This window comes from Enterobacter sichuanensis (assembly GCF_002939185.1).
Taxonomy (GTDB): Bacteria; Pseudomonadota; Gammaproteobacteria; order Enterobacterales; family Enterobacteriaceae; genus Enterobacter; species Enterobacter sichuanensis.
Window position 1 is genome coordinate 57,198 of the sequence record NZ_POVL01000001.1, and the last position, 56,629, is coordinate 113,826.

General features: G+C 54.8%; 55 protein-coding genes, 1 pseudogene and 1 other annotated feature (2 of these 57 only partly in view). Of the genes and pseudogenes, 26 read left to right on the forward strand and 30 right to left on the reverse strand.

Going from position 1 to position 56,629, the window contains the following annotated elements; genetic code table 11:
- The 3 genes in view from tesA to C5687_RS00285 are tightly spaced (at most 58 nt apart) and all read left to right on the forward strand, a layout consistent with a single transcriptional unit that may run on beyond the window.
- Window positions 1–74, forward strand: partial view of a multifunctional acyl-CoA thioesterase I/protease I/lysophospholipase L1 gene (tesA, locus tag C5687_RS00275; protein ID WP_142977831.1) — the 3' portion only. 553 nt of this gene lie to the left of the window's left edge; only the last 74 of its 627 coding nucleotides appear in the window; its start codon lies off the left edge, out of view; it ends in the stop codon at window positions 72–74.
- Between the two features lie 28 nt (window positions 75–102).
- A complete protein-coding gene (locus tag C5687_RS00280; protein WP_025756132.1) occupies window positions 103–873 on the forward strand; it encodes an SDR family oxidoreductase in 771 nt (256 codons plus the stop codon).
- A 58-nt stretch (window positions 874–931) separates the two neighbouring features.
- The gene (locus tag C5687_RS00285) at window positions 932–1,786 is read left to right on the forward strand and encodes a co-chaperone YbbN (protein ID WP_104556207.1); all 855 of its coding nucleotides are present in this window, start codon (window positions 932–934) and stop codon (window positions 1,784–1,786) included.
- Window positions 1,787–1,835: 49 nt separating this feature from the next.
- On the opposite strand, the gene fetB is transcribed toward C5687_RS00285, so the two are convergent.
- A complete protein-coding gene (fetB, locus tag C5687_RS00290) occupies window positions 1,836–2,618 on the reverse strand; it encodes an iron efflux ABC transporter permease subunit FetB (protein WP_104556208.1) in 783 nt (260 codons plus the stop codon).
- Window positions 2,611–3,282, reverse strand: a complete 672-nt coding sequence (fetA, locus tag C5687_RS00295; protein ID WP_104556209.1) for an iron efflux ABC transporter ATP-binding subunit FetA — start codon at window positions 3,280–3,282, stop codon at window positions 2,611–2,613. Before fetA ends, fetB begins: the two co-directional genes overlap by 8 nt.
- A gap of 154 nt (window positions 3,283–3,436) precedes the next feature.
- On the opposite strand from fetA, the gene C5687_RS00300 reads away from it, so the two are divergent.
- Both C5687_RS00300 and C5687_RS00305 read left to right on the forward strand, forming a co-directional pair.
- Window positions 3,437–4,351, forward strand: a complete 915-nt coding sequence (locus C5687_RS00300) for an SPFH domain-containing protein (protein ID WP_008499312.1) — start codon at window positions 3,437–3,439, stop codon at window positions 4,349–4,351.
- Window positions 4,348–4,800 (forward strand): NfeD family protein, encoded by a 453-nt coding sequence (locus C5687_RS00305; protein ID WP_025756135.1) that lies wholly within the window; start codon window positions 4,348–4,350, stop codon window positions 4,798–4,800. The genes C5687_RS00300 and C5687_RS00305 overlap by 4 nt, the downstream gene beginning before the upstream one ends.
- Here the strand turns inward: C5687_RS00305 and cueR are convergent.
- On the reverse strand, window positions 4,797–5,207 hold the full coding sequence (gene cueR / locus C5687_RS00310; protein ID WP_025756136.1) for a Cu(I)-responsive transcriptional regulator: 411 nt from the start codon (window positions 5,205–5,207) through the stop codon (window positions 4,797–4,799). The two genes, C5687_RS00305 and cueR, sit on opposite strands and share 4 nt — an antisense overlap.
- A 108-nt stretch (window positions 5,208–5,315) precedes the next feature.
- Between cueR and copA the strand changes: the two genes are divergently transcribed.
- From copA to ybaK, 3 genes are all read left to right on the forward strand, one after another.
- Window positions 5,316–7,814: a copper-exporting P-type ATPase CopA gene (gene copA / locus C5687_RS00315; RefSeq protein WP_104556210.1), complete on the forward strand. Its 2,499-nt coding sequence runs from the start codon at window positions 5,316–5,318 to the stop codon at window positions 7,812–7,814.
- 50 nt (window positions 7,815–7,864) lie between these two features.
- Window positions 7,865–8,659 (forward strand): TraB/GumN family protein, encoded by a 795-nt coding sequence (locus tag C5687_RS00320; RefSeq protein ID WP_059386535.1) that lies wholly within the window; start codon window positions 7,865–7,867, stop codon window positions 8,657–8,659.
- Between the two features lie 199 nt (window positions 8,660–8,858).
- The gene (gene ybaK, locus C5687_RS00325; protein ID WP_023343509.1) at window positions 8,859–9,338 is read left to right on the forward strand and encodes a Cys-tRNA(Pro)/Cys-tRNA(Cys) deacylase YbaK; all 480 of its coding nucleotides are present in this window, start codon (window positions 8,859–8,861) and stop codon (window positions 9,336–9,338) included.
- Between the two features lie 121 nt (window positions 9,339–9,459).
- Here ybaK and ushA read toward each other — a convergent pair whose 3' ends face one another.
- The gene (gene ushA, locus C5687_RS00330) at window positions 9,460–11,112 is read right to left on the reverse strand and encodes a bifunctional UDP-sugar hydrolase/5'-nucleotidase UshA (protein ID WP_045286620.1); all 1,653 of its coding nucleotides are present in this window, start codon (window positions 11,110–11,112) and stop codon (window positions 9,460–9,462) included.
- Between the two features lie 169 nt (window positions 11,113–11,281).
- Here ushA and C5687_RS00335 point away from each other — a divergent pair, with 169 nt between their 5' ends.
- Entirely contained in the window at window positions 11,282–12,490 is a 1,209-nt protein-coding gene (locus tag C5687_RS00335; protein WP_104556211.1) for an MFS transporter, read from the forward strand.
- Between the two features lie 229 nt (window positions 12,491–12,719).
- The gene (ybaL, locus tag C5687_RS00340; RefSeq protein ID WP_094918574.1) at window positions 12,720–14,396 is read left to right on the forward strand and encodes a YbaL family putative K(+) efflux transporter; all 1,677 of its coding nucleotides are present in this window, start codon (window positions 12,720–12,722) and stop codon (window positions 14,394–14,396) included.
- 92 nt (window positions 14,397–14,488) lie between these two features.
- Here ybaL and C5687_RS00345 read toward each other — a convergent pair whose 3' ends face one another.
- The 9 genes from C5687_RS00345 to C5687_RS00390 form a co-directional block, all read right to left on the reverse strand.
- Entirely contained in the window at window positions 14,489–15,793 is a 1,305-nt protein-coding gene (locus C5687_RS00345) for an inosine/guanosine kinase (RefSeq protein WP_025756143.1), read from the reverse strand.
- 62 nt (window positions 15,794–15,855) lie between these two features.
- Window positions 15,856–16,818 carry a ferrochelatase gene (gene hemH, locus C5687_RS00350; RefSeq protein ID WP_025756144.1) on the reverse strand — a complete coding sequence of 321 codons (963 nt, stop codon included), beginning with the start codon at window positions 16,816–16,818 and terminating at the stop codon, window positions 15,856–15,858.
- A gap of 124 nt (window positions 16,819–16,942) precedes the next feature.
- Window positions 16,943–17,587, reverse strand: coding sequence for an adenylate kinase (gene adk / locus C5687_RS00355; RefSeq protein ID WP_006809841.1), 645 nt, complete (start codon window positions 17,585–17,587; stop codon window positions 16,943–16,945).
- A gap of 195 nt (window positions 17,588–17,782) precedes the next feature.
- Window positions 17,783–19,657 (reverse strand): molecular chaperone HtpG, encoded by a 1,875-nt coding sequence (gene htpG, locus C5687_RS00360; RefSeq protein WP_045286616.1) that lies wholly within the window; start codon window positions 19,655–19,657, stop codon window positions 17,783–17,785.
- A 110-nt stretch (window positions 19,658–19,767) separates the two neighbouring features.
- A complete protein-coding gene (recR, locus tag C5687_RS00365; RefSeq protein WP_006809843.1) occupies window positions 19,768–20,373 on the reverse strand; it encodes a recombination mediator RecR in 606 nt (201 codons plus the stop codon).
- A complete protein-coding gene (locus C5687_RS00370) occupies window positions 20,373–20,705 on the reverse strand; it encodes a YbaB/EbfC family nucleoid-associated protein (RefSeq protein WP_003858972.1) in 333 nt (110 codons plus the stop codon). The genes recR and C5687_RS00370 overlap by 1 nt, the downstream gene beginning before the upstream one ends.
- Before the next feature lie 54 nt (window positions 20,706–20,759).
- Window positions 20,760–22,685: a DNA polymerase III subunit gamma/tau gene (dnaX, locus tag C5687_RS00375; protein WP_094918576.1), complete on the reverse strand. Its 1,926-nt coding sequence runs from the start codon at window positions 22,683–22,685 to the stop codon at window positions 20,760–20,762.
- Window positions 21,366–21,430 (reverse strand) — a sequence feature (DnaX frameshifting element). It overlaps the preceding gene by 65 nt.
- Before the next feature lie 88 nt (window positions 22,686–22,773).
- Complete coding sequence (apt, locus tag C5687_RS00380; RefSeq protein ID WP_000127359.1) at window positions 22,774–23,325, reverse strand: adenine phosphoribosyltransferase; 552 nt, start codon at window positions 23,323–23,325, stop codon at window positions 22,774–22,776.
- A 150-nt stretch (window positions 23,326–23,475) separates the two neighbouring features.
- Window positions 23,476–23,853 (reverse strand): DUF454 family protein, encoded by a 378-nt coding sequence (locus C5687_RS00390; RefSeq protein WP_025756147.1) that lies wholly within the window; start codon window positions 23,851–23,853, stop codon window positions 23,476–23,478.
- 50 nt (window positions 23,854–23,903) lie between these two features.
- Between C5687_RS00390 and priC the strand changes: the two genes are divergently transcribed.
- Both priC and rsmS read left to right on the forward strand, forming a co-directional pair.
- Window positions 23,904–24,431, forward strand: coding sequence for a primosomal replication protein N'' (gene priC / locus C5687_RS00395; protein ID WP_104556212.1), 528 nt, complete (start codon window positions 23,904–23,906; stop codon window positions 24,429–24,431).
- A gap of 14 nt (window positions 24,432–24,445) precedes the next feature.
- On the forward strand, window positions 24,446–24,619 hold the full coding sequence (rsmS, locus tag C5687_RS00400; RefSeq protein WP_053060137.1) for a pleiotropic regulatory protein RsmS: 174 nt from the start codon (window positions 24,446–24,448) through the stop codon (window positions 24,617–24,619).
- 32 nt (window positions 24,620–24,651) lie between these two features.
- On the opposite strand, the gene mscK is transcribed toward rsmS, so the two are convergent.
- Both mscK and acrR read right to left on the reverse strand, forming a co-directional pair.
- Entirely contained in the window at window positions 24,652–28,008 is a 3,357-nt protein-coding gene (gene mscK, locus C5687_RS00405; protein WP_047957904.1) for a mechanosensitive channel MscK, read from the reverse strand.
- A gap of 113 nt (window positions 28,009–28,121) precedes the next feature.
- Window positions 28,122–28,775, reverse strand: coding sequence for a multidrug efflux transporter transcriptional repressor AcrR (gene acrR, locus C5687_RS00410; RefSeq protein ID WP_104556213.1), 654 nt, complete (start codon window positions 28,773–28,775; stop codon window positions 28,122–28,124).
- Window positions 28,776–28,916: 141 nt separating this feature from the next.
- On the opposite strand from acrR, the gene acrA reads away from it, so the two are divergent.
- The 6 genes from acrA to C5687_RS00440 all read left to right on the forward strand — a co-directional run bounded on the left by acrA (window position 28,917) and on the right by C5687_RS00440 (window position 35,762).
- Window positions 28,917–30,110 (forward strand): multidrug efflux RND transporter periplasmic adaptor subunit AcrA, encoded by a 1,194-nt coding sequence (acrA, locus tag C5687_RS00415; protein WP_047957902.1) that lies wholly within the window; start codon window positions 28,917–28,919, stop codon window positions 30,108–30,110.
- A gap of 22 nt (window positions 30,111–30,132) precedes the next feature.
- Window positions 30,133–33,279, forward strand: a complete 3,147-nt coding sequence (gene acrB, locus C5687_RS00420) for a multidrug efflux RND transporter permease subunit AcrB (protein WP_047957901.1) — start codon at window positions 30,133–30,135, stop codon at window positions 33,277–33,279.
- Between the two features lie 512 nt (window positions 33,280–33,791).
- Window positions 33,792–34,166 carry an Hha toxicity modulator TomB gene (tomB, locus tag C5687_RS00425; RefSeq protein WP_008499288.1) on the forward strand — a complete coding sequence of 125 codons (375 nt, stop codon included), beginning with the start codon at window positions 33,792–33,794 and terminating at the stop codon, window positions 34,164–34,166.
- 33 nt (window positions 34,167–34,199) lie between these two features.
- Window positions 34,200–34,418: an HHA domain-containing protein gene (locus C5687_RS00430; RefSeq protein WP_008499287.1), complete on the forward strand. Its 219-nt coding sequence runs from the start codon at window positions 34,200–34,202 to the stop codon at window positions 34,416–34,418.
- 208 nt (window positions 34,419–34,626) lie between these two features.
- On the forward strand, window positions 34,627–35,178 hold the full coding sequence (maa, locus tag C5687_RS00435; RefSeq protein WP_047957900.1) for a maltose O-acetyltransferase: 552 nt from the start codon (window positions 34,627–34,629) through the stop codon (window positions 35,176–35,178).
- 116 nt (window positions 35,179–35,294) lie between these two features.
- Window positions 35,295–35,762, forward strand: a complete 468-nt coding sequence (locus tag C5687_RS00440) for a YlaC family protein (RefSeq protein WP_059385616.1) — start codon at window positions 35,295–35,297, stop codon at window positions 35,760–35,762.
- Here C5687_RS00440 and pdxR read toward each other — a convergent pair.
- A complete protein-coding gene (gene pdxR, locus C5687_RS00445) occupies window positions 35,734–37,194 on the reverse strand; it encodes a MocR-like pyridoxine biosynthesis transcription factor PdxR (RefSeq protein WP_104556214.1) in 1,461 nt (486 codons plus the stop codon). The two genes, C5687_RS00440 and pdxR, sit on opposite strands and share 29 nt — an antisense overlap.
- Before the next feature lie 101 nt (window positions 37,195–37,295).
- Between pdxR and C5687_RS00450 the strand changes: the two genes are divergently transcribed.
- Window positions 37,296–38,006 carry a GNAT family N-acetyltransferase gene (locus C5687_RS00450; protein ID WP_047957897.1) on the forward strand — a complete coding sequence of 237 codons (711 nt, stop codon included), beginning with the start codon at window positions 37,296–37,298 and terminating at the stop codon, window positions 38,004–38,006.
- Here the strand turns inward: C5687_RS00450 and ykgO are convergent.
- Together ykgO and C5687_RS00460 are read right to left on the reverse strand one after the other, a co-directional pair.
- Window positions 38,003–38,143, reverse strand: a complete 141-nt coding sequence (gene ykgO / locus C5687_RS00455; protein ID WP_003859006.1) for a type B 50S ribosomal protein L36 — start codon at window positions 38,141–38,143, stop codon at window positions 38,003–38,005. The genes C5687_RS00450 and ykgO overlap by 4 nt on opposite strands.
- 2 nt (window positions 38,144–38,145) lie before the next feature.
- Window positions 38,146–38,406: a type B 50S ribosomal protein L31 gene (locus tag C5687_RS00460; protein ID WP_047957896.1), complete on the reverse strand. Its 261-nt coding sequence runs from the start codon at window positions 38,404–38,406 to the stop codon at window positions 38,146–38,148.
- Between the two features lie 222 nt (window positions 38,407–38,628).
- Here C5687_RS00460 and C5687_RS00465 point away from each other — a divergent pair, with 222 nt between their 5' ends.
- Window positions 38,629–40,194: an EAL domain-containing protein gene (locus C5687_RS00465; protein ID WP_104556215.1), complete on the forward strand. Its 1,566-nt coding sequence runs from the start codon at window positions 38,629–38,631 to the stop codon at window positions 40,192–40,194.
- Here C5687_RS00465 and C5687_RS00470 read toward each other — a convergent pair.
- Window positions 40,187–40,459 (reverse strand): metal/formaldehyde-sensitive transcriptional repressor, encoded by a 273-nt coding sequence (locus C5687_RS00470; RefSeq protein WP_024906840.1) that lies wholly within the window; start codon window positions 40,457–40,459, stop codon window positions 40,187–40,189. The genes C5687_RS00465 and C5687_RS00470 overlap by 8 nt on opposite strands.
- A 136-nt stretch (window positions 40,460–40,595) precedes the next feature.
- On the opposite strand from C5687_RS00470, the gene C5687_RS00475 reads away from it, so the two are divergent.
- Window positions 40,596–41,447: a nickel/cobalt efflux protein RcnA gene (locus C5687_RS00475; RefSeq protein WP_104556216.1), complete on the forward strand. Its 852-nt coding sequence runs from the start codon at window positions 40,596–40,598 to the stop codon at window positions 41,445–41,447.
- Window positions 41,448–41,482: 35 nt separating this feature from the next.
- On the opposite strand, the gene C5687_RS00480 is transcribed toward C5687_RS00475, so the two are convergent.
- The 3 genes from C5687_RS00480 to yczE form a co-directional block, all read right to left on the reverse strand.
- Window positions 41,483–44,569, reverse strand: coding sequence for a beta-galactosidase (locus tag C5687_RS00480; RefSeq protein ID WP_104556217.1), 3,087 nt, complete (start codon window positions 44,567–44,569; stop codon window positions 41,483–41,485).
- 103 nt (window positions 44,570–44,672) lie between these two features.
- The gene (locus C5687_RS00485) at window positions 44,673–45,743 is read right to left on the reverse strand and encodes a LacI family DNA-binding transcriptional regulator (protein ID WP_104556218.1); all 1,071 of its coding nucleotides are present in this window, start codon (window positions 45,741–45,743) and stop codon (window positions 44,673–44,675) included.
- 76 nt (window positions 45,744–45,819) lie between these two features.
- Window positions 45,820–46,431: a membrane protein YczE gene (yczE, locus tag C5687_RS00490; RefSeq protein WP_095451572.1), complete on the reverse strand. Its 612-nt coding sequence runs from the start codon at window positions 46,429–46,431 to the stop codon at window positions 45,820–45,822.
- Window positions 46,432–46,517: 86 nt separating this feature from the next.
- On the opposite strand from yczE, the gene yczR reads away from it, so the two are divergent.
- Window positions 46,518–47,939 carry a MocR-like transcription factor YczR gene (gene yczR, locus C5687_RS00495; RefSeq protein ID WP_095451573.1) on the forward strand — a complete coding sequence of 474 codons (1,422 nt, stop codon included), beginning with the start codon at window positions 46,518–46,520 and terminating at the stop codon, window positions 47,937–47,939.
- 81 nt (window positions 47,940–48,020) lie between these two features.
- Here the strand turns inward: yczR and C5687_RS00500 are convergent, their stop codons facing one another.
- The 6 genes and pseudogenes from C5687_RS00500 to C5687_RS00520 form a co-directional block, all read right to left on the reverse strand.
- The gene (locus C5687_RS00500; RefSeq protein WP_023334722.1) at window positions 48,021–48,236 is read right to left on the reverse strand and encodes a hypothetical protein; all 216 of its coding nucleotides are present in this window, start codon (window positions 48,234–48,236) and stop codon (window positions 48,021–48,023) included.
- Window positions 48,233–48,484: a hypothetical protein gene (locus tag C5687_RS00505; RefSeq protein WP_025756163.1), complete on the reverse strand. Its 252-nt coding sequence runs from the start codon at window positions 48,482–48,484 to the stop codon at window positions 48,233–48,235. The genes C5687_RS00500 and C5687_RS00505 overlap by 4 nt, the downstream gene beginning before the upstream one ends.
- 406 nt (window positions 48,485–48,890) lie before the next feature.
- Window positions 48,891–49,499 carry an SH3 domain-containing protein gene (locus C5687_RS24945; protein ID WP_094918587.1) on the reverse strand — a complete coding sequence of 203 codons (609 nt, stop codon included), beginning with the start codon at window positions 49,497–49,499 and terminating at the stop codon, window positions 48,891–48,893.
- Window positions 49,496–50,269 (reverse strand): annotated as a pseudogene (locus C5687_RS24950) (N-acetylmuramidase domain-containing protein). Before C5687_RS24950 ends, C5687_RS24945 begins: the two are co-directional and overlap by 4 nt.
- Before the next feature lie 12 nt (window positions 50,270–50,281).
- Window positions 50,282–50,533 carry a hypothetical protein gene (locus C5687_RS24955; RefSeq protein WP_225284170.1) on the reverse strand — a complete coding sequence of 84 codons (252 nt, stop codon included), beginning with the start codon at window positions 50,531–50,533 and terminating at the stop codon, window positions 50,282–50,284.
- Between the two features lie 334 nt (window positions 50,534–50,867).
- On the reverse strand, window positions 50,868–51,590 hold the full coding sequence (locus tag C5687_RS00520) for a hypothetical protein (RefSeq protein WP_104556219.1): 723 nt from the start codon (window positions 51,588–51,590) through the stop codon (window positions 50,868–50,870).
- Window positions 51,591–52,540: 950 nt separating this feature from the next.
- On the opposite strand from C5687_RS00520, the gene C5687_RS25310 reads away from it, so the two are divergent.
- From C5687_RS25310 to C5687_RS00540, 4 genes are all read left to right on the forward strand, one after another.
- On the forward strand, window positions 52,541–52,903 hold the full coding sequence (locus tag C5687_RS25310; protein WP_080296601.1) for a helix-turn-helix domain-containing protein: 363 nt from the start codon (window positions 52,541–52,543) through the stop codon (window positions 52,901–52,903).
- 96 nt (window positions 52,904–52,999) lie between these two features.
- On the forward strand, window positions 53,000–53,491 hold the full coding sequence (locus tag C5687_RS00535; RefSeq protein WP_003847546.1) for a hypothetical protein: 492 nt from the start codon (window positions 53,000–53,002) through the stop codon (window positions 53,489–53,491).
- Entirely contained in the window at window positions 53,488–53,637 is a 150-nt protein-coding gene (locus C5687_RS24865) for a hypothetical protein (RefSeq protein ID WP_202911287.1), read from the forward strand. Before C5687_RS00535 ends, C5687_RS24865 begins: the two co-directional genes overlap by 4 nt.
- Window positions 53,638–54,435: 798 nt before the next feature.
- Window positions 54,436–55,062, forward strand: a complete 627-nt coding sequence (locus C5687_RS00540; RefSeq protein ID WP_104556220.1) for a recombinase family protein — start codon at window positions 54,436–54,438, stop codon at window positions 55,060–55,062.
- A 231-nt stretch (window positions 55,063–55,293) separates the two neighbouring features.
- Here C5687_RS00540 and C5687_RS00545 read toward each other — a convergent pair whose 3' ends face one another.
- Together C5687_RS00545 and C5687_RS00550 are read right to left on the reverse strand one after the other, a co-directional pair.
- Window positions 55,294–55,977 (reverse strand): DUF4145 domain-containing protein, encoded by a 684-nt coding sequence (locus C5687_RS00545; protein ID WP_104556221.1) that lies wholly within the window; start codon window positions 55,975–55,977, stop codon window positions 55,294–55,296.
- A gap of 227 nt (window positions 55,978–56,204) precedes the next feature.
- Window positions 56,205–56,629, reverse strand: the 3' portion of a protein-coding gene (locus tag C5687_RS00550; protein ID WP_104556222.1) for an OB-fold protein. It continues 358 nt past the right edge of the window; the window shows 425 of its 783 coding nt (coding positions 359–783); its start codon lies off the right edge, out of view; it ends in the stop codon at window positions 56,205–56,207.

Genomic DNA, 56,629 nt, shown 5'->3' on the forward strand with positions numbered 1-56,629 from the left:
ATCGCGATGCGCAGCCGTTTATTGCCGACTGGATGGCAACGCGGCTGGCTCCTTTAGTTAACCATGACTCCTGATTAAGCGGAGATCCTGACAGGTAAAGTTATGCAAAAATCGGTCTTAATAACAGGATGTTCCAGTGGAATCGGCCTTGAAAGCGCGCTCGAATTAAAGCGCCAGGGATACTGGGTGCTGGCGGCCTGCCGCAAACCCGACGATGTCGAACGCATGAACGGGCTGGGCTTTACCGGCGTGTTGCTGGATATGGACTCGCCGGAGAGCGTTGATCGCGCCGCGGATGAGGTGATCGCCCTGACCGGCAATCGCCTCTACGGGCTGTTTAATAATGCGGGTTATGGCGTGTACGGTCCGCTGGATACCCTCTCCCGCGAAACGCTGGAGAAACAGTTTTCGACTAACTTCTTCGGCGTACATCAGCTCACCATGCGCCTGCTCCCCGCGATGCTGCCGCATGGTGAAGGGCGCATCGTGATGACGTCATCCGTGATGGGGCTGATTTCAACCCCAGGTCGCGGCGCCTATGCCGCCAGCAAATATGCGCTGGAAGCCTGGTCTGACGCCCTGCGCATGGAGCTACGCCACAGCGGCATTAAGGTCAGCCTGATTGAACCAGGCCCGATCCGCACCCGCTTTACCGAAAACGTTAACCAGACGCAGGCGGATAAACCGGTCGAGAACCCCGGCATTGCCGCACGTTTTACGCTCGGACCCGAAGCGGTAGTGGCCAAAGTGCGCCATGCTTTTGAGAGTGACAATCCCAAAATGCGCTATCCGGTGACGCTGGTCACCCATGCCGTAGGCTGGTTAAAACGTCTGCTGCCGGGCCGGATGATGGACAAAATTTTACACGGTTGAGTTGAAGCGACGACGCGCATCCCCATGTAAAGAGTAAACCGATAAAAGAGAAGGCCGCATGTCCGTACAGAATATCGTCAATATCACTGAAGCAAACCTGCAACAGACCCTTGAACAGTCGATGACCAAACCGGTGCTGTTCTACTTCTGGTCTGAACGCAGCCAACACTGCCTGCAGCTGACGCCGGTGCTGGAAAGCCTTGCCGCCCAGTACAATGGTCAGTTCATTCTCGCCAAACTGGACTGTGACGCACAGCCGATGGTGGCGTCTCAGTTTGGTTTGCACGCGATCCCCACCGTCTATCTGTTCCAGAATGGTCAGCCTGTGGATGGCTTCCAGGGACCGCAGCCGGAAGAGGCCATTCGTGCCCTGCTGGATAAAGTGCTGCCGCGCGAAGAGGAGCTGAAAGCGCAGGAAGGCATGGCGCTGATGCAGGAAGGCAAATATGACGAGGCGCTGCCGCTGCTCAAAGAGGCGTGGCAGCTGTCGAAACAGAACAGCCAGATTGGCCTGCTGCTGGCGGAAACGCAGATTGCCCTGCACCGTTCAGAAGACGCAGAAGCCGTCCTCAGGACCGTTCCGCTGCAGGATCAGGATACCCGCTATCAGGGGCTGGTGGCGCAAATTGAGCTGCTGAAGCAGGCCGCGGATACCCCGGAAATTCAGCAGCTGCAACAGCAGGTTGCCGATAACCCGGCCGATGCGGCGCTGGCAAGCCAGCTGGCACTGCAGCTGCATCAGGTGGGACGTAACGAAGAGGCGCTTGAGCTGCTGTTTGGTCATCTGCAAAAAGACCTTGCTGCCGCAGACGGCCAGGCGCGCAAGATGTTCCAGGAGATCCTGGCCGCGCTGGGCACCGGTGATGCGCTGGCGTCGAAATATCGCCGTCAGCTGTACGCCCTGCTCTACTGACAAAAAAGCCCGGTGGCGGCTTCGCCTTACCGGGCCTACAAAAGCGACATCACCCTGTCTTTTTCAACTGCGTCACCACCAGCTGGTGGCGCGCGTTGTAGAACTTCCGGTAGGTCAGGTAACAGGCAATGATGGTGGACAGGCTGGCCGTGGAGAGCAGCATAAACGTCACCATGATCTGATACTTAATCGCTTTTACCGGATCGATACCGGCGAAAATCAGCCCCGACATCATTCCCGGCAGGCTGACCAGCCCCACCGTTTTGGCGGAATCCACGGTCGGGATCAGCGATGAACGAATGCTCTCACGAATCAGCCGCGCCGAGGCCACTTTTGGCGTTGCCCCCAGGCTTAATTTCTCCTGCAACTGCTGCTGTTCGCTGCTGAAACGCTGGCCGAGGTTGTTGTAACACAGCCCTACGGCCACCATGGCGTTCCCCGAAATCATCCCGGAGATAGGGATAACCTGCATCGGCGTAAACTCAATCGAGCCGGAGAGCACCAGCACCGCCAGCGTGAGCGCCGTGCCGGTGGTAATCGCGATAAACGACGAGATAAACGCTTTATCAATGTATTTACTGCGTTTTTTCGCATTCCACGCCGCGTTAAAGCAGATAAAGAGCACCATCAGCAGCGTAAGCACCGCGTGGTTAACGTTGAAAATGTATTTCAGCACATAGCCGACGATGATGAGTTGAATCACCGCGCGGCAGATACTCCACACAATGTCTTTTTCCAGGCCCAGCTTTTCCCGGTAGCTAACCACAATCGCAATCAGCACCAGCACCATGGAAAACGCCAGGGATTCGTTCGTAATATTATGCTCACCCACGGTTTGCCCCCTGCATTTTCCCGCCGTGCGGCTGCAGCCTAATCACGTCATCCGCATGGCTAATTTCGTTAGCGTCGTGCGTGACCCACAGCACGGCAATATTCTGCTCGCGAACGTAACGATGAATAATCTCGTTGACGTTGCGTTTGTTGGTGTCATCGAGCGCGCTGGTGATCTCGTCCAGCAACAACACCTTCGGTAAAAACTGCAGATTGCGGATCAGCGAGACGCGCTGTTTTTCTCCGCCCGACAGCGCATTGATGGATTGGGTCAGTGTCTCCTGCGCCAGGCCAAAGCGGGCCAGATCGTTAATAAAGCGTTCCGGCTCCGGCGTTTTATGACGAATTTGCCACGGAAAAATCAGGTTGTCATAGACCGTATCGCCAAACAGCGCCGGGGTCTGTACACAATAAGAGACCTGCTGGCGATAGCTTTCCGGAGAGAGCGACGCAACGTCCTGGCCTTCAAAGAGAAGTGTCCCCTCTGTGGGACTGAGCAGCGAGGCCACAATCTTCAGCAAGGTGCTTTTGCCACAGCCTGATGGCCCGGTGATTAATTTAAACTCGCCCGGCGACAGGCTAAATTCAACGTGCTGAAGGATAGTGTTATCCCCGACACGAAATCCAATATCCCTGAGTTGTAACAGATTTTTTTTATCGTTCATTCCGCTTCCGTTAACCGCGTCTTGTAAGAACCGTCTGTAGCATAATCTTTTTCCAGTCTATTTTCAGAGGCGAATTTCAACCGGATAGCCGATATACTTATGAGCAATAAACACACACGTTCTCTCATCACGGCATGCAAAACAGGAGGTTTTTATGCTTATTGTTGTTCCAGTCCTTATTTTCGTTGCGCTGGTTATTGTGGGCGCAGGCGTCAAAATTGTTCCTCAGGGTTATCAGTGGACCGTCGAGCGTTTCGGTCGTTATACCAACACGCTCCAGCCTGGATTAAGCCTGATTGTCCCGTTCATGGACCGTATTGGTCGTAAGATCAACATGATGGAACAGGTTCTGGATATTCCTTCCCAGGAAGTGATCTCGAAGGATAACGCCAACGTCACCATTGACGCCGTCTGCTTTATTCAGGTGATTGATGCGCCAAAAGCAGCGTATGAGGTGAGCAATCTGGAGCTGGCGATCGTCAACCTGACGATGACCAACATCCGTACCGTGCTCGGCTCGATGGAGCTGGATGAAATGCTCTCCCAGCGCGACAGCATCAATACCCGCCTGCTGCACATTGTTGATGAAGCGACGAACCCGTGGGGTATTAAAGTTACCCGCATCGAGATCCGCGATGTGCGACCGCCTGCGGAACTGATCGCCTCCATGAACGCGCAGATGAAGGCTGAGCGAACCAAACGTGCCTACATTCTGGAAGCGGAAGGGGTACGTCAGGCTGAGATCCTGAAGGCGGAAGGGGAAAAACAGTCGCAGATCCTGAAAGCGGAAGGCGATCGTCAGTCCGCGTTCTTACAGGCGGAAGCGCGTGAACGTTCTGCCGAAGCGGAAGCCCGCGCAACGCAAATGGTGTCCGAGGCGATTGCCGCCGGTGATATCCAGGCGGTGAACTACTTCGTCGCGCAGAAATATACCGATGCGCTGAAAGAGATCGGCTCCGCCAATAACAGCAAAGTGGTGATGATGCCGCTGGATGCCAGCAGCCTGATGGGCTCTATCGCCGGGATTGCTGAACTGATCAAAGACAGCGGGAACGAGCGTAAAAAATGATTGAGCTTATCGTCGCACATCCTCACGCTTTCTGGCTAAGCCTTGGGGGGCTATTGCTGGCCGCGGAGATGCTGGGCGGCAATGGCTACCTGCTGTGGAGCGGTGTCGCCGCGGTCATTACCGGGCTGCTCGTCTGGCTTCTTCCGCTTGACTGGGCGTGGCAGGGGGCATTATTTGCCGTGCTGACGCTGGTGGCCGCGTGGCTGTGGTGGCGCTGGCTTAACCGACAGGTTAACGAGCAGAAACCGGTGGACGCGCATCTCAACCAGCGCGGACAGCAGATTGTCGGCCAGCGTTTTACGCTTGATACCGCGCTGGTGAACGGACGTGGGCATATGCGCGTGGGCGACAGCTCGTGGCCGGTGGTCGCCGACGAAGACCTCAGCGCCGGCACGCGGGTTGAGGTCATTGCGGTGCAAGGCATTACCCTGCGGATTAAAGCCTGCTAAGCAGAGGTCTTACGATGGCAGCAGCCGGCAAGATTATCGATAATCGGGCAGTCGGCGCTGTCATCCCCCGGACAGGATTCCGCGAGCTGTAGCAGCTGTTCGCGCATCGCCTGTAGCTCGATGATATGGCGTTCAATCTCGGCCACTTTTTCCAGGGTGCGTTTTTTCACGTCTGCGCTGTGACGCTTCGGATCGTTAAACAGGTTAACCAGCTCACCGCACTCTTCCAGATTAAACCCGACCTGCCTCGCCTGGCGCAGTAACGTCAGCTCATCCAGATGCAGCTGCGTGTAGCTGCGGTAGCCGTTTTCACTGCGCAGCGGCGGCGTCACCAGCCCCTTCTCTTCATAAAAGCGAATCGCTTTGCTGGTTAAACCGGTTTTTTTCGCCACATCGCTGATATTCACATTTCCCCCTTGACCTTCCCCTTGATGGAAGGTTTAACCTTCATAACAGTCAGTAAAAAGCACGATATCGGTCAACAACTGACCAGATCATTATACGGGAGTTTTACTATGTCTCACACTATCGACCTGACGCTGGATGGCCTCTCCTGCGGCCACTGCGTCAAACGCGTAAAAGAAAGCCTTGAACAGCGCCCCGATGTTGAAAGCGCTGAAGTCACTATCGACCATGCCGCCGTTACCGGCAGCGCCAGCGCGGATGCGCTGATCGATACCATCAGGCAGGCCGGCTATGGGGCGGAGCTGAGCCACCCAAAGGCTAAACCGCTGGCAGAGTCATCATCCCCGTCGGAAGCACTGACAGCGGCCACTCCTGAGCTTCCGGCAGCTGATGATATTGATGACAGCCAACAGCTGCTGATCAACGGCATGAGCTGCGCCAGCTGCGTCTCCCGGGTACAAAACGCCCTGCAGGCGGTACCGGGCGTCGCCCAGGCACGGGTCAACCTCGCGGAGCGCACTGCGCTGGTGATGGGCAGCGCCTCCGCAGCAGATTTAGTACAGGCCGTTGAAAAAGCGGGCTACGGCGCGGAGGCCATCGAAGATGATGCCGAACGCCGCGAGCGCCAGCAGGAAACGGCGATTGCCACCATGAAGCGCTTCCGCTGGCAGGCGATTGTCGCCCTGCTGGTGGGTATTCCGGTGATGGTGTGGGGGATGCTCGGCGACAACATGATGGTCACCGACGACAACCGCACGCTGTGGCTGGTCATCGGTCTCATTACCCTGGGCGTGATGGTCTTCGCGGGCGGTCATTTCTATACCAGCGCCTGGAAGAGCCTGAAAAACCGCACCGCGACGATGGATACGCTGGTTGCGCTCGGCACGGGTGCCGCGTGGCTCTACTCCATGAGCGTGAACGTCTGGCCCCAGTGGTTCCCGATGGAAGCGCGGCATCTTTATTATGAAGCCAGCGCGATGATTATCGGTCTGATTAACTTAGGCCATATGCTGGAAGCCCGCGCCCGTCAGCGCTCCTCGAAAGCGCTGGAAAGGTTGCTCGATTTAACCCCGCTAACCGCGCGCGTGGTCACGGACGACGGGGAAAAGAGCGTCCCGCTGGCCGAGGTTCAGCCCGGCATGACGCTGCGTCTGACCACGGGCGATCGCGTTCCCGTTGACGGTAAGATAACGCAGGGCGAAGCCTGGCTGGATGAAGCGATGCTGACCGGCGAGCCCATCCCCCAGCAGAAATCAGACGGTGACGCCGTTCATGCCGGTACGGTGGTACAGGACGGCAGCGTGCTGTTCACCGCCAGCGCCGTCGGCAGCCACACCACGCTGTCGCGCATTATTCGCATGGTGCGCCAGGCGCAGAGCAGTAAGCCGGAGATTGGCCAGCTTGCCGACAGGATCTCTGCCATTTTTGTGCCGGTGGTGGTCGGTATTGCCCTGTTGAGCGCGGTGATCTGGTATTTCTTCGGCCCGGCGCCGCAGATTGTGTATACCCTGGTGATTGCCACCACGGTGCTGATCATCGCCTGTCCTTGCGCCCTTGGCCTGGCGACACCGATGTCGATTATCTCCGGCGTAGGCCGCGCCGCCGAGTTTGGCGTGCTGGTGCGGGATGCAGATGCGCTGCAGCGGGCCAGCACCCTGGACACGCTGGTGTTTGATAAAACCGGCACGCTGACCGAAGGCAAACCGCAGGTAGTGGCCGTCACGACCGCAGGCATTGCCGAAGCGGACGCGCTGCGGCTTGCCGCGGCGCTGGAGCAAGGCTCCAGCCATCCGCTGGCGCGCGCCATCCTTGATAAAGCGAATGCATCTGCCCTGCCGCAGGTCAGCAACTTCCGTACCCTGCGCGGGCTGGGCGTCAGCGGTGAAGCCGAAGGCCACGCGCTGCTGCTGGGCAACCAGGCATTGCTTAATGACAACGGTATTGATACCTCCGCGCTGGAGAGTGAACTGAAAGCGCAGGCGTCTCAGGGTGCCACGCCGGTTCTGCTTGCGGTCGATGGCCAGGCCGCCGCGCTGCTGGCCGTGCGCGATCCGCTTCGTCAGGATAGCGTGGACGCCTTGCAGCGACTGCATCGCGCGGGCTACCGTCTGGTCATGCTGACCGGAGATAACCCAACAACGGCAAACGCCATCGCCCGGGAGGCCGGTATTGACGAGGTGATTGCAGGCGTACTGCCGGATGGCAAAGCGGACGCCATTAAAAACCTGCAGCGTCAGGGCCGTCAGGTGGCGATGGTCGGCGACGGCATCAACGATGCCCCGGCGCTGGCCCAGGCGGACGTGGGAATTGCCATGGGGGGTGGGAGCGACGTGGCCATTGAAACCGCCGCCATTACGCTGATGCGCCATAGCCTGATGGGCGTTGCCGACGCGCTGGCCATTTCAAAAGCCACGTTGCGCAACATGAAGCAGAACCTGCTGGGGGCGTTTATCTATAACACCCTCGGTATCCCGATTGCGGCCGGCATTTTATGGCCGCTGACCGGCACGCTGCTAAACCCGGTGGTCGCAGGTGCGGCGATGGCGCTCTCCTCCATCACCGTGGTGAGCAACGCCAACCGGCTGCTGCGCTTTAAACCGAAGGATTGAACCTTGTACTCGTACGCGCTAGCATGACCCTTTCCATTCATGGAGCGCGTATGGGTCTGTTTAATCGTATAAAAACATCGTTTCGCGCCCTCTTTCCTCGCCGTTACGCCTGGCCGGGTCTGGATATCTCTCTCCCTGGCGGGCAGCACCTGCACCTGGTAGGCAGCATTCATATGGGTACGCAGGATATGTCTCCCCTGCCGCCCGGCCTGATCAAGCTGCTGAAACATGCGGACGCGCTGGTTGTTGAGGCGGACATCTCCGGCCATGAGTCGCCGTTCGCTGGCCTGGAGAGCGATCTCACGCTCGCGGAACGTCTGGATGAAACCCAGCTTGCGGAGCTGACGCGCGTGGCGGATGAAACGGGCGTCTCGCTTTCCATGATTGACACCCTGCCGCTGTGGCAAATTGCGATGGTGCTGCAGGCCACGCAGGCGCAGCGTCTGGGTCTGCGCGGTGATTACGGCATTGATTACCAGCTGCTGAATGTGGCCAGGGCGCGCAGTCTGCCCATCATCGAACTGGAAGGGACCGACAGCCAGATTGCGCTCCTGCGACAGCTTCCCGACGACGGCCGTATGCTGCTGGATGATACGCTGACCCACTGGCACACCAACGCGCGACTGCTGCAAACCATGATTGGCTGGTGGCTGGACGCGCCACCTGCGGAGGGTAAGCTGACCTTACCGTCGACCTTCAGTGAATCGTTATACGATGTGCTGATGAATGCGCGCAACCAGGCCTGGCGACAGACGCTGCATGCGCTACCTGCGGGGCATTATGTGGTGGCGGTCGGGGCGTTACATTTATACGGAGAAGGGAATTTGCCGTCGCTGCTGAAATAAAAAAATGGCCAATATTTCTATTGGCCCGTCAAAGAGGAATTTCATCGTTTTTATTATGCCGAAGGAGACCTTCGGTTGAGCCGATTGTCGCTCAAAGTGACCATCACTGCCAATACTATTGCGCAAGATGGTGCTATTTTTTAGACAAACGTCAGGCGTATGCTGGTGGCATGATTTGTCTGTCGTAAGAAGGATAGCTATGACTCCCGCCGTTAAACTACTCGAAAAAAACAACATTTCTTTCCGGATCCACACTTACGATCACGATCCGAATGAAACCAACTTTGGTGATGAAGTGGTGCGCAAGCTGGGCCTGAACGCGGACCAGGTGTATAAAACGCTGCTGGTTGCGGTGAATGGCGACATGAAGCACCTCGCCGTCGCGGTTACGCCGGTGGCGGGACAGCTGGATCTGAAGAAAGTCGCCAAAGCCCTGGGGGCGAAGAAGGTGGATATGGCCGACCCGATGGTTGCACAACGCACCACGGGCTACCTGGTGGGTGGGATCAGCCCGCTCGGGCAGAAAAAACGTTTGCCGACGCTGATTGATGCCCCTTCACAGGAATTTGACACCATCTTTATATCCGGAGGCAAACGCGGGCTGGATATTGAGCTGGCCGCGGGCGATCTGGCGAAAATGCTGGACGCGAAGTTTGCGGATATTGCGCGCCGGGATTGAGAAATTTGCCGGGTGGCGGCTTCGAGGTAAAAGCAAAACGGTAACAGGCGTTACCGTTTTTTGTGTTCGCGCCCTCTCCCGGTGGGAGAGGGTTGGGGTGAGGGCATCAGGCCGCACAACACTACTGCCAGCTCACCTCACCTTTCGGCTCATACGCATTCACGTCAATCGGTGAATTCTGCTCGATGAACTGCTTCAGCACTTCCGCATCAATAAAGCCGGTATTCACGTAGCCCGGTTTATTATCAATATGCGGATAACCGTCGCCGCCAGTGGCGTTAAAACTCAGAGTCGCCAGACGGTAGGTTTTGCCAGGATCGACCGGTTCACCTTTAATCTTAAGATCGTTAAGCTTGCCGTCTTTCGCCACAAAGCTGACGTTGGCAAACTGCGGATAGGCCCCGGAATCCGGTTTCATCTGCGCCACAGCGGTCAGATAGTCAATGACCTCTTTCCCGCTCATATCGGCATAGACCACCACGTTACCGAACGGCTGCACCTTCAGGACGTCTTTATAGGTGATGTTGCCGCCTTCGATAGAGTCACGAATGCCGCCGCCGCTCATCACGCCGAAGTCAGCGCCGGTACGCGCCATTTGCGCCGCCAGTACCAGGTGACCCATGTTGGTCTGCACGAAGCGAACTTTACTGCGGTCCCCTTCCAGACGCCCGTTCAGCGTGCCGATTTTCACATCCAGCTGTGCCTTACCTTTGTTCTGGAACGGCGTCAGCAGGGAGAGCATTTGCTGGTTTTCGGCGATCTCTGGCGTGTATAGTACGCGCTCACTTTTCCCGTCCGGGTAGGTGACCTTTTTCTTCAGGTTGACCGGAATGAGCTGATAATGCACCAGCTTCATCTCACCGTTACGGAACTCGAAGTCCGCCCGGCCCACGTATTTGCCCCACTCGTGCGCCTGCACAATCCAGATACCGTTCTGACGGTCTGGCGCGCACGGCGTACCCGGCACGTAATCCACCTGCTTTTTGTTCTCCGAGGCCATACACACCGGATCTTGTGAGTGACCACCCACAATCATCGCCAGTGAGCCCGCAGGCAGGCTGCGCGCCATCTCCACGTCACCCGGTGCGTTAGAGCCGTGCTCACCATTGTCGTAGTGCCCCATGTGGGTGGTGGCGATAATCACGTCCGGCTTTTCGTTTTGCTGCAGCTCCTGAATCACCAGCTTCGCTTCGTCCGCCGGTTTGCGGAATTCGATATCGGTAAAGAACTCAGGGTTGCCAATTTTCGCCGTATCGTCGGTGGTTAAACCAATGACCGCGATCTTCAGATCCTGACGCTTAAACAGCGCCCAGGGCTTGAACAGGCGTTCTCCGGTACTTTTCTGGTAAATATTGGCGGAAAGGAAGGGGAATTTGGCCCATTTTTCCTGCTGACGCAGCACGCTCAGCGGATTATCAAACTCATGGTTACCGACGGCCATCGCGTCGTAGCCAATCAGGTTCATACCGCGGAAATCGGGCTCGGCATCCTGTAAATCGGATTCCGGCACGCCGGTATTGATATCGCCTCCTGACAGTAACAGCACGCTGCCGCCCTGGGCTGCCACCTCTTTACGAATGCCGTCCACCAGCGTTTTTTGTGCCGACAGGCCATATTCGCCGTATTCACTGCGCCAGAAATGACCGTGGTGATCGTTGGTATGCAGAATGGTGATTTTATAGGTTTTGTCTTTTTCATACGCCTGCGCGGGCAGGCTTACCAGACCCCAGGCGGCAATCAGCGCCAGCGCGACGCCCCGCTTCATTAACTTCATCTTCTCTCTCCCTGACCAATAGACAAAGGCAGAAATTACAGTGACTAATAAGAATAGACAAATAAGTTTTCAGAATTGCGACTTTCTTCAAAGGTCCCGGGCGGGTATGTTAGTCGGATAATAATTACACCCTGCATCGCTAATAACTCAAGACGTGGTAATTCTCTCTATGGCAATCAGTGAATCAACCCAGCCCGTTCCGGGCGCACCGGCGTCGCGCACCTCCTTTAAAGTATTAGGCGCAATCAGTCTCTCGCATCTGCTCAACGACATGATCCAGTCGTTGATTCTGGCCATTTATCCGCTGCTGCAGTCCGAGTTCTCCCTCACCTTCGTGCAGATCGGGATGATCACCCTGACCTTCCAGCTGGCTTCCTCACTGCTGCAGCCGGTGGTGGGCTACTGGACGGATAAATACCCAATGCCGTGGTCGCTGCCGATCGGCATGTGCTTTACCTTAAGCGGACTGGTGCTGCTGGCCATGGCCGGAAGCTTTGAAGCCGTGCTGATTGCAGCCGCGCTGGTGGGTACCGGCTCGTCCGTTTTCCATCCAGAGTCCTCGCGCGTGGCGCGTATGGCCTCCGGGGGGCGTCACGGTCTGGCGCAGTCTCTCTTTCAGGTGGGCGGCAACTTTGGTAGCTCCCTCGGCCCGCTGCTGGCCGCGGTGATTATTGCCCCTTACGGTAAAGGCAATGTGGCCTGGTTCGTCCTGGCCGCACTGCTGGCGATTATTGTGCTGGCGCAGATCAGCCGCTGGTATGCCGCTCAGCATCGGGTGAATAAAGGAAAACCTAAAGCGAAGGTTATCAATCCCCTTCCTCGCAATAAGGTTATCCTGGCGGTGGCCGTCCTGCTGGTGCTGATTTTCTCGAAATACTTCTATATGGCGAGTATCAGCAGCTATTACACATTTTATCTGATGCAAAAATTCGGATTATCGGTACAAAACGCGCAGATCCATCTTTTTGCCTTCCTGTTCGCCGTCGCCGCCGGCACGGTCATTGGCGGGCCTGTAGGGGATAAGGTTGGGCGTAAATATGTTATTTGGGGCTCTATCCTCGGTGTAGCGCCCTTTACCCTCATTTTGCCGTACGCCAGCCTTGAATGGACGGGGATTTTAACCGTGATTATTGGTTTTATCCTCGCTTCCGCGTTTTCCGCCATTCTGGTCTATGCCCAGGAGCTGCTGCCAGGACGTATCGGTATGGTTTCCGGACTCTTTTTCGGTTTCGCCTTCGGTATGGGAGGCCTTGGCGCGGCGGTATTGGGGATGGTTGCGGATCACACCAGCATCTTCCTGGTTTATAAAATCTGCGCTTTCCTGCCACTTCTTGGGATGTTGACCATATTCCTGCCTGATAACCGCCACAAAGCGTAAATAAAGGGTAGCCAAAGTTTGTCTTTGGCTGCCTTCCCTCCTGATGCCATAAGGGTTTCCTCTACTTCCCCTCACTGAATTTATCAAAATGCGCTTTTTTTGGTGCTTATTGCTGTTTTATTCAAACTTCAATAATTATTCATAAACATAAGGGTAAAAATTGTCATAAACTATTACTCGGTTTTTGGTTTTTCACCAAAAAGGATCACCCACAACGAAAGGAGACGGAATGCACCACGCCACACCGCTTATCACCACCATTGTTGGTGGACTTGTGCTCGCTTTTATCCTCGGCATGATTGCCAATAAACTGCGTATTTCTCCTCTTGTCGGCTATCTGTTAGCGGGCGTCCTGGCCGGGCCGTTTACGCCAGGGTTCGTGGCGGATACCAAACTGGCCCCTGAGCTGGCGGAATTGGGCGTGATTCTGCTGATGTTTGGCGTCGGTCTGCATTTCTCCCTGAAGGATTTGATGGCGGTAAAGTCGATTGCCATACCGGGAGCGATCGCCCAGATAGGGGTAGCGACGCTGCTGGGGATGGCACTTTCGGCTGTGCTGGGCTGGTCGTTGATGACCGGCATCGTATTTGGGCTGTGTCTCTCGACCGCCAGTACCGTGGTGCTGCTACGTGCGCTTGAAGAGAGACAGCTGATAGACAGCCAGCGTGGGCAAATCGCGATAGGCTGGCTGATTGTTGAAGACCTGGTGATGGTCCTGACGCTGGTGCTGCTGCCTGCCGTGGCTGGCATGATGGAAAAAGACAATATCGGCTTCGCGTCACTGGCGCTGGATATGAGTATCACCATCGGAAAAGTGGTGGCGTTTATCGCCATCATGATGCTGGTGGGCCGCCGTCTGGTCCCGTGGATCATGTCCCGCAGCGCGGCAACCGGCTCACGCGAGCTGTTTACCCTCTCCGTGCTGGCGCTGGCGCTGGGCATCGCTTTTGGTGCCGTTGAGCTGTTTGACGTCTCCTTTGCCCTGGGCGCCTTCTTCGCCGGGATGGTGCTGAACGAATCCGAGCTGAGCCACCGCGCGGCGCACGATACCCTGCCGCTGCGCGACGCCTTCGCCGTGCTGTTCTTCGTCTCCGTCGGGATGTTGTTTGACCCGCTTATTCTGATCCAGCAGCCGCTGGCCGTGCTGGGCACGCTGGCGATCATTATCTTTGGTAAGTCCCTCGCCGCCTTCTTCCTGGTGCGGATGTTTGGCCACTCGCCGCGTACGGCACTGACCATCGCCGCCAGCCTGGCGCAGATTGGTGAGTTCGCCTTTATTCTCGCCGGTCTGGGCATGGCCCTGAATCTGCTGCCGCAGGCCGGGCAGAACCTGGTGCTGGCGGGTGCCATCCTGTCGATTATGCTGAACCCGGTGCTGTTTGCCCTGCTGGAAAAATACCTCGATAAAACCGAAACCCTGGAAGAGCAGACTCTTGAAGAGGCCATCGAAGAAGAGAAGCAGATCCCGGTGGATATTTGCAACCACGCCCTGCTGGTTGGCTTTGGCCGCGTGGGAAGCCTGCTTGGCGAGAAGCTGATGGCGCAGGGTATTCCGCTGGTGGTGATTGAAACCTCGCGTACCCGCGTCGACGAGCTGCGCGAGCGCGGCATTCGGGCGGTGCTGGGCAATGCGGCGAACGAAGAGATCATGAACCTGGCGCATCTGGACTGCGCCCGCTGGCTGCTGCTGACCATACCCAACGGCTATGAAGCGGGCGAGATTGTGGCTTCTGCGCGCGAGAAGTGCCCCAATATCGAGATTATCGCCCGGGCGCATTATGACGACGAGGTGGAATATATCACCGAGCGCGGCGCGAATAAGGTGGTGATGGGCGAACGCGAGATTGCGAATACGATGCTGACGCTGCTGGAGAAACCGCCGGTTGAAGAAGGGGTGACGGGTTAAGTGTTGTGCGGCCTGATGCCCTCACCCTGACCCTCTCCCACAGGGAGAGGGAACAAACATCAAAAACGGCAACCTGGGTTGCCGTTTTGCTTTTACCTGTCCCAGTACGCCTCTTCGAGGCTGTCTTCCCGTTCCGGCAGGCCGCGCGTTAAGCGCGGCGAGTGCTGGTTTAGCACCTGATAACTGACGCGGTTCGCGTATTTACACACCTGCGCCAGCGACGAGTAGGTCAGCCAGTTGAACTTATGTTTGCTGGAATTGGGTACGTTGGTTTTGTGGTAAGCATTGGCGGTAATGTCATGCAGCAGTGCCGCCAGCGCGCCGTCGCCCGCGCCGTTGGTGTTCATGATCTTCTCCGGTCCGCCCATATAGGGCGCGATATGAGAGTAGATCCGCAGTGGGTTAATGCAATCTTTGTAACGCATGCCGCGGCTGAACTCATACTGGTTAAACTCGGCAATCGCCCCCGGCAGCAGCGGATGCTGGGTTTTGCGTTTACTCTCTTCTTCCGTGAAGCCCGCCATATACAACCCGACAGGACCGGCGGTGCAGAGCACCAGGTCCACCCAGTCCAGCGCTTTATCAGATGCCAGCAGCGGATCGCTTTCACCGGTCAGCGCTTCGGCCTCTTCTTCGTTCATCGCCAGAATCGAAACGTGCTCTTTCAGGAATGCCTGCCACCACTCCGGGTTATCGGCAATCACGAATTTGGTGCCCAGCGTTAACACCACCGGCACATCATACTTTTTGGCGTACTCAATGGCTTTCATGGTGGCTTCCGGCATCGGCTCTCCCGGCTTGCAGCGCACCAGATAGGAGGTCAGTACCAGCGCCGACGCGCCCGCGATCACCTCTTCAGGAATGCTTTCCGCGCGCAGCTTATTCATGTGGCCCGGGCTGATGGCAAAGGTACGTTCACCGGATTCGCCGATCAGCGTAAAGCAGCGGCCAATCGGCCCGTCAACGCCCTGGAGATAGTTCAGATCGGTACGGCTGGAGGTGTTGCACAGATAACGGTAGGCGTAGCCACCGATTTCGATATTGCTGCACATGACGCCGAGCAGGACAGAGCGGTCGTCAGCCAGCACGGAGTAATTGTGCATAGTATTACCGATGGTGCCACCGGCAAACTGATGGGTAATCAGGTTTTCGCGCACCAGCTCCTGGTACAGCGCTTCGGCCACGTCATCTTCAATCACCAGCGAGTGACCGGCGCTCAGACCGTAACGGGCGACAAACTCATCATCCACTTTCGCTTCAATGTCCACCAGCGTCTGGTCGATACCGACGACCCAGGCCGCGCTGGTTTCATTTTCAGGCTGGATTTGCTGCAGGAGCGGATCGCGGGCATCGACGGGAAAGTAGTGTTTGGATTTGCGTTTACCGGGAAATTTCATGGTCTGAACTGTACGAAGAATATGGGCCGGGAATGGTAGCACAAACCCGGCCCGGAGTGCGATCAGCGGCTGTTCGTCACCAGCGAGACCATCATGTCGATATGTTCTGGCGAATCGTTAAGCGCCGGAATGTACTCGTACTTTTCACCGCCAGCCTCAAGGAAAAATTCCCGGTTTTGCACCGCGATCTCCTCCAGCGTTTCCAGGCAGTCAGCCGAGAAGCCCGGCGACATCACCTGAACATGCTTCACGCCCTTCTCACCGAGCATTTTGAGGGTTTCATCGGTGTATGGTGTCAACCACGGCTCACGGCCGAAGCGCGACTGGAAGGTCATCATCACCTTCTCCGGCGGCAGGCCAAGGGCGGAGACCAGCTCGCGGGTGGTATCGCGGCAGCGCTGCGGGTAATCATCCCCTTCGTTGGCGAAACGCTGCGGGATGCCGTGATAGGAGAGCAGCAGCAGATCCGGCTCGCCGTGTTTTTCAAACGACGCGCGCGCGCTGTTGGCAAGCGCCTTGATGTACAGCTCGTTATCCGCATAGTCGCGAATAAAGGTCACGCCCGGAATGCGGCGGCGGGTCGCCAGAATGCGGGCCAGCTCGTCCCAGACGGCGGCCACCGTCGAGCAGGAGTACTGCGGGTAGAGCGCCAGCACCACGATATGGTCCACGCCCTGCGCCAGCAGTGAATCCACCGCGCTTTCCAGGGACGGTTTGCCGTAGCTCATGCCGAGCGCGACGGGCATCTCCGGCAGGCGGGCGGCCAGCGCTTTTTCCTGGCGACGGCTGTAAACCATCAGCGGCGAGCCCTCTTCCATCCACACGGACTGATAGAGTTTGGCGACGCGCGGAGAACGGATCGGCAGAATGACGCCACGCAGCAGCGGCCACCACAGCAGTCGCGGAAAATCCACGACGCGCGTGTCGCTTAAAAATTGTCGCAGGTAGCGTTTTACCGCGTCTGATGTAGGTGCTTCTGGAGTACCCAGATTGGCAAGCAGGATGCCGGTTTTCGCCTGACTCATTCACGCCTCTTAACCATTTGAATGGTTGTCAATTGTAGCGGAAATGCGTTTAAACGAAACCCATTGCTGTAATAGGTAAGATGAGAATTTTTCTCACCCGGTGGCCCGGGTGAGAGATATGCGATTAGCCGAGGATTTTTTCCAGCTCAGCACGCACGTCAGCCACGGCTTTGGTGCCGTCAACTTTCGCGTATTTGGTGTTACCCGCCTGCGCTTCTTTGGTGTAGTAGCCGATCAGCGGCGCAGTCATCTGATGGTATTCCACCAGGCGCTTACGCACGGTCTCTTCCTGATCGTCTTTACGGGTGGTCAGCTCTTCGCCGGTCACGTCGTCTTTGCCTTCAACCTTAGGTGGGTTGAATTTGATGTGGTAAACGCGGCCAGACGCAGCGTGTACGCGACGGCCAACGATACGGTCAACAATCAGCTCGTCCGGTACGTCGAACTCCAGAACGTAGTCCACGTTGATGCCCGCTTCTTTCATGGCGTCAGCCTGAGGAATGGTGCGTGGGAAACCGTCCAGCAGGAAACCGTTGCGGCAGTCTTCCTGAGCAATGCGCTCTTTGACCAGAGCGATAACCAGCTCGTCAGTCACCAGCTTGCCTGCGTCCATGATGTCTTTAGCTTGTTTACCCAGCTCGGAGCCAGATTTTACAGCGGCGCGCAGCATATCACCGGTGGAGATTTGCGGAATACCGTATTTCTCCATGATGAACTGAGCCTGAGTTCCTTTACCCGCGCCCGGAGCGCCAAGCAGAATAATACGCATTGCGAAAATCCCCTCAAAAGTCGATTCAATTTTTCAAAAGCGCTAAACAATACCACCAGAACGGATACGGCTCAAGGAAGGCGGGAGGGCTGAAACGGTTAATGGGGGGAGATAATTTGGGATAGTGCGGCCTGGTGCCCTCACCCCGGCCCTCTCCCACGGGGAGAGGGAGAAGACCAGGAGAGGCGTGGTTAATTACGCCAGCAGCAGCGCATTCACACGTTTAATGAACAGGTTAGGATCTTCAAGCGTGCCACGCTCGGCCAGCAGAGACTGGTCCAGCAGCAGCTCAACCCACTCGGCAAAGCGGGCTTCGTCCTGGGTATCCGCTGCGCGTTTCACCAGAGGATGATCCGGGTTCAGCTCGAAAATATATTTCACTTCCGGCACCGCCTGGCCCGCAGCCGCGAACAGCTTCGCCATCTGGGTGCTCATTTCATCGGCATCGGTGGTGACAATGGCCGGAGTGTCGGTCAGACGGTGAGTGAAACGCACCTCTTTTACGCGCTCGCCCAGCAGCGTTTTCACGCGCTCAATGAACGGCTCCAGCGCCTTCTCGGCTTCTTTCGCATTTTCATCAACTTCATCTGCCAGCTTGTCGATGGACTCGTCCGCCTTAGCAACAGACTGGAACGCCTTACCGTCGAACTCGGTCAGGTAGTTCATCATCCATTCGTCAATGCGGTCGGACAGCAGCAGTACTTCGATGCCTTTCTTGCGCAACAGCTCCAGGTGCGGGCTGCTCTTCGCCGCGGCGTAGCTGTCAGCAGTGATGTAGTAGATCTTCTCCTGCCCTTCTTTCATGCGGGAGATGTACTCTTCCAGCGACACGGTCTGCGCGGAGGAGTCGGTATGCGTAGAGGCAAAGCGCAGCAGTTTAGCGATAGTTTCAACGTTCGCCATGTCTTCAGCTGGGCCTTCTTTCAGCACCAGACCGAACTGTTTCCAGAAGGTCTGATATTTTTCCGCATCGTCTTTCGCCAGTTTTTCCAGCATCTGCAGCGCACGTTTGGTCAGGGCGTTGCGCAAGTTACGGGTGACGGTGCTGTCCTGCAGAATTTCGCGGGAGACGTTCAGCGGCAGATCGTTGGAATCTATCAGGCCGCGCACAAAGCGCAGGTAGTTCGGCATGAACTGCTCGGCATCGTCCATGATGAAGACGCGCTGCACGTACAGCTTCAGGCCGTGCTTGTGATCGCGGTTCCACATGTCCCACGGCGCCTGCGCCGGGATGTACAGCAGGCTGGTGTACTCCTGCTTACCTTCCACGCGGTTGTGGCTCCAGGTCAGCGGGTCGGTAAAGTCGTGGGCGATGTGCTTGTAGAACTCATTGTACTCGTCGTCCTTGATTTCAGCCTTGTTGCGCGTCCACAGCGCCTGCGCCTTGTTGATTTTCTCCCAGGAAACGATGGTTTCACCGTCTTTCTCTTCCTGTTTTTCAATCTCAACCGGCAGCGCGATGTGATCGGAGTACTTGCTGATGATGGAGCGTACGCGCCAGTCGTTCAGGAAATCATCTTCCCCTTCACGCAGATGCAGGGTGATTTCGGTCCCGCGATCCGCTTTGGTGATGTCATCAACGGTGTATTCGCCTTCACCTTTCGATTCCCACAGCACGCCATTCTCCGCGCTGTCGCCCGCCGCGCGGGTGCGCACGGTGACTTTGTCCGCCACGATGAACGCCGAGTAGAAACCCACACCGAACTGACCGATCAGCTGGCTGTCTTTCGCCTGGTCAGAGCCCATGGACTCGAGGAACGCTTTGGTGCCGGATTTCGCGATGGTCCCGAGGTGGTCGATCACCTCGTCGCGGTTCATCCCGATGCCGTTATCGGCGATAGTCAGAGTGCGGTTCTCTTTATTGAAAGAGACGCGCACGCGCAGCTCACCGTCGCCTTCGTACAGATCCGGGTTAGACAGCGCGCGGAAGCGCAACTTGTCCGCCGCATCGGAGGCGTTGGAAATCAGCTCACGCAGAAAAATTTCTTTGTTGGAATACAGGGAATGGATCATCAGGTGCAGAAGCTGTTTTACTTCTGACTGGAAACCGCGGGTTTCTTGTCCTTTCATCTATGTCGACCTCAACAATGCCATTTAATGGGGTTTTAAAACGTTGAGGGAGAGATGGGGATAAGGGGGGAAATTTTCAAGCGAAGGCGGCAAACGCCGCCTCCGTTTGGTCAGAAAATAATCTTGTGACGTCCTGCCAGAGAGTGGGACAACGTGGTGCCGTCCACCATCTCCAGCTCTCCGCCGACCGGTACGCCGTGGGCGATGCGGCTGGCGTCAACGCCATACTGCGCACACAGCTCAGCGATGTAGTTGGCTGTAGCTTCCCCTTCCACCGTGGGGTTGGTGGCGAGGATCACCTCTTTGATCGTTTCGGACTCAAGACGCTGTTCAAGGCGGTCAAGACCGATATCGTCCGGGCCAATACCGTCCAGCGGGGAGAGATGCCCCATCAGCACGAAATAGCGGCCGGAAAACTGCCCGGTTTGTTCGATGGCGTAGATGTCCGCCGGACTCTCCACCACGCAAATCTGACCGTTTTCCTGACGACGCGGGTTCGTGCAGATGTTACAAACATCCTGCTCGGTAAAGGTACGGCAATCCGCACAGTGACCAATCTCTGACATGGCGCGGGTTAAAGCCTGCGCCAGGCGCATCCCGCCGCTGCGGTCGCGCTGCAATAGCGTAAACGCCATGCGCTGCGCTGACTTCGGGCCAACGCCCGGCAGGCAGCGCAGTGCTTCCATTAACTGCGTGAGCAGCGGACTGGTTTGCATCAGAATGGCATCTTGAAGCCAGGCGGCAGTTGCATACCGCTGGAAACGGAGGCCATTTTCTCTTTCTGAGTTTCGTCGATACGGCGCGCAGCATCGTTAAACGCGGCGGCTACCAGATCTTCCAGCATCTCTTTGTCGTCTTCGAGCAGGCTCGGGTCGATTTCAACGCGACGGCAGTTGTGCGCACCGTTGATGGTCACTTTGACCAGACCGGCACCGGATTCACCCGTGACTTCCAGCTGAGCGATCTCTTCCTGCATCTTCTGCATTTTTTCCTGCATCTGCTGAGCCTGCTTCATCAGGCCACCCAGACCGCCTTTTCCACCAAACATAGGCTTCTCTCTTCTTTCACGTTTAAGGATTACAACCGTAAGTCAGACTCACGATCAAATGGGGCGAATACTCTCTTCATCCAGATCGGCGTCGAAGAACCGGCGCAGGGTCTGAATGTTGTTATCCGCAATAATCGCCTCGCGCGCCTGCGCGAGCTTCTCTTCATAAATGGCCTGACGCCACTCCAGCGGCGTTTTCACCGCCGGATTATCATCTTCAATGATAGTCAATTCAACCGGTGAACCCTGTAAAGCGGCCAGCGCCTCGGCCAGCGCCTTTTGCGCACCGGGTGAATTCAGGTGGCGTTGACCCGGACGCAGGTGCAAACGCACCTGATTGCCGTCCTGCTCTTTCCAGGCATTCAGCGCGACCTGCTCGACCAGCTTCGGCAACTGAAGCTGGCTGACCTCAGCGGCCCAGGCGTCGCGCGCAATAGCCTCTTCGGCAAGCTTCGCGGCCAGCTCCGGCGTTTTTTCATGCTCCAGCGCCTTTTTCAGCGCTTTCGGCGTGGCAACCACTTCCTTGACCGTTTCGACAACGGTGGTCGCCTTCCAGCGGTAAGCCTCTTCTTTCACCGGGGCTTTCTGCTCGAGCGCGGACGGTGCCGGACGCGACTGTACGCGCTCCGTTACCGAGGCCAGTCGTTCAAGCGCGGCGTTGTTCACCGGCCGCGCTCTTCCTGGCGCTGCCGGTTCACTCTTTTTTGGTTTGGTTACTCCCTGGGCACGCTGCAGTTGGCTGCGTGCGGCAAGCACCGAACTGGTGGCATCCGACAGCGGCACGTTCTGCGCCGGCGGTGTCGGCTGCGGCGGTACCTGCTGCGGCGACATCACCGCCGTTGGGGCGACCGGGGCGAAAGACTGCCGTGGCGCCTCAGGCTCCGGCAGCGGCATGCGCGGGTGGAACGCCAGCGCGCGCAGCAGCGTCATTTCAACGCCCATCCTCGGGTCCGGCGCGAACGGTAACTCTTTACGGCCAATCAGCAGCGTCTGGTAGTAGAGCTGCACGTCGGCAGGCGGCACGGTGCGGGCAAGCTCACGCATCCGCTGTTCAATAGCGGCCATATCCGCACCGATGGCCGACGGAGAAAGCTGCAGCATTGCCACGCGGTGCAGCAGGCTAAGCATCTCAACCAGCAGCCCTTCCCATTCAATACCCCGTGCGGCTGCCGCATTCACCTGCGACATTACGCGTTCACCGTTGGCGGCAATCATCGCCTCAATAAGCGAAAGCGCCTGATCGTCATCCAGCGTACCGAGCATGGTGCTGACCGCGTCAGTCGAGAGCTTGCCGTCACCGCTGGCAATCGCCTGGTCGGTGAGGCTTAACGCATCACGCAGGCTGCCGTCTGCGGCGCGGGCCAGCAGCTGCAGGGCGCGCGGTTCGTGGACAATTTTCTCTTCGTCAAGAATGTGCTCAAGCTGCGTGCGGATCTGCTCAACGTCCAGCGCCTTCAGATGGAACTGCAGGCAGCGGGACAAGATCGTGACCGGCAGCTTTTGCGGATCGGTGGTCGCCAGCAGGAATTTCACGTGCGCAGGCGGCTCTTCCAGCGTTTTCAGCAGGGCGTTGAAGCTGTGGCGGGACAGCATGTGCACTTCATCGATCAGGTAGACCTTGAAGCGGCCGCGCGCCGGGGCGTACTGGACGTTGTCCAGCAGGTCGCGGGTATCCTCAACTTTGGTGCGCGAGGCGGCGTCGATCTCGATCAGATCGACAAAACGCCCCTGCTCGATCTCCCGGCAGTTATCACACACGCCGCAGGGGGTGGCGGTGATCCCGGTTTCGCAGTTAAGACCTTTTGCCAGCAAACGGGCAATAGAGGTCTTACCGACGCCGCGGGTGCCGGAGAAAAGATAAGCGTGATGGATGCGACCTAGCGACAAGCCGTTCGCCAGGGCCGTCAGCACATGCTCCTGACCGACAACGTCAGCAAAGGTTTGTGGTCGCCATTTACGGGCTAACACCTGATAACTCATGGGCAGGCTCTGCAACGCTGGAAGGTGAATTTATGGAGGGGAATGCTATCACAACCTCACCCATTGAGCGAGGTTGTGAAAACCGGGATTAATGACCCGGGAAAGGCACCAGGCTGTAACTGGTAATGCCCTGTTTTTCCAGGCGCTGCTCACCGCCGAGATCGAACAGGTTGATGATGAAGGCCGCGTCGGTCACTTCGCCACCCAGACGACGAATCAGCTTCACGGTTGCTTCGATAGTGCCGCCGGTTGCCAGCAGGTCGTCAACCACTAGCACTTTGTCGCCAGGCTTGATCGCATCAACGTGGATCTCCAGCTGATCGGTGCCGTACTCCAGCTCATAGCTCTCGGCGATGGTTTCACGCGGCAGCTTGCGCGGTTTACGCACTGGCACAAACCCTACGCCCATCGCCAGCGCAACCGGTGCGCCAAACAGGAAGCCGCGGGCTTCGGTACCTACTACTTTGGTGATCCCGGCGTTTTTATAACGCTCGACCAACAGTTCAATGCTGAGGGCGTACGCTTTCGGGTCTTCCAGCAAGCTGGTGACATCACGGAAAAGAATGCCAGGCTTTGGATAGTCCTGGATGCTTTTGATGCTGTTTTTCAGATATTCAAGCTGCTGTGCAGTTGCGGTCATCGGTTTTGCCTAAATGAAACAGTGTTACTCACGGCGCGCAACGAGTCGGCCAAGGCAACAATTGTTTAACCTTTGACCAGGCGCACCTGTGCTCGAAAACGGTCGAATTTACTGGCTGCGCGTGATAATTGCAACAGCCATGATGAGGCTTCAGTGCTTTTGTTGCTTTTCATCAACCACGGGGATCCGCCACATGAAGATGAGCAGACAGGTGAGTATGACCAGCAACAGGATCCGCACCCACAGCATTTTCACCAGCCATAAAGACATCGCGAAGGTGATGAGGATCACCGCGATCGCGCGCGGCTTCGCACCGGGCGGCATGGCCCGGTGTTTTTGCCAGTGCCGCAAATAGCCACCAAACCACGAGCGATACAGCAGCCAGTGGTGAAAACGCGGTGACGAGCGGGCGAAGCACCAGGCCGCCAGCAGGATAAACGGCGTGGTCGGCAGTAGGGGCAAAACCACGCCCAGCGTGCCAAGCACTACCGCGAGCCAGCCAATGATGATTAAAATAGTACGCTGCATAATGCGAATCGTTATCAAACTGAACGGCTACTTTACCACTGGAGAGCGCCTTGAAAACAGCCTTGCTTCTGGAGATGCTGCAAAAACAGCTGAGCGCCCTGCGAGCCGAGGCCAGCCCTCTGCTGGGGCACGCCACGCTGAAGCCGCGCTTTGACCGGCAGCTTTTTCGTACCCGCAGTACAGTAATCGAGGAATATATTGCGGAAGCGCAGACGAATCTCGACGAGCTGCGCCATGCCGCTGAGCGTGAACAGCCTGAACAGGTGGCATGGCTCGCTGAGCATCTCACTGAGCAGATTACCGCCCTGCACCGCGAAATTGCCGCCTGGCCGCTGCGCGCCTGGGACAGTGCCTCGCCGGGGCTCGGCAAATGGCAGCGAAAGCGGCTGGAAAATCAGGAGTTTGAACGCCGGCTGTTTGAGATGAAGCGCGAACGCGAAGTGCGGCTGAACAACAGCGAAACGCTGGAAGAGCAGCAGCTATTGATGCGCGAGATTGGCGCGCTGGAAGGTCGCATCGTCCGCTGCCGTCAGGCGCTGGAGGAGATTGAGCGCGTCATTGAACGTTTGACCCGTTAACAGGAGCCATACTTATGTCACTGGAAAATGCACCCGATGAGGTCAAACTGGCCGTCGATTTGATTATGCTGCTGGAGAATCATGAGATCCCTGCAGAAACGGTACTGAAGGCGCTGGAGATTGTGCGTCGGGATTTTGAGGGAAAACTTTCCCCTCACCCTACCCTCTCCCCAGAGGGGAGAGGGTAAAAGCAGCCCGCACCCGATTATTCTCTCTCCCTTCAAGGGAGAGGGTTAGGATGAGGGTCGTCTCCCTTAATCTCGCGCTTCACTTCCGTATGCTCATCACCTTTTTCATTACGCAGGTGAACCTCAAGCTGGTTGAAGGCGATATTAATATCGTTTTCACGACACAGGCGATCGATAGAACGGTTCAGCTCATCCACCGTGTAGCTGCGGTCACGCAGTTCACGCACGTATAAACGCAGTTCATGATCCAGCGTGCTCGGCCCAAAGGTGGTGAAGAACACTGCCGGGGCCGGATCGTGCATCACTTTCGGATGTTCCGACGCCGCCTTGAGCAGCACCTCTTTCACCTTCTCCAGATCCGATCCATACGCCACGCCCAGGCGGATCACCACGCGCGTCACCGTGTCGGAGAGCGACCAGTTGATCAGACGCTCGGTCACAAACGCCTTGTTCGGGATGATCACCTCTTTACGATCGAAGTCGGTGATGGTGGTGGCACGAATACGGATCTTGCTGACCGTACCGGAGAAAGTGCCGATGGTGACGGTATCGCCGATACGCACCGGACGTTCGAACAGGATAATCAGACCAGAGACAAAGTTACCGAAGATCTCCTGCAGACCAAAACCCAGACCGACCGAGAGCGCGGCTGCCAGCCACTGCAGTTTGTCCCACGACACGCCAAGCGAGCCAAAGACCGTCATCGCCCCCACAATAATGATGACGTAGTTGAGGATCGTGGTAATGGCGTACGAGGCCCCCTGGCGCAGATTCAGACGCGACAGAACCAGCACTTCCAGCAGGCCCGGCAGGTTGCGAATCAGTGCCCAGGCCACGACCGACGACACCAGAGCAAACAGCAGGCTACCCATGGTCACGCTTTTCATGACCGCCGCGCCGGCTTCGGTTCCGTTGTATTGCCAGAGGGTAATGCTGTCGAGATAGGCGAAAACGGTAATAAGATCGGACCAGATTGCCCAGAACATCACGGCAAACAGCGCGATCATCACCAGCATGGTGATACGCAGCGTCTGCTGGTTAACCTGCTCCAGCGCGATGGTCGGCTCTTCCTGTGGCTCAGCCCCTTCGGCCCCCTCTTTCACCTGATGCTGACGACGCGCGATGGCGCGGCGATAGGCAATGCGACGGGCCGCTACGCTCAGGCCTCGCAGCACGGTCTGGTAGAGCAGATTCCAGACGATCACCAGATAGACCGTTTCAATCCAGCGTCCGGACAGGCGCAGCGTGGTATAGAAGTAGCCCGTCGCCGTAAGCACCATCAGCGCCAGCGGAATGATCGCCAGCACCGTCACGGTGGCCAGACGAATATTGTGGGACTCTTTATCACGCCAGCTGTCGCGGCACATCGGCCACATCAGGATAGCAATCAGCAGCAGGTTCAGCAGGATGACCAGCTGGCCCAGCACATCATCCATCAGATGCAGCGGGGAAAGTTCAGAGACAACCGACCAGAAGTGCAGCGGCAGGAGCGCCAGGCTGATGCGCACAATCTGACGACGCCAGTGGCTGGTCAGCTGGGCAGGCATGTTGAAATGACGCACGGCCACGCCGTCTTTTTCCAGCACCTTCCAGCACACGCCGAACACCAGCCAGAACAGCGCCAGTTTTTTACTGAACGCCCACAGCAGATCGCTGACGTTAAGCTGCATGGTAAGCAGGATCAGCCCCACCGCCAGGATAATCAGGCATACCGGCAGGGCACGAATGAGGTCGATCAGAATCGCTTTTGGCGTATGCAGCTGGCTATCGTTTCGCAGTTGCCCCACTTCAGACGCCAGTTTGGCCTGGTATTTTTTCAGCCAGCCCAGACGCCAGCGAATCAGACCCGCGATCAGCAGCAGCGGTAACCCCGCCAGGAAGGCAATCATCACCGCAGGCCAGGCTTTCTCCCAGTTCACGGTGATTTTCATGCTCTTGATCTGCGTTTTCAGCGTCTCCGGGAAGGATTTCACCCAGTCCCAGTCCATCGGTTTATTGCTGTTTACCCAGAAAATCTGCTGGGTCAGGATCTCCTGCAGGCTTTTCGAGACGCTCACCAGCTGCTGCTGGTTGATTTGCAGGTTAATGGCCATCATCAGCTGGTTGCCCAGCTGTTTGTTGAGCTGGTCCAGCAGCTCGCGACGCATATCGACGACCTGGAGCAGCGCATCGTGCACTTCCGGGTTCACGTCGCTGGAATGGCCTTCTTCAATTTTGGCGACAAAGGCATCGCTCTGGAACAGGGCATCGCGCTGCTGGTTAACGTCGAATTGTTCCAGACGTAAATCCGCAATGCGGTTGGTCATGTCCTCCAGTTCATCGGCGGACGGGAGCGTCTGCTGCTGCTGGTAGAGAATACGCGACAGCAGGAGGCTGCCTTTAAGGACCGCGATCTGCTCTTTGATATTGCGTTCCGCCTGCAGCGCACGATCCAGCCAGTTTTTAACTTTGATATTTTGCTGAACCAGCGAGTTGCCGTTTTCTGTCGCCAGTATCAGGCGCTGGCTAAGCTGATGATTAGCCTCAAGCTCCTGCTTCACCAGCGGGTTCGCCTGGATGCGGGCGGTTTCGTCAGGTGAGACGGCCTCCTGGGCGGTTTTTTCCGTCAGCGTCAGACGCTTGCTGTTAACCGCCTCCTGCAACAGCTGAAGCTGGTGTTCCAGGCGATTAATATTTGCGGTGACGTAATCACGCTGCTTCTGCAGCGTATCCTGCAGCACCGTGTTCCCTTCCAGGCTTTTGCGCTGCTGTTCGATCTGCGCATTGAGCAAAGTCTGCTGCACCAGCAGCAGGGTTTGCTGGGTCGGACGCAGTGTGCCTTCCCCCACCGTCGTGCCATTCAGACGGTTGCGAATTTGCTGCAGCTGCTGAGACGCGGCGTACATCGCGTTTTGCACACGCTCGGGCTGGGTCTGCAGGGAGACCAGCTGGCTGTTATAGGTTGCGAGATCGGATTGCGCGGTTTGCAGGTCGTCGAGTAACTGCGCAACGCGCGATTCCAGCTGACGCAGGGAGAGCGTCGAGAGCGTTTTGCGCGTTTCGTCGTCGTTATCGACGTCACTCAGGGCATTCAGCGATTCCGTCGCTTTACGCATATTTTCAGGGGCCTGCGCCACCTTCTGACGAAGCTGGGCGGTTTCGGCTTTGACACGCTCAATTTTATCCAGCGTTTCCAGCGTTTCCGTTAAATCCTGCTGGATAAGCTTATCCTGAGGAGAGAGGTCTTTCTGTTTGTTCAGAGTGTCGAGTTGCGACTGAACATCGGCACGCGAGGGGATATCATTGCTGTTATCGGCGCGGGCCCAGGTCAGCGGCGCCGTAGCGAAGAAAAACAGCATCGCAAAGAGCAATGCAAAAACAGGATGTTGCGAGCGATTGATGGGCAGCATAATTGTGAATGATGTCAGAAGATGACCGAAAATAGTCCGGCGTGAAGAATATCACGCTCGCCTGAAGCAGAATAGCGCGAACGTTATCCTCTGAGATAAATCCTGGAAAGGCCTCAGGCAGTTAGCGAAGGCGCATCGCTGCGCAGCGTCGGACAGAACTGTAGCATTTCCAGTAAAATCGCGACGTAGCTGCGGGCTTCCGCTTTGAGGTCAAAGGATTGCGGCGCAAAGAGCCAGTTTTCCATCAGACCGGAAATGTAGCTGCGCATCAGGATAGCCGCCCGGCGGGTGAACAGATTGGCCGGTAACAGTTTTGCCTCCATGCACAGCCGCAGGTTGTGCTCAATACGGTCATAACTTTCCAGGCTAAGGCTGCGCTGCGCCTGCTGCACCACCGCCATCTCGCCCACGAACTCGCATTTATGGAAGATAATTTCCATCATTAACCTGCGACGTTCTTCAACTACCGTCGCTTCAAGGATATATACTAATATTTCTCTTAATACTGAGAGTGGATCGTCAGGGAATTTTGCCCGATACTCACTCTCGAGATCGCTAATGCTGGACTCTGAAAGCTCCCAGATTTCACTGAACAGATCTGACTTGTCTTTAAAATGCCAGTAAATCGCTCCCCGCGTCACACCGGCAGCCTGAGCAATTTGAGCCAGCGAGGTGGATGACACCCCCTGCTGGGAAAACGAACGTATTGCCACATCCAGAATGTGTTGTCGGGTTTCCAGCGCTTGTTGTTTGGTTTTTCGTGCCATAGGTGAGTGAATTTACAGGAGTCAGATTTACATACATTTGTGAATGTATGTACCATAGCATGACGATAATATAAACGCAGCAATGGGTTTTTGGACTCAGGACCATTGATCAATTTGAAATCGGACACTCGAGGTTTACATATGAACAAAAACAGAGGGTTAACGCCTCTGGCGGTCGTTCTGATGCTCTCAGGCAGCTTAGCGCTAACAGGATGTGACGACAAACCGGCTCAACAAGGAGCTCAGCAGGCGCCAGAAGTCGGCGTCGTGACGCTCAAATCTGAACCTCTACAAATCACCACCGAATTACCCGGCCGTACCAGTGCTTACCGCATTGCGGAAGTGCGTCCTCAGGTTAGCGGCATTATCCTGAAACGTAACTTTACTGAAGGCGGTGATGTACAGGCCGGTGAGTCTCTGTATCAGATTGATCCTGCAACCTATCAGGCATCGTATGAAAGCGCGAAAGGCGACCTGGCGAAAGCGCAAGCCGCAGCCAAAATTGCCCAGCTGACGCTGAACCGTTACCAGAAACTGCTCGGGACTAAGTACATCAGCCAACAGGATTATGATACTGCCCTGGCGGATGCCCAGCAGGCAAACGCGGCTGTGGTAGCAGCAAAAGCGGCCGTTGAAACCGCGCGCATCAACCTGGCCTATACCAAAGTGACCTCCCCTATCAGCGGTCGTATTGGTAAGTCTTCCGTGACGGAAGGGGCGCTGGTGCAGAACGGCCAGAGCTCGGCGCTGGCGACCGTACAGCAGCTTGATCCGATCTACGTTGACGTTACGCAGTCCAGCAACGACTTCCTGCGTCTGAAACAGGAGCTGGCTAACGGCACCCTGAAACAGGAAAACGGCAAAGCCAAAGTGGAGCTGATTACCAACGACGGTATCAAGTTCCCACAGGAAGGTACCCTGGAGTTCTCTGATGTGACGGTCGACCAGACCACCGGTTCCATCACCTTACGTGCGATTTTCCCGAATCCTGACAAAAATCTGCTGCCAGGGATGTTTGTTCGCGCACGTCTGGAAGAAGGAACGAATCCAACCGCCCTTCTGGTTCCACAACAGGGTGTGACCCGTACGCCGCGCGGCGATGCGAGCGCACTGGTTGTTGGGGCAGATGACAAAGTTGAAATGCGCAATATCACCGCCACCCAGGCGATTGGCGATAAATGGCTGGTGACGGAAGGTCTGAAAGATGGCGATCGCGTGATTGTTACTGGTTTGCAAAAAGTTCGTCCTGGCGCGCAGGTTAAAGCACAGGAAGTGAAATCTGACGATAAACAACAAGCTTCGGCCGCTGGCCAGTCAGAACAAACCAAGTCTTAACTTAAACAGGAGCCGTTAAGACATGCCTAATTTCTTTATCGATCGCCCCATATTTGCGTGGGTGATCGCCATTATCATCATGCTGGCTGGGGGACTTGCGATCCTGAAGCTGCCTGTCGCGCAATATCCAACGATTGCGCCTCCGGCGGTGACAATTTCCGCAACCTATCCAGGGGCTGATGCGAAAACGGTGCAGGACACCGTGACGCAGGTTATCGAACAGAACATGAACGGTATCGATAACCTGATGTACATGTCCTCAAACAGTGACTCAACCGGTACCGTGCAGATCACCCTGACCTTCGAGTCAGGTACGGATGCTGACATTGCGCAGGTTCAGGTGCAGAACAAGCTGCAGCTGGCGATGCCATTGCTGCCGCAGGAAGTGCAACAGCAGGGCGTGAGCGTCGAGAAATCGTCCAGTAGCTTCCTGATGGTTGTCGGCGTTATCAACACCAACGGCACCATGACGCAGGAGGATATTTCCGACTACGTGGGCGCCAACATGAAGGACGCCATCAGCCGTACCTCCGGTGTGGGTGACGTGCAGCTGTTCGGTTCCCAGTACGCGATGCGTATCTGGATGGATCCGAACAAACTGAACAACTTCCAGTTGACCCCGGTTGACGTGATTAACGCCATTAAAGCGCAGAACGCCCAGGTGGCAGCCGGCCAGTTAGGCGGCACGCCGCCGGTGAAAGGCCAGCAGCTTAACGCCTCGATCATCGCGCAAACCCGTCTGACCTCCGCTGATGAGTTCAGCAAAATTCTGCTGAAAGTGAATCAGGACGGTTCGCAGGTTCGCCTGCGCGACGTGGCGAAAGTTGAGTTGGGCGGTGAGAACTACGACATCATCGCGAAGTTCAACGGTAAACCAGCTTCGGGTCTGGGTATCAAACTGGCGACAGGCGCTAACGCCCTGGACACCGCCACGGCGATCCGTGCAGAACTGAAGAAAATGGAACCGTTCTTCCCGTCAGGTCTGAAGATCGTTTATCCGTACGACACCACGCCGTTCGTTAAAATCTCGATCCACGAAGTGGTGAAGACGCTGGCAGAAGCGATCATTCTGGTCTTCCTGGTAATGTATCTGTTCCTGCAAAACTTCCGTGCGACGCTTATCCCAACTATCGCCGTTCCGGTCGTTCTGCTGGGGACATTTGCCATTCTCGCGGCCTTTGGCTTCTCGATAAACACCCTGACGATGTTCGGGATGGTGCTCGCCATCGGCTTGCTGGTGGATGACGCCATCGTTGTGGTAGAAAACGTCGAGCGTGTCATGGCGGAGGAAGGTCTACCGCCGAAAGAAGCGACCCGTAAATCAATGGGTCAGATCCAGGGCGCGCTGGTCGGTATTGCGATGGTCCTGTCTGCGGTATTTATCCCGATGGCCTTCTTCGGGGGCTCTACCGGTGCGATTTACCGTCAGTTCTCGATTACCATCGTCTCGGCGATGGCGCTGTCGGTGCTGGTGGCGTTGATCCTGACGCCTGCGCTGTGTGCCACAATGCTGAAGCCGATTCAGAAAGGCGGCCATGGCGAGCACAAAGGGTTCTTCGGCTGGTTTAACCGCATGTTTGATAAGAGCACGCACCACTACACCGACAGCGTGGGTAACATCCTGCGCAGCACCGGTCGTTATCTGCTGCTCTATATCATCATCGTGGTAGGCATGGCTTTCCTGTTCGTTCGTCTGCCAAGCTCGTTCCTGCCGGATGAAGACCAGGGCGTGTTCCTGACGATGGCACAGCTTCCGGCGGGTGCGTCGCAAGAGCGTACCCAAAAAGTGCTGGATGAAGTGACGGACTACTACCTCACCAAAGAGAAAGCCAACGTTGAGTCCGTGTTTGCGGTTAACGGCTTTGGTTTTGCGGGTCGTGGCCAGAACACCGGTATCGCCTTCGTCTCTCTGAAAGACTGGGCGGAACGCCCGGGTAAAGAGAACAAAGTTGAGGCCATTACCGGCCGTGCAATGGGCACCTTCTCGCAAATTAAAGATGCGATGGTCTTCGCCTTCAACCTGCCAGCGATTGTTGAACTGGGTACCGCGACCGGTTTCGACTTCCAGCTGATCGACCAGGGCGGTCTGGGTCACGAAAAACTGACGCAGGCGCGTAACCAGTTGTTTGGTGAAGTCGCGAAACATCCTGACCTGCTGGTCGGCGTGCGTCCAAACGGCCTGGAAGATACGCCGCAGTTCAAAATCGACATCGACCAGGAGAAAGCTCAGGCGCTGGGCGTGTCCATCAGTGACATCAATACCACACTGGGTGCAGCCTGGGGCGGTAGCTACGTTAACGACTTCATCGACCGCGGTCGTGTGAAGAAAGTGTACGTGATGTCAGAAGCGCAATACCGTATGTTGCCGAACGATATCAATAACTGGTTCGTGCGTGGCAGCAACGGTCAGATGGTGCCGTTCTCGGCGTTCTCTACGTCGCGCTGGGAGTATGGTTCACCGCGTCTGGAACGCTATAACGGTCTGCCATCTATGGAGATCCTGGGTCAGGCCGCGCCGGGCCGAAGCACCGGTGAAGCCATGAACCTGATGGAAGAGCTGGCAAGCAAACTGCCTTCGGGTATCGGCTATGACTGGACCGGTATGTCCTATCAGGAACGTCTGTCCGGTAACCAGGCCCCTGCTCTGTACGCCATTTCACTGATTGTGGTCTTCCTGTGTCTGGCGGCACTGTATGAGAGCTGGTCGATTCCGTTCTCGGTTATGCTGGTGGTGCCACTCGGGGTTATCGGTGCGCTGCTTGCGGCGACGTTCCGTGGACTGACCAACGACGTGTACTTCCAGGTAGGCCTGCTGACAACCATTGGCTTGTCGGCGAAGAACGCGATACTTATCGTCGAATTCGCCAAAGATCTGATGGAGAAAGAAGGCAAAGGTCTGATTGAGGCGACGCTGGAGGCGGTTCGTATGCGTCTGCGCCCTATCCTGATGACGTCCCTGGCGTTTATCCTCGGCGTACTGCCGCTGGTTATCAGCTCCGGTGCGGGCTCCGGCGCGCAGAACGCGGTTGGTACAGGGGTTATGGGCGGTATGATCACCGCGACCGTACTGGCTATCTTCTTCGTACCGGTGTTCTTCGTGGTGGTTCGCCGCCGCTTCAGCCGTAAGAATGAAGATATTGAGCACAGTCATTCGGTAGAACCTCACTGATACCGGTTCCACATGATAAAAAGGCCGCATTCGCGGCCTTTTTCATTTTCAGAAAAAAATCATAAATTACGCTTATTGTCGTTCCATTTATTTTCTGCCATCTTAATTAGACATATCATAATTAACGGATAACTTAATCGGTGAATTCAGGATTTTTTTAATTTCATTTCCCCGCTTAAGTTGTTAGGAATATTCCTAATAAGAAGTTCTGACAAAGAGAACTCCGGAACTGAACTTTTCTCGTTGTTTACGCTAAGCCAATGAAAGGTAAGGAAGCGATAAAAAGCCAGTGTTAATTGGGTTCAAAAAGTTCTCTTCTGGAGGAACAATTGCGTTAACGCTCGCAGTCTGCAGTTTTATTTGTAATTTTTCGTAATAGCGCGATGAAATCCTGATGAGAGTGGCTTATAGTTAGAGTTATCAGGAACACCGCACCCGTGTGGCTAAGTATGTTGTATCCATCCCGACAATGATGTTCGGTGAGTAAGAAATCACTCAGAAGGGGATGCGCTATGGACGAGTACTCGCCAAAAAGGCATGATATCGCGCAGTTGAAATTTCTCTGCGAATCCTTGTACCATGACTGCCTTGCCAACCTTGATGAAAGCAACCATGGCTGGGTAAACGACCCAACGTCTGCCATCAATTTACAGTTGAATGAGCTGATAGAGCATATCGCAACCTTCGCACTTAATTATAAAATTAAGTACAATGAAGATAATAAGCTCATTGAGCAAATTGATGAATACCTGGATGACACCTTTATGTTGTTCAGCAGTTACGGCATTAACGCCCAGGATTTGCAAAAATGGCGTAAATCGGGAAACCGGCTATTCCGCTGTTTCGTCAACGTGAGCAGAGCTAACCCGGTTAGTCTTTCCTGTTAAAATTATTACAATTACTAATACTAAGGTGAATTTATGTCTGATAAACCACTCACTAAGATCGATTATTTGATGCGCCTGCGACGTTGTCAGTCAATTGACACCCTCGAACGCGTCATTGAAAAGAATAAATACGAGCTTTCTGATAATGAACTGGCGGTATTTTATTCAGCCGCTGACCATCGTCTTGCTGAGCTGACCATGAATAAGCTGTATGACAAAATCCCAACGTCGGTATGGAAATTTGTCCGTTAATCATTGAAAGGTGTCTGTAGAGTTCTACGCCACGTTCTGAACGATATTTACCTGTCCCGTTAGACCTCCTGTGCGTATGCCAGGTCTCCGTGTAAAACGTGTTCATCAGCAACAATGTTGTGACTACAGTCACACCAGCTTGTCGGGAACGTTCCCCTTCTGGTCTGTTCCGATTACCCTGCGGTAATGACATCCAGAGAGGTTTCCCATGAGCTTAGAAAAACAGAAGATGATTGCCGGTGAACATTACCGCCCCGGTGATGAGACGTTACGGGCCGACCGACTGCGAGCCCGCCATCTGATTTATCGCTATAACCACACCGCGCCGGATGAAAAAACAGAACGCCAGAACATTCTGGCGGAACTTCTGGGGCAAAGCGAAGGGGCTTATATTGAACCGAGCTTCCGCTGTGACTATGGATATAACATTTATCTCGGCAAAAACTTTTACGCTAACTTCGATTGCGTGATGCTGGATGTCTGCCCCATTCATATTGGCGATAACTGCATGCTCGCACCGGGTGTGCATATTTATACGGCTACCCATCCCCTGGACGCGGAAGCGCGTAATAGCGGCGTGGAGTTTGGAAAACCCGTCACCATTGGAAATAATGTCTGGCTCGGTGGTCGGGCGGTCATTAACCCTGGCGTCACGATAGGGGATAATGTGGTGGTGGCCTCCGGTGCTGTCGTGACGAAAGACGTTCCGGCTAACGTCGTCGTGGGCGGTAACCCGGCAAAAATCATCAAAACGCTGTGAGGGACTGGGAGCCAACTGTTATGGTCTTTTAGCGTCAGACTGTTACTTTTTTCAGCCTGATGGCTCCCCTAAAATTGGCGGTCACCCTGTATTGTCAACTCTCATGAAGGCAAAAAATGACCGAGATACAGCGCCTGCTCATCGCCACTATCGACGATCTTAACGTCCGCGAAAAGCGCGATAATCGCCCGCGCTTTAGCATTAGCTTTATCCGCAAACATCCTGGCCTGTTTGTCGCCATGTATGCCGCCTGGCTGGCGACGCTTATTGTGATGCTCAAGTCCGAAACGCTGGTGGACTCCGTCTGGCTGCTGGTGGTGCTGTTTGTCGTCTTTAATGCCTTTTTCTTTTTTGACGTGAACCCGCGCTACCGTTACGAAGATATCGATGTCCTCGATTTCCGGGTCTGCTACAACGGCGAATGGTACAACACGCGTTTCGTACCTGGGGAGCTTATCGACAGCATCATGCACTCTCCGGCAGTGGAAACCGAGCAAAAAGAGAAGCTGCAGAAGATGGTCTCCACTAAAGGCCAGCTCTCTTTCTACGATGTTTTTACCCTTTCCCGCCCTGCTGCTGCGTAATGAGCGCCTGAAGACGTCGGATCCCCGACGCAAACTGCGAAGCAGAGGTATTGCCGTAACCTAACACCAGACCGGTTTTCCCCTGCTTCGCCTCCAGGTAATACCCGCTCAACGCAGCGGGTGCCAGCTGAAACGCCCTCGCCTGCTCCACCAGCTTCTGGTCGTCAATCCCGTCTATCGCCAGCGTCAGATGCATGCCGCCTTCACCCGCCAGAATGCGGTGCGGGGTATGAAGCTCTGTGACCAGCACTTCCCGCAGCTGGCGGTAGCGTTTGCGATAGAGACGACGCATGGCGGCGAGATGGCGGGCATAATGGCCCTCTTCAATAAACAGCGCCAGGGTACGTTGCTCCGCGCGATGCCCTCCGCGCAATAGCGAGCCAATGGCCGGACGAGCCGCTGTCGCCAGCGCTGGCGGCAACACCATGAATCCCATTCTGAGCGACGGAAACAGCGTCTTACTGAACGTCCCCAGATAGACCACGGGAGCATTCGCCACCATTCCCAGCATCGCCGGTACGGGCTCACCGGCATAACGGAATTCGCTGTCGTAGTCGTCCTCAATAATCCAGGCGTTATGCTCTCTGGCCAGCGCCAGCAGGGCCAGACGCCGCCGGGCACTGAGCACGCTCCCGTAAGGAAACTGATGTGAGGGTGAGGTAAAAATTAACGCGGGAGAAGGTGCATTCAGTCCCTCCCAGCACATTCCCTCGTCATCCACCGGGATCCCCTTCATCGTCAGGCCGGTTTTAACAAACGCGCTTTTTGCCCCACTGTAGCCGGGGTTTTCTACCCAGGCGATATCCCCCGGCTCGCTCAACAGCATCGTGCACAGGTTGACGCCTTCAAGCGCGCCTTCAGTGATCACTATCTGGCTGGCGTCACAGTCAATGCCGCGGGACAAGGCAAGGTGCCGGGCAATCGCTGCCCGCAGCGACGGCTCGCCTGCGGGGTCGCCGTAGCCTAACAGGGCGCTTCCCTCCTCCCGCATCACGCGGTCATACAACCGCCGCCATAGCGGCAGAGGGAAATAGTTAATGGCGGGTGTCCCCGGCGTAAAGGCAAGAACCGGGGTATCCCGCTGCACCGGTGCAGGCAGCAGGCTGACCCGTCTGGCAAGCGTGATGGCAGGGTCCGGCAATGACCTCGGGACAGCACGCTGCGCAAACAGTGTTACCCGCGTACCCTGGCGATTACGCTGCAGATACCCTTCGAGGGTGAGCTGGTCCAGCGCCGCATTGACGGTATTGCGGGAAAGGGAGAGCTGCCGGGCCAGCGTGCGCGAACCGGGAAGCTGGCTGCCGGAGCGGAGTCTTCCGCTCAGAATGGCCTCCCGCAAAGCCAGATAGAGCGTACGCTGGAGCGTCTCCTCGCCACGTTTTTTCAGCGCTGCATTGAGCAAGGTATACAGTTCATCACCCGGAATATTCATCTCACCTCCTCGTGGCACCATCAAAACATAACCTGGTGGTTCTTTTTAAGGAACCAGCAATTCATTAGTCTGGAACTCTTTTCAACGTCACGGAGATGAAGATGAATACAATCAATCAGTTTGGGCAGCCCGTGGGCGAACCGCTTATCGACTGGCAACCCCGTCCACATCCGTCCCGGGTGGTACTTCAGGGTCGTTACTGCCGGCTTGAGCCGCTGCGGGTGGAGCATGCCAACGCGCTGTTCTGCGCGTATGCTCAGGCCGAAGATACCCGCAGCTGGACGTGGCTGCTGCGTGAGCCCGATGCCACCGCAGAGGCGTTCGCCGGATGGGTCGCTAGCGTGAGTGAGTTATCCGATCCCATGCACTTCACCGTTATCGATAACCAGACCCAATCTCCGGTCGGCACGCTGGCCCTGATGCGGATCGATCCTAAAAACGGCGTTGTGGAGGTGGGGCACGTTCACTTCTCTCCCCTGTTAAGCCGCACACCTATGTCAACAGAAGCGCAATATCTGCTGATGCAGTATGTTTTTGATACCCTTGGTTACCGGCGTTATGAATGGAAATGCAATAGTCTGAACGAACCGTCCCGCAAAGCGGCCCTGCGTCTGGGTTTTCAGTTTGAGGGGCGTTTTCGCCAGGCGCTGGTGACAAAAGGACATAACCGGGACACCGACTGGTTTTCAATCCTCGACAAAGAGTGGCCAGCGCTGGCAAGCGCATTTGAAGGCTGGCTTGCCACCGACAATTTTACTGCCGATGGCAAACAGAAAAGATCCCTGGAAAGCTGGCGAGTAACGCGCGTCTAGCGTCTTTTTTTACGTCCCTGAACCGCCTTAAAACGCGGATTAGATTTGCAAATCACATATAAGCGTCCCTTGCGTTTGACTATCTGGCAATCCGGGTGACGCTGTTTTGCGCTACGTAATGAGTTAAGTACCTGCATGATTAGCCCCGCTTCGCATTGATAAAACCGCCATAACGCTTACGGAAGCGCGCTGCGCTGCCATCCGTGGAGAACGTTTTCTGCTTGCCGGTATAAAACGGGTGCGATTTTGACGAGACATCAAGGGTGATGTACGGATACGTTTCACCGTCGAGCTCAATTTCGCGGTCGGTGCTAATGGTTGAGCCAATTTTAAAATATTCATTGGCGCTGGTGTCGTGGAAGACCACGGTGCGATAAGTGGGATGGATATCTGGTTTCATCATAAACCTCTTATGTTTTGTTATAACATAACAAAATAATATCCGGGCCAGGCTATAAAAACAACCCCCCTCAATCAGGGTGATATTTTCGGGTTTCCCTGAGATAAAATGAAAACCATGCCACCCACGTGCTATAACTATATCATTTCGCGGTAAAAAACTTTCTCTTCAGGCAGGGAACTCAGTGCTCAGGAGCGGGCATACGAGGAAGGAAACGACAGCATGAAAACCCGACATCTGGTCAGTCTGGTGACCGGCATACTTATCTTTTCTGTGCTGGTCCCCATTTGCCTGAGCATCTGGCTGGCTCATCGCCAGGCGGAAGATAAATTTGTCGATGCCCTGGATAACTATGCCTCACGCGTGCTGATACGCACCGACAGGGTCGTGGATCAGGCGAAAGAAGCGCTCGATCACCTGCAGGCCTTTGAGGGCGTGCCGTGTAGCCCTTTGCATTTGAGGGAGATGCGACGGGTCGCTTTCTCGTGGCGATATATCCAGGAAGTGATTTATATCGACAGCCTCAAACCGCTCTGCTCCTCCCTGGAGCAAACCAGTCATGCGTCCCCTTTCCCGCCGCCAATGCGCATTACCGAAGATGGTTACAGCGCATGGCTGACCACCCAAAACGATCTTGGGTTTAATCACTATATGGCTGTGCTGGGTAAAGGGCATTATCTGGTCATGGTCGATCCGGCTTCGCTGGTGGATGTGATCCCTTTCGGTGAGATAGCGATTGATGCCGCCCTGGTCGGAAGTGCAACACGCCGCATCTTCGCCAGCAGCAATACGCTCGATCCGCACATCCGGGACATGATTAAGGATCAGGAGATGACCAGCGTACAGTACGACGGTTCGATGTATGTGATGAAGCCCGTCCCCGAACTGGGGTTTACCGTTGTCGCATGGGCGACGCTCAAACCGCTGGCTGAAACCTGGCACCGGCAGCTGCTGTTCTGGCTGCCCTTCGGCATCCTGATAAGCCTGCTTGCCGCGCTTTTTGTCCTGCGGATACTGCGTCGCATCCAGTCCCCGCGCAATCGCCTGCTTGACGCCATTAACAGCCGCGATTTTGTGGTTCACTATCAGCCCATCGTGGCGCTGTGTAGCGGGAAAATTGTTGGCGCAGAAGCGCTGACACGCTGGCCCCAGCCAGATGGAAGCAGTCTTTCTCCTGATATCTTTGTGCCGCTGGCCGAGCAAACGGGGCTCATTTCGCAGCTGACGCAGTTGGTTATCGAAAAAGTATTTGAAGACATGGGCCACTGGCTGCATCTGCACGGCGACCAGCACATCTCCATTAACCTCGCCCCCGCCGATTTGACCTCCGGCACGCTGCCACCGCTGCTGAGCCACTTACTGAATAAGTGGCAAGTCCATCCCGGCCAGATCGCCCTTGGGTTAACCGAGCGTGGCTTTGCCGATCCTCAAATTAGCGCGCCGGCTATCGCCGCATTCCGCCGGGCGGGCCATCCTGTCTATATTGATGATTTTGGAACGGGCTATTCCAGCCTGAGCTATCTGCAGGACCTTGATGTCGACACGCTCAAGATTGATAAATCATTCGTGGATGCGCTGGAGTATAAAAACGTGACGCCGCACATTATTGAAATGGCGAAATCGCTGAAGCTGGCGATGGTCGCGGAGGGAGTCGAAACCGCAGGGCAACTCGCCTGGCTGCACCGACACGGCGTGCAATATGGGCAGGGGTGGTACTACAGCAAAGCGCTGCCCAAAACGGAATTTATTCTCTGGGCAGAACACAACCTCGAAACGCACGCTACTTAAGATAAGATTTGATCACCTGCAACACCACGCCAAGATCGGCTTCACGCTGCGCTTCTTCGGGCTCTTTCACCACGTGATCGGTTAAATGCCCTTCGATCACCTGCATCATCATGCCGTTAACCGCGCCACGGATCGCCGCCAGTTGCTGTAGCACCTCGGCGCATTCGTGATCGCTGTTCAGCATTTTCTCCAGAGCGTTACTCTGCCCCTGAATTTTCTTCAGGCGGGTCAATAACATTTTCTTGTCGCGAACGGTATGTGACATCGGGCGATCCCTTCTCTTCTTTGGCATTCAAAGCATATCACGCTCTACTCCCCCTGAGTATTTTTTTACTGGGGGGTAGTATTAATCTACTGGGGGGGAGTACTATCTGAGCACGCTTTCCACTCCGGAATTTCCCATGAACGATTTTGCTTCACTTCTGCAGCAGGGCAATGCCTGGCTGTTTGTTCCCAGCGCTATTCTGCTCGGCGCGCTACACGGCCTGGAGCCGGGCCACTCAAAAACGATGATGGCGGCCTTTATTGTGGCCATCCGCGGCACGCTGAAGCAGGCGGTGCTGCTCGGTCTGGCAGCCACACTTTCCCATACGGCGGTAGTCTGGGTTATTGCCATGGCAGGATTATGGTTTGGTCGGGGCTGGGATGCGCATACTTCAGAGCCCTGGTTCCAGCTGATATCGGGAGTCTTGATCGTCCTGATCGCCCTGTGGATGGCGTGGCGGACCTGGAAAGAGGGCCAGCCGCACGATCATCATCATCACCACCATCATCACGACCACGACCATGACCATGACCATGACCATGACCATGACCATGACCATGTCCACCAGCATGATCACCACCACGAACATCCGCTGGTTGATGACGAGTGGCAGGACGCTCACCAGCGCGCCCACGCGCAGGATATTAACCGGCGCTTCAGCGGCCAAAACGTCACCACCGGACAGATCGTGGTGTTTGGCCTGACCGGCGGGCTCATCCCCTGCCCGGCATCCATCACCGTTCTTCTCATCTGCCTGCAGCTCAAGCATTTTGCCCTTGGCGCGACGCTGGTCTTCAGCTTCAGTATTGGTCTGGCGATCACCCTGGTCGCTTCCGGCGCGATTGCCGCCTTAAGCCTCAAACATGCGACAAAACGCTGGCCCGGGTTTAGCGAACTTTCCCGAAAAGCGCCGTGGATCTCCGCTGCGCTGATTACTGTTGTAGGGATTTACATGAGCCTGCACGGCCTGAGCGGGATTCTGGGGTAAGCAGGCGGCCACGCCCTGTGGCCGCCTCTCACGGGTCAGTTAAGCGTCTGCCGCCAGCTGAAGGTATAACGCAGCTGGCGTTGCTGGAGAATAAATTCCGGCGAGACGCTGGGGCTCCAGGAGTCGTCGCCGCCCACGCCCATATGGAATGCATCAAGATTGAGCCAGCATCCCGGCTCTGCACGCAGCAGATGCTGATGGGTTGTCTCTCGCAGCTGCTGCTGGCTGTAGCGGCTCACCGAGAAATGGAAGCGGCCATCCAGCTGATGCGTTCCCAGCACCAGCTCGCGGGTATCACAGCGCAAGCCATTTTCCGTCGGGAAGATATACGGCGTATGCATGGCCTCGAGGGGCAATCTCCAGCGCCCCTGCTGTGCCGCCAGTTTTCGGTCCGGATAGTTTTCATGCGGGCCCAGCCCCAGCCAGCGAACGTTGTCCGGCGTTTCGGCGAGATGCACGCTCAGGCCAACGCGCGCGGGTTCCGGGATATCGGACGCAATATCCACCTGAATATCGCCGTGCAACCTCCCCTGGCAGTCCACGCGCCACACCTTACGACTCAGGAACAGCGCTTTTCCGCGATATTCCCAGGCATGCAGCGTCGTCACTACAGCCTCATTGGCACGCTGCTCGCCTTCACAATGCAACACCCGCGGGGTTAAATCGTACATTCCCGCCGCCTTCCAGCGCTCAACCCATGCATCAGGATCAATTCGCGTGGCCTCGCTTACGCCGATATCATTATCCAGCGGCGCGCGGGTAAAGTTATCCCTCAGCGGTGAACGCAGCGTTTCAACACCATTGTTCAGCCACTGCGTCAGGTTTCCTGAAGCACGATCGAAAAGCCATCGCTGCTGCCGGTGCGTCAGGATCAGCATGGCGTCGCTTTGCGTCAGCACCGGCGGCTCACCCACCGGGTCAGACTGTGCGATAAACAGCGGCGTCGGGAGCTGCCACTGCGCCCAGGCACAGCGATGGTTGGCAGGTGACCACGGCGTCGCCCGCGGCTGATAAACCTCAACGTTCAGCCAGACTTCACCCGGTTCAGCCTTTATCTCTGGCAGGGCGATCTCCAGACGCTGAGCGCCTTCAGGCGCCATCGCGAGCGTCACCTCGCCCGAGGCCAGCACCTCCCCGTCCCGGGCAACCGTCCATCTCAGCACCTCGTTATCGGTGTGACGGAACAGGTAGCCGCTTTGCACCTCTATCACCAGCGGAGAGGTGCTGACCCGCGTAAAGGTGAAGAATTGCTGTGCGCGTTGCGCCTCATACAGTGCCGGATGCGGTGTGCGATCGGGGAACACCAGCCCGTTCAGGCAGAACTGCCGGTCATTCGGTTTATCGCCAAAATCACCGCCGTAGGCCCAGAAGGCGTTGCCCTTTTCGTCTCTCTTCGTCAAAGCCTGATCGACCCAGTCCCAGACAAACCCACCCTGCAGGCGAGGATGGCTGCGAAACGCCTGCCAGTATTTCGCGAACCCGCCGAAGCTGTTACCCATCGCATGTGCGTATTCGCAGAGGATCAGCGGCCGCGTTTCATCCGGCATGCCGATCCATTTCTTGATCGACCATTTCGGCACCGCCGGGAAAGGCTGATCCTGATCGACACGGGCGTACATCGGACAGACGATATCCGTCGCCGCTGTATTCGCCCCACCGCCTTCGTATTGTACCGGACGCGTCGGGTCCGTGGATTTCACCCAGCGATACAGTGCGTCGTGGTTTGCGCCGTGCCCGGACTCATTGCCCAGCGACCAGATGATAATGGAGGGGTGATTACGATCGCGCTGCACCATGCGGGTCACACGCTCGCTCATGGCGGGCAGCCAGCGCGGATCGTCAGCAAGACGGCTCATCGGCACCATGCCGTGAGTTTCGATATTGGCTTCATCAACAACGTACAGGCCATAGCGATCGCACAGCCGGTACCACAGGGGGTGGTTCGGGTAGTGCGAGCAGCGCACGGCGTTGAAGTTGTGCTGTTTCATCAGTTCGATATCGCGACGCATCGTCGCTTCGTCCATCACCTGGCCGTTTTCCGGATGATGCTCGTGCCGGTTAACCCCGCGGATCAGCAGGGGTTTACCGTTGAGTTTCAACAGACCGTTGCTGATTTCAACCCGGCGGAAGCCAACGTCGCAGGCTTCACTCTCCAGCACGTTGCCCTGCGCATCGCGAAGCGCGATCGTCAGGCGATAGAGTTCCGGCGTTTCCGCACTCCATAACGCGGGGGACACCACGGGGATTGCCGCCGTTAACCGCTCGGCCCAGTTTCCGCGTTCATCCACAATGGCAGAGCCAGGCTGTTGGGTGACGCTTGCACAGCGCTCACCGTTGCGCCACAAGGTCATCGCCACGTCGCACGCCGCGAAGTCAGCGCCCGCCAGCGCGACCTCCACGTTCAGCACCGCGCGGTCCAGATCCGCGTTCAGGTCGGTAACAACATGGTAATCCGCAATGTGCGTCTCAGGCTTATGCAGCAGGGACACATCGCGGAAAATACCGCTCATGCGCCACATGTCCTGATCTTCCAGATAACTGCCGTCGCACCAGCGCAAGACCATGACCGCGAGGCGGTTCTGCCCGGGGCGTAATGCCGTTGTCAGGTCAAATTCAGCGGGCAGTCGACTGTCCTGGGAGTAACCTATCCACTGCCCGTTGCACCACAAATGAAACGCCGCGTTCACGCCGTCAAAAATAATGCGGGTTTGCCCGGCCTGTAAGACGTCCATGTCAAATGTGAGCGAGTAACAACCGGTAGGATTTTCTTGCGGAACAAAAGGCGGGTTAACCGGTATCGGATAAGTCACATTGGTGTAGACGGGCGTGTCAAATCCCTGCATCTGCCAGTTAGACGGCACGGGCATGGCCACAGCATCTGCGCCATCTTCGGTGACCCATGCCTGAGGAACCTGCTCGGGGGCAGCAAAGTAGCTGAACCGCCACATCCCATTGAGGCAGCGCCTGCTGACAGATCCGGCGTCATCCCGGGCGGATTGTTCATCACGCCAGCTGTATAACGGCGTGTGTGCCGCCAGACGGTTCCACTGGGTAACCCCCGGGTTTTCCCAGTCACGTCGGGCGAGAATGGCGCTGAGGGTCAGCGATGGAGTATGGGACATAATAACCTCTTTGCGAAGCGCTCACAATTTTCGTTAACATGCCCTGGCATCCGATAACGGTAAAGCGATCGTTTGCGGGGTAGCGAGTCAGATCACAAAAGTCTTACTTGCGGGCCAGCTGCTCCGCCAGTAGTGCCAGGCTTCTGAGCTGTTGCGCCAGCGTCTCGTGCTCCGCCTGCAGGGGGGTGTGGCGCGCGCTGGAGTGGCGGGTCACCAGCGTCACCGGCAGCTGAACCTGCCAGCACGCTTCGTCCCCGGTGGGCGCCAGCAACCACTCCACGCTGCGTTCGCCTGCCTCGCGAAACGCCTGGCGAATGGTCGTCAACGGTGGGGAAAACCAGGCGCTGTCCGCCGTATCGTCGAACCCGACCACGGATATCTGACCCGGGATCGCGATCCCTTTTTCCGCGCAGGCGCGCATCACCCCGAGGGCCATTTGATCGTTGGCCACCAGAATCGCATCCGGTAATGCCGGCGCAGATAACAGCAAATGCCCCTTCTCATATCCGCTGGCCGCGCTCCAGTCACCGCAGGCCACGGCGGCGGCGTCAAGACCCGCCCCTGCCAGCGTCGCTTTCCAGCCCGCCAGACGTGCCCGTGCGGAGACCGAACTTTCCGGCCCGCTCAGCAGGGCAATGCGCTGATGACCCAGCGAAAGCAGATGCTCAACGCCCAGACGTGCGCCCTCCACGGCATTAAAGATGAGACTATTGACCTGCGCTGAAGGGGATACATCGAGAAACAGCACCGGGACAGGCGATGCCAGCGCCCTGAGCTGTTCGGCATGCGGATCGTCAAGCGGAACATTCACCAGCAGCGCTTCCACGCGCTGCGCCAGCAAGGCCTGAATCGCGGCCTGACACTGGTGCGGCTGTTCCACCATGGAAATGAGGACGCTCGCCCCCTGTTCTGCCGCCCGGGATTTCACTGCCGAGACAATTTGCGAAGGGGCGTGCAGGGCCAGATCGGTGGTGATGAGCCCCAGCGTGCGGGTGCGTTTACCCGCCAGCTGCTGTGCCCGAAGGTTAGGCACATAGTGCAGCTCCGCCATCGCCTGCTGCACCTTTTCCCGGGTGCGGGCAGACACATGTTCCGCGTCGTTAATGACGCGGGAAACGGTCTGATAAGAAACCCCCGCAAGGAGGGCGACATCATAGAGTGTGATTGCTTTCATACATGCTGGCATCGCGTGTTTCGGGGGGCCTATTCTGGCACAGCGACGCCATGAAAACATGTGAGCGCTTCGCAAATTAAACAACCCGCTCCGGCTGGGGGATGTCCTCAATCCGCGGCTTCTGACGGAACCAGGGCAGACAGAGCTGGATAAGCGGGCCAATAGTCAGGGCATACAATACGGTTCCCACCCCAAACGTGCCGCCAAGCACGCAGCCAATCAGCAGGACAGACACCTCAATGGAGGTACGCACGCTGCGAATAGACCATCCCATCCGGGCATGAATGCCGGTCATCAGGCCATCGCGCGGGCCCGGGCCGAAACCGGCTCCGATGTACATGCTGGTCGCAATCGCGTTCATCACAATCCCGCCCACCAGCAGCGTGAGTCTAATGGGCAACGAACTCACCTCCGGGATGAATGCCATGCTGGCATCCGCCGCCAGACCAATACAAATCACGTTACTGATTGTGCCGAGCCCCGGCATCTGACGCAGGGGGATCCACAGCAGCAGTACCGCGGCACCGGTTAAAATGATCACCATCCCGATACTCATCCCCAGCTGCATCCCTACCCCAAGGTGAAAAACATCCCAGGGATCGACCCCTAAATCGGAACGAATAAACATCGCGGTGGAAAGGCCATACAGCCCCAGACCGACATACAGTTGTAGCAGACGACGTACCATTTTTCGCTTCTCCAGTGAACCAGGCTTTCATCCTGACCTAAAATGGCACTATGATTAATGTCCAGTTTTCAAATAGTGGACTGCATATGTCATCACGCCGCTTCGGAAGCCAGTCTCTGATACGCCTGTTAGGCCACTGGCAGCAAACCTCTTCCCGCACGCCACTCTGGCGTCAGCTGGCCGATGCATTGCGTCTGTTAATCCTTGATGGCCGGCTGGCACTGAATACGCGGCTGCCGGGCGAGCGCGAACTGGCCTCTGCGCTGGACGTAAGCCGAACCACCATCAGCAGCGCCCTCGCCCATCTGCGTGAAGAAGGTTACCTCGAAAGCCGTCACGGCAGCGGGTCACGCGTGATCCTCCCGGATGCACGCGCCGTTCCTACCCTCTCAGCGGCGAGTGCCGCACTGGATCTCTCCACCGCCGCCCTCAACGCCGGACCAGAGATCCACCAGGCGTATACCCATGCGCTCACGGCCATTACGCAGCACCTCTCGCTGACGGGCTACGACCAGCTTGGGCTGCCGGCACTGCGGGAAGCCATTGCTGCGCGCTATACCGCGCGAGGTCTTCCCACCCGTGCGGATGAAGTGATGGTGGTGAATGGCGCCGTCAGCGGCTTTGCGCTGGTGCTGCGGATGATGACCGGACCGGGGGATCGCGTCGTGGTTGATCATCCCACCTATCCGCTGGCGATTGCCGCCATCCAGGGGGCGCAGTGTCGGCCCGTGGGGGTGTCGCTGCCGGAAACGGGCTGGGATACGGACGGCTTCGCGGCAACGCTTGCCCAGACAGCGCCGCGGCTGGCGTATCTGATGCCAGACTTTCATAACCCGACCGGGCGATGTATGGATAGCGCCACCCGTCAGGCCATCACCGATATTGCCGCACAAACCCGTACGGCACTGGTAGTGGATGAGACGATGGTGGATCTCTGGTTTGATTCGCCTCCCCCACCGCCGCTGGCCGCCTTTAACCCGCAGGCCACCGTCATCACGCTGGGCTCTGCCGGAAAAAGTTTCTGGGGCGGGCTGCGTCTCGGCTGGATCCGCGCCTCCTCGCGCACTATCGCCATGCTTGCCCAGACGCGGGACACGCTGGATTTAGGATCGCCGCTGCTGGAGCAACTGGCAACGCTGTGGCTCATGAACAACAGCGAGACCTTTCTGCCCGCACGCCGGAAGATGCTGGCTGAGCGACGCGATCGCTGCGGTGACATTTTGCGTGAACATTTCCCGGAGTGGACATTTCATGAAGCGGAAGGCGGGCTTTCTTACTGGATAGAACTCCCGGGCATGCTGGCAACGCAGCTTGCTGCGCGAGCCGAGATTCTGGGGATCAACCTGGGGACCGGAACGCGATTTGGTTTATCGGGCGCGTTTGACCGCTACTTACGCATGCCCTTCTCGCTCGAACCGGCAGAACTTGAAAAGGCATTGCTGCGGATCAAACCGCTATGGCTTGCTCTGAATAAAAACGTGCCACCGGTGAAACGCAGCGTCATTTAATATTTAAAAGTTTGAAGCAGATCATAAAATAAAAACTGCTGACTGTAACAGATGCAGTCAGCAGTTTTCACCGTTCAGTCGTTAATGCTGAGCAGGAATAGGAAAACCTTTCAGTGAAATAACGAAGCTTTCACCGTCTTTCTTTATTTTTGCGCCCGTATCACACCAGTCAGACGCAATACGAAAGAACTCATCACTTCCGACATTCCAGCCAAGACGTACATGCTTCACGTAGCCTGAACGCAACAGATCGCAGGCCTCTTTGTAGTCACTGGCAGTTGACAGTTGTTGTTTCATTTTCTCTTCTTCAGCAGTTTACGTAGAGCTTTGATTTCTTTAGGAGTAAAAGGAGAAACACTCTCTTCTTCCGTATGCTGATTATCAATATCCTCTTCCGATACTCCCGCCTCTTCTACTGCTTCAAACGCCAGCAGCAGCAGTTTCTCTGTCGTCACGCTTAAATTCTCGTTATTGTGTTCCGCATAGTGGCGAAGCCTTTCTTTAAGCGCGTCATCGATCTTCACGTTTAATACTGCAGTAGCCATGTTTGTCACTTCCCTTCGGAATAAGTACTTTATTTAATACACGAAGTTAACAATGTTATCCAGATATATATTTTTTTGAATTATGTTAGAAAAAAGACATCCGATTATAAAATGCCAGTCTATTATTACAGGTTTATGACAATAATATTTCAGCGAGATGAAATATATATTACATGCTATAAGCTTAGTCTTAATGGGGATTAACGTCTCAGAAAGAGACAAAAATCAGGGGAAGAACGCCGGGAGCCACAAATGGGTGGGTCCCTGACGGCTAGCTATAACTCTTATTTTCAGTGACATAGGGTGCGGTCATGCGGGGAAAATAGCGTTACGGATTAGCTTAATGAGATTGCCGATGCGAAAGCATCGCCCGGCAATATTGAATTCAGGGGGAGAAATAAACCGATCAGGATGCAGGGGGCGTTAACGGCTGAACGTCATTGCTATTCACCCAGCCATGCGTCGTTTTTCCGCTACGGGCGACAAACTCTACCTCTGCCCAGCCAGCCTGGGTTTGTATTACCCCTACTACGTCTCCTTTAACGATCCAGGCTTTACGCCGGGTCGCGGCATCAGGCGTAGAGCTCAGATAAGCCCGCGGGCTGCTTACCTTCATCAGCGTTTGCCACTGTGTCTGCCGCGTCCTCTCCAGTTCCAGACCTGTCGCAATTTCAGGCATCAGCACATTCATACACCCAGCATGGTTTTGCCCATCAGGAATGGCTAATGTGACACCCGCGGTATTCGCGGCAATATGGCCCGCGAGCACAGAGGAAGACCATGAAGTGATGGTGTCTGGCTGTTGCGCTGAAACATGGCCTGTCAGAAAGAAAGTGCAGGTACGTTTTACGCTGTCTTCAGCCGATTCAGAGTAATATCCGGTGATATTGCCCGTCGGTGAGACGGCGAGTAACAAACCTTCATATACGCCAGACTGTAGCGTCGTGGCATACGAAGAAAACGCCGCCATTAAGGCTGAAAAACCGCAAACTATGCGCATCATTTTAATTTTCATCTCCGCCCCTTCTCCAGGCTTTCATAAGTTCTGCGAATTTTAACGTCATAATCACCGAAATCGCTTCCGTTATAGTTGAATGCCATATTATAAAAGTCCTTATTTACCATTGCCGACAGTAGTGAGCTGTTCTTATTGCACAAATGTAAAAAAGAAATTAATTGCTTACCGGCATTAGACTTCATATCTTTTAAAAATGTGCCGAGATCTTTATAACCGCACGATTCGTAATTAAACCCCATAATCTGGAACATCCCCCATGAACACGATTTTATCGCAGCTTCGGCATCAAGTGCATAAGCCTTCGCCAGGGTATTCCATGCAGAAAGCTGGTCGATATTGTTTTTTTACCATTCCGGACCCGCTTTCTTTACATATTTATAAGACAAAAAAGGGTGGGTTTGATCGTATTTCCTTTTGGTGTATTTACGGAAAATATGCGCTTCATACGCAATAATCGGTAGATTTAAAGCATTAAACCCAGATCGTCCGCCCGACTTCACAATAGAAAAAGCTTTGATGATATTCAGTTCTACCCGACGATTAAGATTTTCCCAGGCTTCAGTAAAGTCCTGCTCCGTCAGCGATACAGCCCCATCAATTCCAGGTGCCATCAGCTTGCTTCGCTCAAGGGTTTCATCTGCTACGTTGTAGCGCTCTTTTCTCAGATAATTGTTAACCAGCTGACGGACGCTATTTTCATTGGCAGAAGGTTGCCTAAAAAATGAAGACGTGAAAGACGATTGTTGATACACAAGGGGATATTTCATCGCAGCAGCAACTCATCCACGGAAAGTCTTCCCTTCTGGCTCAATAACCCCATCGGGATGCTGGAAACGCAAATGAATGGACTGAAACTGGCTGATGGTTCTGATAATAATCCCATCTTCTGGGATGTCATACTGGATGATAGGCTTAATGAGATTAAACAGGTATTGCACGATAATCACGTCGCGCTGAAAGTTTCCTGCTTTACCTGGCGTTCCTACGGCACTTTTCAGTAAAGGTGACAAACGTCTGAGAGAATTATCCATTTCTGAGTACGCATAAATGAAAAAATATACGGTTAGTGGGAAAACGCACCTCGTGATCGACAGCATAAAGCTGCTCACATCCAGCAGACATTGATACGCCACTTGCGCCGCACCAGGTAAACACTGAAAACAGGAATTATTGGGAGCACAAATGGGTGGGGGCCCTGCCAGCTAAGCTTTTTCTAATAAAACCTATGTATTTCAATGCACTGAAAAGCGGTGGGGCAATGATTTTGTATCACCAAAAGTATACACTGGCAAGCCGTTTTCTCATGCGACAGACACAAAAAACCGGGGCTGACCCGGCTTTGTATGGCTTTTGACCAAACTCCATCTAAGCTACATTTTCCACTACCATGTAGGATCGCCCAACCTCTTCAATCAGTGGTTGGAGGTTCGTATTGCTGCCTTTGACTGTAAATAGGTCTTCTGGCTGTTCATCTTTTACGGCTTTTTTAACATAACCATAATACGGACGACTAACCGCAGTCCTTAAAGATACCTCCGTACAAGAAGATAAAGCGACCACATTTTCCCCTGTGTACTTGAACACTGGCGGCTCATAGTTTTTGATCACGCTCCGGCAAGAGTTCACAAATTGTGTGAACTCTTCAATTCTACCTGCCAGAGCCAAACGACGGGCATGTTCGATCTCATCTACCGTGAGATCGGGAGCGGAAATCTGGACCACCTCGTCTTCACGCGACAATCCGTTACACAATTTCAAATGATGATACAGTGCCCTAGAAGCACATCTTAGAACCCTTGTCATGCGTTCCGTGTTCCGTTTGGATGGCTCAGTATTTTTACCTTGAGAAATATTATAATCCCACATCTGCCGATGTACTGTTGGCGTATCGATATGATCCAGTTGTTCTAAGATTGCAAGAATTCGCTCTCCCTTGAACCTTCTTGTCTCTTCTTCCTGCCCCAATGCACCGCAGATACAATCTTCCACAATGCGTGGCAACTCCCCCAAAGAGCCATACCCTCGTAAGAAAATGCGTACAGCTGTATTATCAACCCCTTTTGCTACAGCACCCTTAGTTCTCGCCATATTGTTCTCCTTTTTAAATAGACATAAGTAATCCTCCGCTATCGCTGGTAGCGATCAGGATATGTGGCCTTCCTTTGTGGATGGCATTTGGTTTTAAAGTACCGTGTTTACGGTAGCTTGATATATCTCGCTGTGCGCCAGACGACGTTAACGCTTATACGATAAGAATGACCAACATACGATTGCAGTCGCGCTGACCACCATTCTCGTACAGAGCGATCTAAATCGCTTTTCCACACACATGCTGGCACAGCCAATGATGTAAACATCAGCAAGGAATTTCAGTACCATGATGTAAACACATAGCGGGGTATCAGCTAGGTTACCTGAGTCCACGATTGGAACAGACCACACAGAGACAGGCTATCAGCCTGTTGATGTTGCGGGATGTAACAGAGTGGTAAACGAAGGTTATGGTATGGACAGACAAGTCTGTTCACGTCTGGACAGACCATTACCATTATATCTTCTAAAGTGGCGTAGCCGAGTTGTCACGGAGTGACGTAAGTAAATAACTAAACAACCATCCAGATGACATCAGTCATCCTGCTGTTGGTTTTCACTCTTTTGCTTTTTTGCTTTTGTTTCGACGAGATTATGAGTGTTAGTGTGTATAAATGTCGAAACGAGATACAAGGAGACCGAAGCCCGTATGGGTGATGTTACGTGAGTTTTCATTCCTGGAGAAGGAAGGAAAAGACAGAGTAACGAAGTCTCTTATATTATTGTGGCGTTTTATTCCTATCACCCAGTATGGACGAAAAGGAATGAAGGAATACTATATTGTGGCGTTTTATGGCACATCTTCGCTATCTGATGTGAGCGAACGCCCCTCAAGCCACCCCCGAACTTCAACCCGCCATTATCCACTTTCTGAAATCATTGTCAAGCAAAATGCATGCCACTAGTATATCTTTTTACGTTTATATGATAAAATACTTATGTGATGAATGACTTACAGAGAGGTTATTTTGTGCTTTGCCTTTAGACCACCAGCATTTTTTCTGCCATCGGTAGAAGAACGTAAGGAGCTGGTCAGAACCCTGAATGATTTCGGGCTAACGCTGACAACTTCAAGAATCCATCTTCTTCACCACATGAAGCAAACCCAGATCCCGCTTACGGCTTCAGACTTGTCAAAACAAATTGAACTCCCGCTATCAACAACACACAGGACTCTTTCGACGTTCGCTGACTGCGGACTAGTCGATTTCATTGTTGATCGCGCAAGCGTCTGTCGTTGGTATTTTCTTTTCGCAGACCGCCCTAACTTCTGCCCAACTTGCAATCAGACTTACAACGCCGCTCGCTGATACAACCAAATGACCGCATAAAGCGGCTGAGACTGACGCATACAAACAGCGCCAGCGAGCAACCACGCCCCTTTACTACCGATACGGAGTTCCAACATGACTACAAAAAAGAAATCACAGGCCCAGATTTCGCCGGAATTGAAAACTTATCTCGACAACATCGCAGCGAAGTACAAACCAGATCCGGGGGCTCTAAAGCGTCAAATTGATAATGCGGAAGCTCGCTACAGCCGAACACAACAGTTTTCTGACATTCCAGCGCGGCTGGTGGTGAAACTCCAGAGCCTGATCCTAGACGGCTGGCGGTTTTGCCCTTCAGCTAATTCTTCAGTGCTTTCCAATGCTGCGATGATTTCTGTTAAGTTGCAGAAACCGGAGGCCTTGATCGAAGAGGAGTTGAAGACGCTACGCTCCAGAGTCTCCAACGCTTACCACGATCAACTTTTTAAAGCGATGGAGCGTGAGATTGACGAACTGATACATGAAGCAGCACAGGACGCACAACAGAAAGCAGTTCAGCAAGCAGCTGCCGAAGAAGCTGCAATGCGTGACCAGTTGAGGGCTGCCCTCGGTATGGTGAAAGCATGACAGCGCAATCCAGCCAGACCAAGGGGCAAGAGAGCCCCGTTACCGTCATCGACGAAGGCGCATTGAAACGAGCCATTCAGAAAGCAAAGGATATTGCAGACGCTAACCCGGAAAAATACCGTCGGATACATCCAACTTTACAATAACGAAACAAAAGCTATGATCGCGAAATCCTTCATGTAACGCCCCATGCGCCCTCGAAAATCAAAAGCAGCACCTACCATTACCTACACCATAAAACGCGCTCACGATGGCGCATGTTGCGTTTAACAAGGGTTTATCTCTTATACTTTTGGTTAACTTTTAAATATAGCTGTTTATTCTCAACTTCGCCAGAGAATTTCCAATCAGAAAATGCTCTTTGTCTGTGAAACAGTCGGGGACTTTCCCGGAACATTTAAACGAAAAAGCTGGTAAATATCGCTTTCATGAGCGCAAAAGCGATAAAAAACCTGTAACTGGTATCTGGAAGTGATTAAATTGTTCTGAATACAACTTGCTCATAGAGGGTCAATTGATGACACACAAAATTTGTCCAGTAACAAACCGCCCAATCAAATTGAATCGCGGTGGGATTAAACATATGCCTCGGTACTGCGTTGTTGATGGTAACCGATATGAGAGCTTTCACCAGTTCGGAACAAGCATATTGAAAAAATCAGTGAGTGAGATTATTGAACTGCGGAACGAGCACTTCATTGAAAAACATAAATCCACAGTCTGCGGCTACACCGTCGAAATGTTTTACAAATGCGACGAACCGAAAAAGCCTTAGGGCGATCATCCTCTCATGTATTGAGTTAGGATTGTGGTATTCACAAAGGGTATACCTGAAATGAAAAGAGCTTTCGTGAACAAATTCATTCACAATGAGTAGTAAAAATTGACTCTATGTAAATAATTCACGTAAAGTTACACAGTGAAAACCCAATGTGAAAAAAACAATGACTACACACCAAATCACGACCCACGCTTACCTCAGGGCATCCACTGACGATCAAGACGCTACACGCGCACTTGAAACCATAAAGGACTTTGTTGAGGAGCATCGGCTAACAAGTGTTGAGTATTATGTCGAAAACTTTTCTGGTGCCAAGCTGGAGCGCCCGGAACTTTCCCGTCTGCTTGCCGCAGCCGAAAAGGGTGACTTTTTGCTGGTGGAGTCCATCGATCGCTTAACCCGACTCCCCGCTGTACAATATGAAGCCCTCAAGGCTCGCATTGAAAAGCAGGGCTTACGCGTCGTCGTTGTGGATCTGCCTACATCGCACGATGCATTAAAATCCGCAGCAGGTGACCGCATCATTGAGCTTATCAACGGCCTCATGATGGATATTGCAGCCCATTACGCACACGAGGACTACACCAAACGCCGCCAACGTCAGGCACAGGGCATTGCTAAAGCAAAGGCTGAAAATAAGTACAAAGGCAGACCAGCGGATACAGACCTGCGACGCAAGATTGAGTTGTATCTCACCAAAGGCGGGAATACATATGCAGAGATTGCGAAACTGTGTGATTGCTCCGTTGGGATGGTCGCCAAGGTAAAGAAAATCCTCGAAACCGCCTGATAATCACTGCATCCACAGCCCGACCTGATATTTCTATATTTCCAGGGCTGGCTTTATGCTTCAGAAAATCCGGGTTTGGCCGTGCTGCACATACGCCATTGATATTTCCGCCTGTACGTATTTGGGGAAAGGGGACTTCTGGACCCTTCACGGCGGAGGGATGGTTTCATTAAAAAAACGTTAGACCCCTGTAGCTCTTCGCTAAGCCCAGGGGCTTCAATGACGGTTTTTTCATCTGCGTTTTTTTTGTTTCATTGGGATTATTTCTTTGAGTTCCTCAATGCGCTTATCACGCATAACCGACTTTTCTATAAAACGCTCGATTGCTTGTAGTAAAGGAGTAAATTCGTGGCTATTTGGCGACCATCCGCGATGGGCCGCAGCATTGCCTGCCTCGGTGACTATACTGAGCTGCTCGCGTTCTGTTTCGCCAACAAAACCTTCCTTCAAGACAGCATCAACCTTTTGGTACATTTTTAACTCTGGATCGATACCGATAATTTCAATTGCTCGATCAAAGGCTGTTCTGAGGCCAATAGTAGCGAGAATATATGATTCGTTACCTACAGCATTATAAACCTCATATAAAATATGATATAGGATATAATCTTTGCGAAAGAGCGAATCAAACCACCTTGGTCTAAGATCTCGTGCAGGGAAGGTTTTAATGTTGTGGATCAGGTACATCTGTCCATTTTTGTCAAAATCCCATTCCTCGCTATGGGATGAATCAGTGAAGTAAAAGACGGTACTGCAACCACAGCATTCTAAAAGCTTATGGAATGTTCCACCATACATGTAGTTATCAGGATCGCTGTCATCACTCCACTCAGTAGAAGTCTCTCCATGGACAAATGCGTTACAGTCCCCTTGGCATTTTGGGCAAGGAGCTTTAAATAGCAATTTTTCAGGCATTTTCGTTCCCGTATTGATATCTCTTGTCAAAATGAAAGTACAATTTTTAGCAGGGTAGGCCAAGATACAACTTCAAAATTGTTTATCTTTATGTGCTCAGGCCGTGCTGATAACTCGACTGGGATATTTGAGCTACTGGTAGTGTATTTGGTAGGGGTACTTCTGAATCTACCCGGCGGGGAGTTGGGTAAGTCGCCGGGAATTTACCCGGCAAACTGTATGAAAGATCAGTTAAAGGTGCAGTTGCCGCCAGACGGTGCACCGATGAAAAGCTGCATCTTTTCGCAAGTCACGGTTATCTTCTGCCCTTTCTTCAGCTTCGACGCCTGCGCCATCTCTGAATCAGCCATACTCAGGCTGACAGGCATGAAGCGATTACCACTTTCAAGTTTAAGAACGACATCATTCGCGAAATTTTTTGTTATGTCCTGAACAGTTCCGGTCATTTCCACCTTACGACCACCAATCTTGTCATCCGCTGCAACTTCATTAGCGCTGTACAGTTCTGCCAGAGCTTTTGCTGTTGTACGGTAAATGCCCTCATCAGAAGTTGTCGTCTTCGGGTTTACGACACCAGCTTGCGTGGCTAAAGGCATTAGCCCCGTAAGGGTCATCTTTCTAAAATCCTTATGTATCAATGCATAAGCACCAA

Bases quoted from the DNA above. Each gene is read 5' to 3' on its own strand.
- C5687_RS00545 (WP_104556221.1), bottom strand. From the start codon at position 55,977: ATGCCTGAAAAATTGCTATTTAAAGCTCCTTGCCCAAAATGCCAAGGG.
- C5687_RS24955 (WP_225284170.1), bottom strand. From the start codon at position 50,533: ATGGATAATTCTCTCAGACGTTTGTCACCTTTACTGAAAAGTGCCGTA.
- C5687_RS00390 (WP_025756147.1), bottom strand. From the start codon at position 23,853: ATGCAGCGTACTATTTTAATCATCATTGGCTGGCTCGCGGTAGTGCTT.
- C5687_RS00470 (WP_024906840.1), bottom strand. From the start codon at position 40,459: ATGTCACATACCGTTCGCGACAAGAAAATGTTATTGACCCGCCTGAAG.
- C5687_RS00300 (WP_008499312.1), top strand. From the start codon at position 3,437: ATGCTTATTGTTGTTCCAGTCCTTATTTTCGTTGCGCTGGTTATTGTG.
- C5687_RS00285 (WP_104556207.1), top strand. From the start codon at position 932: ATGTCCGTACAGAATATCGTCAATATCACTGAAGCAAACCTGCAACAG.
- acrA (WP_047957902.1), top strand. From the start codon at position 28,917: ATGAACAAAAACAGAGGGTTAACGCCTCTGGCGGTCGTTCTGATGCTC.
- C5687_RS00535 (WP_003847546.1), top strand. From the start codon at position 53,000: ATGACTACAAAAAAGAAATCACAGGCCCAGATTTCGCCGGAATTGAAA.
- C5687_RS00335 (WP_104556211.1), top strand. From the start codon at position 11,282: ATGGCAATCAGTGAATCAACCCAGCCCGTTCCGGGCGCACCGGCGTCG.
- C5687_RS00430 (WP_008499287.1), top strand. From the start codon at position 34,200: ATGTCTGATAAACCACTCACTAAGATCGATTATTTGATGCGCCTGCGA.
- acrB (WP_047957901.1), top strand. From the start codon at position 30,133: ATGCCTAATTTCTTTATCGATCGCCCCATATTTGCGTGGGTGATCGCC.
- recR (WP_006809843.1), bottom strand. From the start codon at position 20,373: ATGCAAACCAGTCCGCTGCTCACGCAGTTAATGGAAGCACTGCGCTGC.
- C5687_RS00480 (WP_104556217.1), bottom strand. From the start codon at position 44,569: ATGTCCCATACTCCATCGCTGACCCTCAGCGCCATTCTCGCCCGACGT.
- C5687_RS00460 (WP_047957896.1), bottom strand. From the start codon at position 38,406: ATGAAACCAGATATCCATCCCACTTATCGCACCGTGGTCTTCCACGAC.
- ybaL (WP_094918574.1), top strand. From the start codon at position 12,720: ATGCACCACGCCACACCGCTTATCACCACCATTGTTGGTGGACTTGTG.
- mscK (WP_047957904.1), bottom strand. From the start codon at position 28,008: ATGCTGCCCATCAATCGCTCGCAACATCCTGTTTTTGCATTGCTCTTT.
- C5687_RS00440 (WP_059385616.1), top strand. From the start codon at position 35,295: ATGACCGAGATACAGCGCCTGCTCATCGCCACTATCGACGATCTTAAC.
- C5687_RS24945 (WP_094918587.1), bottom strand. From the start codon at position 49,499: ATGAAAATTAAAATGATGCGCATAGTTTGCGGTTTTTCAGCCTTAATG.
- ushA (WP_045286620.1), bottom strand. From the start codon at position 11,112: ATGAAGTTAATGAAGCGGGGCGTCGCGCTGGCGCTGATTGCCGCCTGG.
- yczE (WP_095451572.1), bottom strand. From the start codon at position 46,431: ATGGTACGTCGTCTGCTACAACTGTATGTCGGTCTGGGGCTGTATGGC.
- C5687_RS00370 (WP_003858972.1), bottom strand. From the start codon at position 20,705: ATGTTTGGTGGAAAAGGCGGTCTGGGTGGCCTGATGAAGCAGGCTCAG.
- C5687_RS00345 (WP_025756143.1), bottom strand. From the start codon at position 15,793: ATGAAATTTCCCGGTAAACGCAAATCCAAACACTACTTTCCCGTCGAT.
- C5687_RS00450 (WP_047957897.1), top strand. From the start codon at position 37,296: ATGAATACAATCAATCAGTTTGGGCAGCCCGTGGGCGAACCGCTTATC.
- hemH (WP_025756144.1), bottom strand. From the start codon at position 16,818: ATGAGTCAGGCGAAAACCGGCATCCTGCTTGCCAATCTGGGTACTCCA.
- C5687_RS25310 (WP_080296601.1), top strand. From the start codon at position 52,541: ATGACTTACAGAGAGGTTATTTTGTGCTTTGCCTTTAGACCACCAGCA.
- maa (WP_047957900.1), top strand. From the start codon at position 34,627: ATGAGCTTAGAAAAACAGAAGATGATTGCCGGTGAACATTACCGCCCC.
- adk (WP_006809841.1), bottom strand. From the start codon at position 17,587: ATGCGTATTATTCTGCTTGGCGCTCCGGGCGCGGGTAAAGGAACTCAG.
- C5687_RS00505 (WP_025756163.1), bottom strand. From the start codon at position 48,484: ATGGCTACTGCAGTATTAAACGTGAAGATCGATGACGCGCTTAAAGAA.
- C5687_RS00465 (WP_104556215.1), top strand. From the start codon at position 38,629: ATGAAAACCCGACATCTGGTCAGTCTGGTGACCGGCATACTTATCTTT.
- yczR (WP_095451573.1), top strand. From the start codon at position 46,518: ATGTCATCACGCCGCTTCGGAAGCCAGTCTCTGATACGCCTGTTAGGC.
- fetA (WP_104556209.1), bottom strand. From the start codon at position 3,282: ATGAACGATAAAAAAAATCTGTTACAACTCAGGGATATTGGATTTCGT.
- rsmS (WP_053060137.1), top strand. From the start codon at position 24,446: ATGTCACTGGAAAATGCACCCGATGAGGTCAAACTGGCCGTCGATTTG.
- pdxR (WP_104556214.1), bottom strand. From the start codon at position 37,194: ATGAATATTCCGGGTGATGAACTGTATACCTTGCTCAATGCAGCGCTG.
- ykgO (WP_003859006.1), bottom strand. From the start codon at position 38,143: ATGCAGGTACTTAACTCATTACGTAGCGCAAAACAGCGTCACCCGGAT.
- C5687_RS00280 (WP_025756132.1), top strand. From the start codon at position 103: ATGCAAAAATCGGTCTTAATAACAGGATGTTCCAGTGGAATCGGCCTT.
- htpG (WP_045286616.1), bottom strand. From the start codon at position 19,657: ATGAAAGGACAAGAAACCCGCGGTTTCCAGTCAGAAGTAAAACAGCTT.
- C5687_RS00305 (WP_025756135.1), top strand. From the start codon at position 4,348: ATGATTGAGCTTATCGTCGCACATCCTCACGCTTTCTGGCTAAGCCTT.
- C5687_RS00500 (WP_023334722.1), bottom strand. From the start codon at position 48,236: ATGAAACAACAACTGTCAACTGCCAGTGACTACAAAGAGGCCTGCGAT.
- C5687_RS00540 (WP_104556220.1), top strand. From the start codon at position 54,436: ATGACTACACACCAAATCACGACCCACGCTTACCTCAGGGCATCCACT.
- C5687_RS00485 (WP_104556218.1), bottom strand. From the start codon at position 45,743: ATGAAAGCAATCACACTCTATGATGTCGCCCTCCTTGCGGGGGTTTCT.
- C5687_RS24865 (WP_202911287.1), top strand. From the start codon at position 53,488: ATGACAGCGCAATCCAGCCAGACCAAGGGGCAAGAGAGCCCCGTTACC.
- acrR (WP_104556213.1), bottom strand. From the start codon at position 28,775: ATGGCACGAAAAACCAAACAACAAGCGCTGGAAACCCGACAACACATT.
- C5687_RS00475 (WP_104556216.1), top strand. From the start codon at position 40,596: ATGAACGATTTTGCTTCACTTCTGCAGCAGGGCAATGCCTGGCTGTTT.
- ybaK (WP_023343509.1), top strand. From the start codon at position 8,859: ATGACTCCCGCCGTTAAACTACTCGAAAAAAACAACATTTCTTTCCGG.
- copA (WP_104556210.1), top strand. From the start codon at position 5,316: ATGTCTCACACTATCGACCTGACGCTGGATGGCCTCTCCTGCGGCCAC.
- dnaX (WP_094918576.1), bottom strand. From the start codon at position 22,685: ATGAGTTATCAGGTGTTAGCCCGTAAATGGCGACCACAAACCTTTGCT.
- C5687_RS00320 (WP_059386535.1), top strand. From the start codon at position 7,865: ATGGGTCTGTTTAATCGTATAAAAACATCGTTTCGCGCCCTCTTTCCT.
- C5687_RS00520 (WP_104556219.1), bottom strand. From the start codon at position 51,590: ATGGCGAGAACTAAGGGTGCTGTAGCAAAAGGGGTTGATAATACAGCT.
- apt (WP_000127359.1), bottom strand. From the start codon at position 23,325: ATGACCGCAACTGCACAGCAGCTTGAATATCTGAAAAACAGCATCAAA.
- tomB (WP_008499288.1), top strand. From the start codon at position 33,792: ATGGACGAGTACTCGCCAAAAAGGCATGATATCGCGCAGTTGAAATTT.